This window comes from Trichococcus sp. K1Tr (assembly GCF_028309625.1).
Classification (GTDB): domain Bacteria; phylum Bacillota; class Bacilli; order Lactobacillales; family Aerococcaceae; genus Trichococcus.
Genome location: NZ_JAQMHR010000002.1, coordinates 590,346 through 638,682 on the forward strand (window position 1 = coordinate 590,346; position 48,337 = coordinate 638,682).

Here is a 48,337-nt window from a genome sequence, read left to right on the forward strand (position 1 = left end):
TTCGGAAGGGATCAGGTCAAAAAAATCGATAAGTTTGTGCCCAAAGATGCAAAAGTATTGATCACCTACGGAGGCGGCAGCGCCAAACGCTCAGGCACCTTCGACCGTGTCGTGGAGGCTCTGGGCGACAGGAAATGGGGGGAGTTCGGTGGAATTCCGGCGAACCCGGTCTTTGAATATCTGATGGATGCAGTCGAGAAAATCAAAACGGAAGGTTACACCTTCCTGATTGCGGTGGGCGGCGGCTCGGTCATCGACGGCACGAAATTCATCGCCGCAGCCAGCCTGTTTGAAGGCGATCCGATTGATATCTTCGCAAGCGGAGTCGGCAAAGGGCTGCCGGTCGAAAAGGCCATGCCTTTCGGGACAGTGTTGACGATTCCGGCGACATCTTCGGAAATGAACCCGATCACCGTAGTCAGCTTCGAGGAATTGCAGGCGAAGGTGAGCATCAAAAATGAGAACCTCTTTCCGACTTTTTCGATTCTAGAGCCCGAGTTGACGTACACGTTGCCGAAAAGGCAATTGGCGAACGGCCTATCCGATTCCTTTGTCCATGTCATGGAGAACTATTTGACCTATCCTGTCGGCGCAAAACTGCAGGATCGTTGGTCCGAAGGCATACTGCATACCTTCATCGAAATCGGGCAGGAAGTCCTGGCGGATGAAGAAATAGACTACAACACGCGGGCGAATTTCATGTGGACAGTGACGAACGGTTTCAACGGTTTCACAGCTTCCGGGGTGCCGGGGGATTGGTCCAGCCATGCGTTGGGCTATGAAATCACAGCTTTGAACGGAACCGATCATGCCCGTACGCTTTCTGTCATCCTGCCTGCCACCATGAAGGTACGCAAAAATGAAAAATGGGATAAGTTGCTGCAGTACGCAGAGCGCGTATGGGGCGCCAATGCCGGCGATGAGGAAGAGCGGATCGATTTTGGCATCCAAAAAACCGAGGAATTCTTCCGTTCGTTGGAAATGCCGACCCGTTTCAGTGAAATCGGCATCGAAGAAACGGACATCGACTATATGGTTGAGCAACTGGAAGTCCACAAGCGTGATCGCCTTTCGGAACGCGCTGACCAGACACTGGATGTCAGCAGAAAAATCTACGAAATGGCGCTATGATAGGGCAAATTAATATGAAAAATAATCCTATAAAAATCTCCGCTTAGGAGAACTTTTATAGGATTTTTCATGTCGTAATGACCAGTTATACAAAAGTTTTTATGAAGGCTCTCACATGATCTGACTAGATTATGGAAACTCATTTTATTATGCACCAGATGGATTTCATTAAGACATTAAAGATAAAATCATTATAAATTTTTATTGACACGAGTTGGGGCTAATGTTATATTGTTTGTGCAAACGATTCCAATCGGGCGAATATTGTAAGGAGATTATCTGCAGGCGAAATTTATAGAGATTAGATAAATCGATTACTATATTTAAACCGTGATGAGAGGAGTGTTAATAATTCCATCTGCTTGTAATGCTAAAAATATTTTGTAATAAAAATACGCAAGTAATGCGTGTATGCGTCTAGACGCAAGGTTTGGAATAATTTTTTTACCCCGTTGGTTTATCGTTAAACCATAAAGGTGAGACTCGCTTTAGTTTTTAACCGGCTTTTTTGGAATGTGTTGATGCAATAATAATATAATCAACAAAAATATTATCAACTTTAAAGTTGATTTATTAACAGCGCCTATTTTGTTTAGCGCTAAACCTTTGGTTAGAAGGGAGCTTTAAATGGATAAAGAATTAACAGTAAGTGGGTACAGAACGAGGAGTTTGGAGGGGAAAGAAGCAAGAAAAAAACATTTTAGAAAAAAATTGCAAAAAAGTATGCCTTTGTATATATTACTGCTGCCATCAGTTGTCCTATTATTCTGTTTTACGTATCTTCCGATGTATGGTTTGGTAATTGCATTTAAAGACTATTCTCCGTCGTTAGGTATTCTAGGTAGTCCATGGGTAGGTTTGGATCATTTTGTTCAGTATTTTAATTCTTACCAATTTGGATTTACTTTGACAAATACTTTAAGCATCAGTATGTATAGCATATTAATAGGATTTCCATTACCGATAATTTTGGCAATTTTGTGTAATCAGATAAGAGTAGAAAGATTTAAAAAAATCTTTCAAGTTACCACCTATCTCCCTCACTTTATATCAACAATGGTAATGGCAGGGATGATATTAATCTTTTTATCCCCTAGTAATGGTTTAATTGCTAACGTTTTGAATTTGATAGGATTAGAAATGCCAAACTTATTATCCAATCCAACTGCGTTTAAAGATGTATATGTATGGAGTGACGTTTGGCAACATGTAGGATGGGATAGTATAATTTATCTCGCTGCACTTTCTTCAATCGATCCTGCTTTTTATGAAGCTGCAGATATGGATGGCGCAAGCCGTTTGCAAAAGATAGTGCATATTGACTTACCATTATTATTACCAACTACAATGGTTCTATTAATATTAAGAGCAGGAAATATTTTAAATGTTGGTTTTGAAAAGGTTCTATTACTTCAAAATCCGCTTAATCTTCCAGGAAGTGAGATAATTTCTACTTACGTATATAAAGTTGGTATGCAAAGCTTTCAATACAGCCTATCAACTGCAATAGGTTTGTTCAACACGATAGTTAATCTTATAATTTTATTATTGGTGAACTGGATTTCTAAACGATTGACTAAAACAAGTCTATTTTAAGAAAGGAGTACGCAATGGATTTAACAATAAAAAAAACAGAATATAAGAAAAAAAGAAAACTTACAGACACCCTTTTTGATATCGGCGTATATGGATTTGCTATTTTGTTAATGCTTTTGATTATTTACCCATTATGGTTTGTAATAATTGCATCATTCAGCAATCCAGCAGAAGTTGCAAATGGAAATGTTTGGTTTTGGCCAAGTGAATGGAAGTTAGACGGCTACATTGAACTGTTTAAGCAAGATATCATTTGGAGAAGTTATTTTAATACAATTATTTATACAGTTGTAGGAACCTTTGTTGCACTAGCGGTAAATATCCCAGCTGGTTATGCATTATCTCGAAAGGATTTAGTCGGAAGAAAATGGATTTCATTGTTCTATATTATTCCGATGTTTGTAGGCGGGGGACTCATTCCCACCTATTTGATTATTAAGGAATTTGGTTTATTAGATACGTTCTGGGTAATGGTTTTACCTTTTGCAGTATCCACTTTCAATATCATCATCGCTCGAACCTTTTTTAGCACGAGTCTTCCTGAGGGTTTGTGGGAAGCAGCTCAAATTGATGGATGTAATACGTTCAGATATTTTTTCAGTTTTGTTATCCCTTTATCAAAGGCAATTTTAGCGGTAATTGGTTTGTGGACTGCCGTTGGGATATGGAATTCTTGGTTTAACGCTTTAATTTATTTAACAAACGAAGATTTGCAACCGCTACAACTAGTATTAAGAAGAATTTTGATTGCAAACGAATCTTTATTAGGAGCTACATCTGGGAGTCTTGCTACTGAATTAAGGCAATTATCAGATATGATGAAATATGCTGCAATCGTAGTTTCGACATTGCCGATTATGTGCTTGTATCCTTTTTTACAAAAATATTTCAACCAAGGTGTTATGATCGGATCGATCAAGGAATAGACAACAGAGGAGGAAAAAAAGTGATTAATAAAAAATTTACGACATTCATTACATTTGGAGCAACGTTAGGCGTTTTGGCAGGTTGTAGTGATACAGCAAAAAGTGAAGAAGAGGCGCTAGCGACTGAGAGCGGTGACTATTCTATTGCCACAGTAAGATGGTCAGACTGGGGGGATGAATTTGTAAAAGGGTTTGTTGAGGAGACTGAAGAAAAAGCTGGTATAGAAATTGACTGGGAAATTTACTTGAATTCTGACTGGGGCGATAAGAAAGCCGTTTTAATGGCGGGTGGAGATTTACCAGATGCATTTTTGGGCTCTAATGCGCTAAGCGATGCTGAAATCGCTCAATTTTCAGATATGTTTATTCCACTGGAAGATTTAATTGAAGAAAATATGCCTAACTTAGTAGCTGCTATGGCTGAAGATCCGCAGTTGCGAGCAATAAGTACCTCTCCTGATGGACATATTTATAGCCTCCCAACTAAACTGCCACTTCGCCCAGTTGCCGGTAATCAAATGTTTATCAACCAACAATGGCTAGATAATTTAGGGTTAGAAATGCCAGATACCGTAGAAGAATTTGAAATGGTATTAAAAGCTTTCAAGGAGCAAGACGCTAATGGAAATGGAGATCCTAATGATGAAATTCCCTTTTCATCGGATGGCGCAGACGTATTGAGTTTCTTATTGCCTTTTGGAATGACCAAGGGGGTTAATGATAATCGCGGATTGCTTGCTCTAAGAAATGATGAAACAGTTTATTTACCAACTAGTGATGGCTATCGCGATGGAATAGCATGGATGCATAAAGCATATCAAGATGGTTTAGTAGATCCAGAACTTTTTACTCATGATGCTTCAATGTCTCTAGCAAAACGTCAAAACAAAGATATTTCTTTAGTTGGTGTATCAGCCGGATGGACGCCAGATGCTGTTTTTGGTCCGAATAAAGATGAATATGTTGCTCTTACGCCATTACAAGGTCCTGACGGTACTCGATATGTGCATACAGATGCAGCAGTTTATTCCAGAAGAGAGCTATTAGTTACTACTGAAGCTGAGAACCCTGCTAAGTTACTTCAATGGGCAGATCAATTTTATACTGAAGATGCAAGCATTCAAACATTTTATGGATCATTTGGATTAGCCGTGGATAAAGAAGAAGACGGAACATATACTGTCCTTGCTCCTCCAGAAGGTGAATCAGCTGATACTTTTGCTTGGGTCAATTCATTTAGAGATTTTGGTCCGAAGTATATCTCCGAAGGTTTTAATGATAAAGTTACCTTAAATGAAGAGAGCGGAGACGGCTTAAAATTAAAATTAGATGCTGAAATTAATCAATACGCTACTGAACAGTATCCAAGTGTCGTTTATACATCTGAAGAACTTGGTCGTTTATCTACTTTGAATGTTGATATTGGTTCATATGTATCATCTATGCAAGCTAAATGGATTGTTGAAGGCGGAGTAGAGGAAGAATGGGACACTTATATGTCTACGTTGGAAAAAATGGGCTATGACGAATTTATGGAAATTCAACAAACAGCTTTAGAAAGATACCAAAGTAATCTTGTAAATAATTAATAATAACTTCTTTTAGTCATCACACGAAGTATTTGAAAAAATAGTTCCAGACAGCCAATTGAGATAGAGGCTATCAAATGGCTGTCTGTGTCCTATGTATTAATTAAAAAAAGTGCTTTAAAATGTATAAAAACAGAAAGATCGGCAGGACTTGAAAAAAATGGAGAGAACAATATGAATAAATTATTTGACTTAGAAAGCCCAATTTTTAAGTTGCTAGCTAAAGCTGTAGATATCATGATAATAAATATATTATTCATTCTCGGATGTATACCTATATTTACTATTGGAGCGTCATTGACAGCACTATATAAAGTGACGTTAAAAATGGTTTCAAAAGAAGATATGTATATCGTTCGGGAATTTATGCTTGCATTTAAAAAGAATTTCAAAGTGAGTACTGCTGTGTGGGGAATTATGGTATTCATAGGATTTTTATTCTCAGTAAATTACCAACTCCTTCAGAACTTCTCAGGCGTCTTATACATTTTTTCTTCAGTGGTACTTGCTGTTTTTACGTTTATCTATCTGTGTGTCCTTACTTTCATTTTTCCATATGTTGCTCTATATGAGAACAGCACCAAAAAATTCCTTTTTAATTCTTTGATAATAACCCTTTCCAATTTTTCTTACATGTTGTTATTAATTCCTATAACTGTGATACTTTCGACATTTTTCTTCACTTCAGGAATTGGTTTAATAACCGGTATCTATTTAGGAACATTTGGTGGCTTTGCTATATCGGCTCTGTATAATTCGTTTTTTATTAATAAAATTTTTAAGAAATACAATAACACTAATTTACAATGAAGTTAAAAAATTGTAATTTAGCTATATTTACTGAATGGAAAGAACCGACTGTCTTTCTATCAATTCAACGTCTAGAGTAGTAGTATCTGTTTCTTTAATTATTTCTCCTTTTAATAGTTTGAATAACAGAGTGGCAGCCAACTCACCTTTTTGATCTACGTTTTGTCTGATGGTCGTTAGTTTAGGTGTTACAAAGGAACTGAAGGGTAGATCATCGTATCCAATAACAGAAAGATTTCTTGGTACGCTTAGTCCGCTCAGCCGCGCACCTTCGATAATTCCAATTGCCATAATATCGGCTGTTGAGAATACTGCGGTGATATCTGATTGTTCAGCCAGTAGTTTTCCTATTTGAATGCCTCCCTCATAGGAAACATCCGCACCAAAAATATGATCTTGTTTTAAGTCCAGGCCCACTTCTTCCAGCGCTTTTTTAAATCCTAAGTATCGTTTGTACAATAATGTGTTATTAGATAATGTTGGGCTTTTGATTTCTTCCGCAGATGCAAAGGCAATATTTTTATGCCCCATATTTATGAAATATTTTGCAGCCAGGTATCCACCTTTAAAGTCATCCGACCCAATATTTATAACTTTTTCCAAATTATGGTAAGTATCAATACAAATAAAGGGAATGGAAAGTCTACTATTTATGTAGTTTAGGTTTTCGCTAGAAAGTCCTAAAAAAATGGCGCCATCTACATTCCATGTATTAATGTTGGAAATGATTTGATCAATATTCGGCGTACTACTTATCATTAAATAATAACCTTTTGTATTAACGAATTTTTCTATGGCACTAACAATCCTACTGTTGTAGGGACTATGCAACAATCCTTCCGTATGGCTCCCAGGTATGCACAAAGCAATGATTTTGGATGATTGCATGGAAAGTGAACGAGCGACAGCATTGGGTGCGTAATTGTATTTTTTTATTAAATCATTTATTTTTTCTATCGTTTTCAAAGAAACTTTAGAATGATTTCCGTTTATAACATTTGAAACTGTCATGATGCTTACGCCAGCTTCTTTAGCTATGTCTTTTAAAGTAGTCAAGTGTAGGATCTCCTTATCTGTATAAGAGTTTACCGATAAATGTTTTTGCAGTTCAGCAATTAAACTTACTATAACACCTTTTATGGCAATAATCTATTTCATTTTATTAACCGAAGAATAAATAATGCGTTGACATCGTTAAATAAAAGATTTAAACTACATAAAATGGTTTAGCGTTATACCTAATTATGAAATGATAAATAAATTTAGAAAGAACAGAAGGGAAATAAATAATATGATTAAAATCGGAATTATTGGTTGTGGGGGAATCGCAAACAACAAACATATGCCAGCTTTGGCTAAAGTGGAAACTGTTGAAATGGTGGCCTTCTGTGACATTATCGAGGAACGGGCAAGCAAAGCGAGAGAAGAATTTGGAACGGATGCTGCAAATGTCTATACGGACTATGAGGAACTTTTAAAAAATGAAGAGATTGATGTCATTCATGTCTGCACACCAAATATTTCTCATGCTGAAATCTCAATAGCGGCGATGGAATCCGGTAAACATGTGATGTGTGAAAAACCGATGGCTAAAACTTCGGAAGAAGCAGAATCAATGATAGCCGCGATGAATCGGACCGGAAAAAAGCTGACGATCGGGTATCAAAATCGATTCAGAAAAGACTCTTCTTATTTGCATAAAATTTGTGAAAAGGGAGAATTGGGAGACATTTATAACGCTAAAGCTCATGCGATTAGGAGACGCGCGGTTCCTACTTGGGGCGTATTTCTCGATGAAGAAGCGCAAGGCGGCGGCCCTTTGATTGATATCGGAACGCACGCGCTTGATCTGACGTTGTGGATGATGAACAACTACAAACCAAAGTATGTTGTGGGGAATACGTATCATAAATTGGCAGGGACCGAAAACGCGGCAAATGCTTTCGGACCATGGAATCCGGCTGAATTTACCGTAGAGGATTCCGCTTTCGGCTTTATCGTAATGGAGAACGGAGCGACCATTTATCTGGAGTCCAGTTGGGCCTTGAATTCCTTGGATGTAGGGGAAGCTCAAACGACTCTGCACGGCACTCAGGGCGGGGCTGATATGAAGGATGGCTTGCGTATCAACGGAGAAGCTGATGGCATGATGTACGATAAAACGATGGTGTTGGAGCCTGGCGGAGTAGACTTCTACGACGGATCGGGAGATGATCCCGCCTACTTAGAAGCGAAACAATGGATTGAGAGCATCCAAAACGATACTAATCCGGTTGTGGAACCAGAACAAGCATTAGTCGTGACCCAAATACTGGAAGCCATTTATCAATCTGCCAAGACAGGAGCGCCAGTATACATCAATCAATATAAAGAAGAGATGGAAAAAATACTGTTGTAAAAAGGGGATAATCGTATGAGAGTTACGGTATGGAACGAGTATCGGCATGAAAAAACGGATGAAGCTGTAGCAAAAATATATCCTAAAGGTATACACGGACAAATTGAAAGCTTTTTAAATGAGGCGGGCTTTGATGTAAAGACAGCTACACTTGATGAACCGGAGCACGGATTGACGGAAGAGGCGTTGGCTGAAACGGATGTTCTTGTTTGGTGGGGGCATCTTGCCCATGACGAAGTAGCGGATGAAGTAGTTAACCGCGTCCATGAACACGTTTTAAAAGGGATGGGCCTGGTTGTTTTGCACTCGGCACATATGTCCAAAATATTTATGAAATTGATGGGAACGAGTTGCGACCTGAAATGGCGCGAAGCCGAAGAAAAAGAGCGGATTTGGGTAGTGAACCCAAGCCATCCGATAGCTGCCGGAATCGGCGAATACATCGAGCTGGAAAAAGAAGAGATGTACGGCGAGCACTTTGATGTGCCGACACCGGATGAGTTAATTTTTGTCGGGTGGTACGAAGGCGGGAATGTTTTCCGCAGCGGATTGACTTACAGACGCGGAAACGGAAAGATTTTTTATTTTCAACCGGGTCATGAGACTTATCCTACCTACTACAACACCGAGATCCAACAAGTCATTAAAAACGGGATTGATTGGTGCAAACCGACAAAGCATGCCTATCCCGCTTACGGAAACAGTCAAGCGTTGGAAGAAATAAAAAATAGACAACAGCTTGTTTAAAAGAGGCGTGTAAGGCTGACAGATAATGAAATTAAGAAAGCGGGGAATGGATATGAAACTTGGTGTATTCACACCTTTATTTGCAAATTTAAGTTTTGAAGAGATGTTGGATAAGGTCCAGAGTGCAGGTTTAAACGCAGTGGAGATTGGAACCGGGGGCAACCCTGGAAACCATCACTGTCCTACAGATGAACTGTTGGAAAGCGAAGAGAAGAGAGCAGCATACTTAGCGGAGCTGGAAAAACGGAACTTAACCATCAGTGCATTCAGCTGCCACAATAACCCCATTTCTCCGGATGCTGCTGAAGCCAAAGCTGCAGATGAAATATTGAGGAAAACCATTAAGTTGGCTGCATTGATGGGCGTCCCTGTGGTAAATACTTTTTCGGGAACGGCAGGGGACAGTGAAGATGCGACAGCGCCTAATTGGCCGGTAATTCCATGGCCAGAAGTCTATACAGATATCTATAAATGGCAGTGGGAAAATAAGCTCATCCCTTATTGGAAAGAGATTGGTGAAATGGCTACCGAATATGGCGTAAAGATTGGTATTGAACTGCATGGCGGTTTTTTGTGCCACACACCGTATACACTTTTGAAATTGCGCGAAAATACGTGCGATGCAATCGGCGTGAATCTTGATCCCAGCCATTTATGGTGGCAAGGAATTGATCCTGTAGGCGCGATTAAGATCCTGGGCAATGCCGGAGCAATCCATCATTTCCATGCGAAAGACACCTATCTCGATCAAGATAACATCAATATGTATGGTCTGTTGGATATGCAACCGTATGGAGATGTCAAAACAAGAGCATGGACGTTCCGATCGGTTGGATGCGGTCATGATGTAAAAGTATGGTCAGATATAATGAGCGCTTTGCGGATGTATGGTTATGATTATGTGGTCAGTATTGAACATGAAGATCCTTTGATGTCCATCGATGAGGGATTGAACAGAGCCGTGAAGAATTTACAATCCGTTTTGATTAATGAGACGCCACAGGACATGTGGTGGGCGTAGAAAAGAGGACTAATTATGAAGAAATTAAAGGTCACGATTATTGGATACGGTGGCATGGGCAGTTTTCACGCTAAGTTGATTCAGGCAAATCCAGAAGTGGAATTGCATGGGATATTTGATATTTTAGAAAGCCGTCAACAGGCTGGCGAAGCAGATGGGTACAGCGCCTATGCTAGCTTGGAAGAAGCTTTGCATGATGCTTCTGCAGATACCATATTGATTGCAACCCCGAATGATGTACACAAAGAAATCGCTATCCAGGCGTTGGAAGCAGGAAAACATGTTATTTGCGAAAAGCCGGTGACACTTAACAGCGAAGACCTGTTGGAAATAATGCATACTGCAAAGGAACGGGACCGCGTATTTATGGTCCATCAAAATCGCCGTTGGGACAGTGATTTTCAGATGGTCAAGGATTTGTACGAGAAGCGAAAAATTGGAGAAATCTTTCATATCGAATCACGTGTGCAGGGGGCCAATGGGATACCGGGTGACTGGCGCCACCTGAAAGCGCATGGCGGCGGCATGCTCTTGGATTGGGGCGTTCATTTATTGGATCAGCTACTGTATATGATCGATAGCCCATTGGCGAAAGTTGCCGCAGATTTGAGCTATGTATTGGGCGATGAGGTGGATGATGGCTTCATCAGTTATCTGACTTTCGAAAATGGCGTAACCGCCCTTGTAGAAGTCGGGACAACCAATTATGTCAAACTCCCACGTTGGTACGTAAAGGGGACAACGGGATCGGCTATCATAGAAGATTGGAATCTAAAAGGTAAAATCGTGAAGCAAAGCGGACTTGAATTTGTGGTAGCACCCAAACCAATCAAAGCCGGCCAAGGACTGACAAAAACCATGGCTCCGCCTTCTGAAGAGGCAATCATAAAAGAAAAATTTGAAAAAGTGACAACCCAAATGGATCCGTTCTATACGAATTTCGCTAAAGTCGTCAGGGGCGAGTCGGAAGCTGTTGTCAAAAATGATGAAGTTTATCAATTGATGAAGATTATCGAATCCATTTTTAAGGCAGCAGAGACGGGACAAATTATGGACGTAAGGGAATACAACTATAGCCGTTGAAAACGGCCGGATCGTTCAATTTATATTTTATCAAACGTTGAGCAATCAGGCAGCGTAGAAGGTGAACAAGTTTTTGATTTGGAGGCAATACGGGATGCACAAAAAAGTAATGGGAATAGATTTGGGTGGAACTTCAGTGAAATTGGCCATACTATCCGAAGAAGGGGAAGTTCTCCAAAAATGGAGTATCCCGACAGATAACAGTGACCACGGTGTTAAAATAATGCCGGACATAATTGAATCCATCAAGCATCATTTGGACTTATACCGGCTCACTCCTGATGACTTTTTGGGTATAGGCATGGGTTCGCCCGGCGCAGTCGATAGAAGTGAAGGGACCGTTACTGGAGCGTTCAATTTGAATTGGGTTTCCCCGCAACCGGTAAGGGAAACGATGGAACAAGAAACGGGCATCCCGTTTTTCATCGACAATGATGCAAATGTCGCCGCGCTTGGAGAAAAATGGCGTGGTGCAGGCGAGGATAATCATGATGTCGTATTCATCACCTTAGGGACAGGCGTCGGTGGAGGAATCATTGCAGACGGGCACCTGATCCATGGGACAGCCGGTTCGGGCGGAGAAATCGGGCATATGACGGTCGATCCTGATGGCTTTGAGTGCACTTGCGGGAAAAATGGATGTTTGGAGACCGTTGCCAGCGCTACCGGGGTCGTCCAACTAGCGCGCAAATACGCCGAGGAGTATGCCGGAGATTCAACCTTAAAAAGCCTGATTGATGATGGCCAGGAAATCACTTCAAAAATGATTTTCGATTTCGCTAAAGATGGCGATGCATTGGCGCTAATCGTTGTGGATCGCTTTGCCTATTTTTTAGGTCTGGCATGCAGCCATATCGGTAATCTGTTGAATCCAGCTTACATCATTATCGGCGGCGGCGTTTCTGCTGCAGGAGAATTATTGCTGGAAAAGGTCAATAAACACTTTTTGGGATATGCTTTCCCAAATGTACAGCAATCGACTAAATTGAAGCTTGCCGAATTGGGTAACGATGCTGGCGTTGTTGGAGCATCTTATTTAGTAGTAACAAATGTGAACAAGTGCTGAACAAGTTACTGTTCATTTCAGTAAAAAAGATAATTTTATGAAGCTTAACAAGCCATAAAAGCTTTTATAATGATGATAGGTTTGTTTTTTTTTATCCAGATTAGTAATGCTATGTTAATAAAAAAGGGTGAACCCAAATCATTTGAACTGATTTGGATTCACTCTTATTTGTGTTGATTACTAGTGGCCTTCCCACTCGGAATGGAAGTCCTTCAGGAACTGTTCCATCCGAGTGTGGCGGGCAATCGCCTTTTGTTTGCCGGTTTCCGTGTGCATGCCATCCTTCAGCAGGAGCAGTTTTTCGTGGAAATGGCCGATCGTATCGCTGTCCGAATCCCCAGTGTGCTCGGGATCATAAAGCGGCCGGTCTTTGTGCCCGCCATACGCAAATGCGCGCGCGATGCCGATTGCGCCGATCGCATCCAGGCGGTCGGCATCCTGCACAATCCGGCCTTCGAGCGTTTCCAGCACATGCTTGTTTTTTCCTTGCTTGAAGGAAAGGTTGTTCACGATGTAGATGACCTGTTCGATGACGGAGTCGCTCAGCTCGAACGGCCTGAGGATGTCGGTGATGATGTCTTCGCGGTCGTCGTCGGTATAGCCGAATTTATGGTCGGCTACATCGTGGAGAAGAGCCGCCAAGCCGATGATGAGGCGATCGCCGTTTCCTTCCGCTTCGGCAATGTCCATGGACGTGTTATAGACCCGGAGCGTATGCCACCAATCATGCCCCGTAGCTTCGTTCCTCAGCTTTTCTGCGACGACATGTTTCACATCTTCGATAATGATCTCATTGCGCATAACAATGCACCTCTTTCTTAGGTCTATTTAGTCTGTTAGGTTTCTTGCAATTTGGAAATAAGCAGTTTCCTGAATTTATGCCGATCCGCGTCCGTGAATGGCTTCGGGCCTTTTGTGCGTTTGCCGCTTTTGCGGACCATGGCACTCATGTAGCGGTCCTCAAGCAGCCGCTCCATATTGCTGTTGTCGTAGGCAAAGCCTTTGTGATGGAGGACGGTGAGTCCCTTCGGCAAAGCGAGTGAAGCCAAGCCGTAGTCCTGCGTGACCAGCAGATCGCCTCTTTTTGCGAGCTGGATGATTTTGAAGTCGGCTGCGTCCGCACCGGAATCGACGTAGACCGTCTTCACTCCGGGTGGTTGGGGCGCATTTGAAAAGTGGGAAAAGCTGGTGACGATTGTGACCGGTATTTCGCGTTTGATGGCTTCTTCAATGATGATGTCTTTTACGGGACAAGCATCTCCGTCGATCAATATATTCATGTGGCGCCTCGATTCAGTTTCTTTCTGACTCCATTTTACCAAAAAACGGGGCGGATTTCTCGATGATGTGTGTGCCTGGATGAAGAAACGAAAGGAATATTACCGGCAACTCCGGCCAATAGCTGTTGGCAGGAGTTCCGAGTGAAATACAGTCGCTACTTCCGGTGAGGAGAAGCTGGCCGGAGGAGAGCATATCTCTACATTCTCAGCTCCAGAGAAGACTATTCTCGCCGGAGGACAGAATGAAAAATGATCAAAAGCGCAAAAAAGCCGGCAGCCCGGAAATATTCCGGACCGCCGGCTAGGCAGTTAAACATTTGAAAATCAGTTCAAGCCCAGGATGGACTCGACGCTCTTCTGCATTTCGTCGGAAGCGACAACTGTGTTATGGCGAACTTCCGCATGCAATAGTTCTTCGATTGCTGCTGGGAAAGCGACGCCGCTCAATTCTCTCAGGCGGTCCAACATTTCTTCCATGGAATCATCCGAAAACTCAGGGTCGATGGCATTCAGGACTGCTTGCGGGAATTTGTAAGGGCTGGCAGTCGAAGCGATGATGATCGGTGTGTGATCATCAGTTTCAGCTACATAAGTGTTGGCAACATGCGCCGCCACCGCTGTGTGCGGGTCGATGACATAGCCTTCAGCATGATAAAGCGCAGCAATCTGAGCGCTTACTTCTTCTTCAGTCGCGTAGTCGGCATAGAAATCCTTTGCTTTTTCCTTCATTTCTTCCGTCACTTCGTAGCGACCGATTTCCTTCAATTGGTCCATGAAAGTTTGGACAGCTGCCGCGCTCTCATTGGCCAACAGGAACAACAGGCGTTCCAAGTTGCTGGAAACCAGGATATCCATGGATGGGGATGTCGTCAAAATGAAGTCGCGGTTGCGGTCATAAGCGCCGGTGTCGAAGAAATCGACCAGGACTTTGTTTTCGTTTGAAGCGATGATCAGTTTTTGGATCGGCAAGCCCATTTGTTTCGCGAAGTAGGCAGCCAAGATGTTCCCGAAGTTTCCGGTAGGGACTACGACGTTCATTGGCTCGCCGGCAGCGATGGCGCCTTGTTTCACCATTTGGCCGTAAGCATAGACGTAATAGACCACTTGCGGGATCAAGCGTCCGATGTTTATGGAGTTGGCTGAAGAAAATTGGAATCCTGCTTCATCCAAACGTGCAGCCAAGTCTGCATTTCCGAACATATTTTTGACGTTCGTCTGTGCGTCATCGAAGTTTCCATCGATTGCTACAACGGAAGTATTGTCGCCTTTTTGCGTCACCATTTGTTTTTCCTGAATGGCGCTGACGCCGTTCTTAGGATAGAAGACGATGATGCGTGTGTTCGGCACATCCGCGAATCCGACCAAGGCCGCTTTTCCGGTATCGCCCGAAGTTGCCGTCAGGATCACGATTTCTTTCGTGCTGCCGTTTTTCTTGGCTGAAGTCGTCATTAGGTAAGGCAAGATGGAAAGAGCCATGTCCTTGAACGCGATTGTCGGGCCGTGGAACAATTCCAGGTAGTGGTTTCCGCCGGCTTTCACCAATGGGACGATGCTGGAGTCGTCAAATTTGTCATCGTAGGCTGCGTTGACGCAATGTTTCAATTCTTCTTCAGTGAAGTCGTCAAAAAAGTTTTTCATTACTTCGTAGGCTAATTCTTGGTAAGTCATGTCGGCCAGGCGATCCAATGCGATGTCCAAAGCCGGAATGTGATCGGGTACGTACAATCCGCCGTCTGGCGCTATCCCTTGTAATATTGCTTGTGAAGCCGTCAGTGTTTTTTCTGCATTTCGTGTGCTATGATAGGTCGTCACGGATTCAGTCTCCTCTACATTATTCTCATTTTTAAATTAAAAATTTCTCATAAAGAGTATGCCACATTTTCGTTGAAAACTCAATAACATATCGAAATGCGCGCTGTTCTTATCAGTATTTTTATGAAAAAAACTCCCCGGTCAAGCAAATGACGGAGAAGCGATTGTGTGCTGTCAAAAATAGGTCACGGACGCTCAACGATCATGGCGATGCCCATTCCGCCACCGATGCAAAGGGAGGCGAGACCGAGCTTCGTATCCGTCCGTTCCAGTGCGTGCAGCAGGGTCACCAAAATCCGGGATCCGGATGCGCCGATTGGATGTCCCAAGGCGATTGCGCCGCCGCAGATGTTGACTTTTTCCTCAGGCAAGCCCAAATCCCTGGTTACGGCGATACTCTGGGAAGCGAACGCTTCGTTCAATTCGAACAGGTCGATGTCCTCTGCATGCAATCCGGTTTTTTCCAACACTTGCTTGATGGCATGGTAAGGCGCATAGCCCATGATGGCCGGGTCGATTCCTGTTTCGGCATAGCCTTTGATTGTGGCCAGGTATGGGATGCCTTTCGCTTCGGCTTCCGACTTCGGCATCAGCACCAAGGCGGCGGCTCCGTCGTTGATCCCGGATGCGTTCCCGGCAGTCACCGTGCCGTTCTTTTGGAAGGCTGGTCTTAATTTGCCCAAGCTCTCCATAGTGACATCTTTGCGGATATATTCATCATCGGCCACGACCGTCTGCTGGTTCTTGCGGTCCGAGAGGATGACAGGCGCGATCTCTTCCTTAAAATAGCCCGCTTCTTGGGCGGCGGCAGCCTTTTGTTGCGAATGCAGCGCGAAAGCATCCTGCTCTTCTCGGCTCACTTGGAATCTTTCCGCCACCGTTTCGGCCGTGATGCCCATGTGCTGATGATCGAACGCATCCGTCAGGCCGTCGTGCACAAGGCTGTCGATGGCGTTGATATCGCCGAGTTTGCTTCCCCAGCGTTGGTTCGGCAAGAGATAGGGAGCTTGCGACATGCTTTCGGTGCCTCCGACAACCACCGTTCTGGCATCGCCCAGACGGATGGCTTGGCTCGCGAGGATGATTGCTTTCAAACCGGAGCCGCAGACTTCATTGATCGTCATGGCGGTTTTTTCATAAGGGATTCCGGCAGCGACTGCAATCTGCCGCGCTGTATTCTGGCCGATGCCTGCCTGCAGGACGTTTCCGAAAATGACGGAATCTACTTCTTCAGGGGATAAACCGGCACGGTTCAACGCAGCTTTTGAGGCTGCCTTCCCCAGATCGACTGCGGTACAATTTTTGAGGCTGCCTCCGAATGAACCGATGGGGGTTCTGGCAGCACTGACAATTACGACTTCTTCCATTAAATGTCTCCTTTTTTGTATTATTTTGGGTAGAATTATTTTCATCGACCTTTGATACTTCCTATTTTACGTGACTAAGCGCTCATAATGATATAAGAATTGGTAAAGAATTTCAAATTATATACAATTTTTCGATATGGGTTTTGTAAGATATCTTTAATTTGGTGTCCTAAGGTTGTTTTTTTGAGCGGTCTGGTCTATCATTTGGGATGAGAGGCATCAAATAAGTTATATATGAAAAGTAAGGGGTAGTTGTCGTGAAGATTGGGATAGATAAGATTGGCTTTTATGCGCCACACTTCTTTGTGGATATGGAAAAGTTGGCGGAGGCCAGGGGAGTGGATCCGGCCAAATATACGATCGGCATCGGGCAAGAAAAGATGGCTGTCGCGCCCATAACGCAGGATGCTGTTACACTCGCCGCGAATGCCGCTTTACGGATCATCGATGAAGAGGATCTGGAGAAAATCGACTTGGTCATTTTCGGAACGGAATCCGGCATCGACAATTCGAAATCAGGTGCCGTCTACGTACATGATCTTTTGGGGATCCAGGAACATGCCCGTTGCATCGAATTGAAACAGGCTTGCTACGGAGCGACAGCCGGCATCCAACTCGCGAAAGGTCATGTCGCTTTGAATCCGGAGAGCCGAGTATTGGTGCTCGGTTCGGACATTTCCCGCTACGGAATCGGCACAGCCGGTGAAGTGACACAAGGTGCCGGGGCAGTGGCTATGATCATCAGTGCGGAACCGCGCATCCTTGCGCTAGAGAATGAAAGCAGCTATCTGACCGCCGATGTGATGGATTTTTGGAGACCCATCTACTCGGAAACGGCTTTTGTCGACGGTAAATATTCAAATGAGCAGTACATTTCGTTCTTCCTGAACACTTGGGAAGAGTTCAAAGCAAAATACGGCGCCACCTTGTCTGATTTCGAAGCGATCTGTTTCCATCTGCCTTACACGAAGATGGGCATGAAAGCTCTGCGTGAAGTGCTGGACGAAGGTTCCGAAGCGGACCGCGAACGTCTGTCGGCGCATTACCAAACCAGCACTGTCTACAACAAGATCGTCGGCAATATTTATACGGGTTCCCTGTATCTGAGCCTGCTGTCCTTGCTGGAACTTTCCGATGACCTGAAAGCGGGCGACAAAATCGGTCTCTTCAGTTACGGATCCGGAGCGGTCGGAGAGTTCTTCTCAGCCACTCTGCAGGATGGATTCAAGGAGGCTTTAGCTGCCGCTGAGCATGGGAAAATGTTCGCCGGACGCAAAGAAGTGACAGTCAAAGAATATGAAGAGATCTTTTCTCGCGTTCTGCCGATCGATGGGTCAAGCATCGAATTGGATGTGGATGCAGATCCTGCAACCATCTGCGTTGAAGGTATGGAATACAACAAACGCATCTATCTGAACAAAACCAGATGATGAATGCGATGAAAAAACAGCACGCCGTCAGCCAAATTACTGGTGATGGCGTGCTGTTTTTGTTTTTTATTTTGGATGGTTCCGGGGGCCGGCTCCTCCGGCCAAGCCGGCCTTGGCCGGAGGAAAAACAAATTTCAGCCCCTGTACTCCGGCGAGGCCGCCGCAACCGTAGAAGAAACAAAATCCGATACCTCTACTCCGGCGAGGCTCGCCTCACCGGAGAAAAAACTGGAATCCAGCCCGGGAGTTCGCTCCGAAAATCTCCGCCGATCTTGTTATGACTCAATCGACTGCATCCGCACCGCGGATTTGGCTCAAAAGTTCCTGCGCCGTCGCCAGATTCATATTTTTTTCGCCCTTGAGCAGCTGGGACAGCTGTTCGATTTCGTTCCCGCCCGCGCCCGCGCTGATCGCCAGTGACCGCGAATGCAGACCCATGTGTCCTTTTTGGATGCCTTCCGTCACCAGCGCTTTGATGGCGGAAAAATTTTGCGCCAAGCCAACCGAGGCGATGATGGACTCCAGTTCGGATGCCGAACGGTATCCGAGGATTTCTTTCGTCATTTTCGCAGCAGGGTGGAAGTTGATGGACCCACCCACAGCTCCAATCGGCAATGGCAAAGTCAGACTTCCGAGCAGATCCCCGTTTTCCGCTTTTTTCCAGGAGGTCAAGGAACGGTACTGTCCGTTGCGGGAGGCATAAGCGTGTGCCCCGGCGGAAATGGCGCGCCAATCGTTTCCGGATGCCAGTACGATGGCGTCGATGCCGTTCATGATGCCTTTGTTGTTGGTGACGGCGCGATAAGGATCGACGTAAGCAAACTGATAAGCTTCGATCAGTCGGTCGCGCACTTCTTCACCGGAGAACCTGCCTTTGGCCAGAAGTGCAGCCGGTATCCGGCATTCAGCGGTCGCCAAGCAGTCGGTCGCGTAATTGGACAGGATGCCCATCAAAGCTTCGCCGCCGGTCAAACTCTCCAAGTAAGGGATGACGCCTTCCATCATCGTATTGATGATGTTGGCCCCCATCGCCTCCATCGTCTCGACATGCAGATGGACGACAAAAAACGACGGAATCCCTTCAACATCATCTGCAGGAAGAATCCTCACGCTGACGCGACGGGCTCCGCCGCCACGCTTCACGATGGAAGGGTGGGCAGCATTTGCCACCTGCAGGATTTTTTCCTGATGCGAAAGGACCAGCTGTTCAGCAGCAACGCTGTCGGGGACATTTTTCAGTGCGACTTGACCGATCATGACCCGTTTCTGGATCGTAGTGCGGAATCCGCCCGACATAGCGATGATTTTCGCCCCTGCGCTGGCCGCCGCGATGACGGAAGGCTCTTCGATGGCCATCGGGACGACATAGTCTTTTCCGTCAATCAGAAAGTTCAAGGCGACACCGTAGGGTAATTCGTAAGTGCTCAATTGGTTCTCAATCATGTTGTCGGCGATTTCCTGCGGCAACGTTAATCCTTCCTGAAGCTTGGCTGTCGCTTCTTCATTCAGGATGCCGGCCGACTGTAAGGCAGTGATCCTTTCGGTTGGGGTTTTATCGTAAAATTTCTGAAGATGTTTGGATTCCATTTTATGCTCCATTTCCCAAGTGTTTTGACGTGTAATCAGTGTCTGTTTCCTATATCATTTTATCATAGTACTATCCTGATGGCATCCGCCATCGGCTGCTTCGCGCAGAGGACGAAAGAATCCGACCAATGACCGATGACGGGCAGGCGCACAGGTGTGTATACTGAATTTACTAAGAGAAAGCGAGGGATCGCATTGGATACGATCAGCTATTATATTAAAGAAATCATCAACGCAACCGGAAAAGGCTTGAAGGGGTACCTCATATCAGCCGTCAAATTGGCTGCCATCAGTTTTGTCCTGTTGTGCATCGGGTTCCTGTACTTCGGCGTCGATTTTTGGTTCCTGAAGGCGCTGGGGATCGCGGTTTTCGATCTTATTCCGATTCTGGGGAGCGGGATGGTGATGATCCCTTGGGCGGTGATCCATCTGCTGCTCGGGAACACAACGCTGGCTTGGCAAATCGGACTGCTGTACATCATTCTTGTGGTCGTCCGTCAGATCGTGGAGCCGTTCATTACCGGTAAGGAACTCGGAATCCGACCACTGTACACGTTTCTGGCGACCGTCATCTGCATCCTTTTGTTCGGGCCGCTTGGAGCCGTCTTGGGGGCAGTGGTCGCCGTTGTGATCAAAGCCGTTTTGGAAGTATCGAGTGTCAGCCGCAGCAATTATGACAAACATCGTCGCTGAAAAGAGACAACATTTCACAAGCACGGGAGGAGTTGACCTCTTCCGTGCCTTTTTTATTTTTTTCGTACCCTTGCGGCAGGTTTCAGCCACTCATTTCTGATGAAAAAAAATAAGTAAAAATGCACGAATTGTCTTGACCGGAAGGCGTCTATGCCTTAAGCTATGACTTAATGAGAACGGTTCTCAATTAGTGTCGGGAAATTACTATTGCTGAAGGAATGGAGGGGACGATTTTGACGAATGTAAGAGACTTACCGATCGGTGTCACTGCAATTGTGAACAAGATAACAGGACAGGGCGCTACCCGCAGAAGACTCATGGATATGGGCATCACGAAAGGCACTGGCATTTATGTCAGAAAAGTCGCTCCATTGGGCGATCCGATCCAAGTGATGGTGCGCGGATATGAATTATCGATACGGAAAAAAGATGCCGAAATGATTGAAGTTACGTTCGGGGAGGAAAACTGATGGGGAAAACCATAGCGCTGGTCGGAAATCCCAATAGCGGAAAAACGACCTTATTCAACCATTTGACTGGTTCCACCCAACGCGTCGGCAACTGGCCGGGGGTTACGGTCGAACAGAAAGCCGGCACATTGCTGCATGACGGCGAGACGCAGGTCATCGATCTGCCGGGCATCTATTCGCTTTCCCCATACACAATCGAGGAAATCGTCACGCGCGATTATTTGACGCTGGATGCACCGGATTTGATCATCAATATCGTCGATGCCTCCAACTTGGAGCGGAATCTTTACCTGACTACCCAATTGATGGAATTGCATCTGCCGATCGTTGTCGTTCTGAACATGATGGACATCGTCGAGAAACGGGGCGATCAGCTGGACGTCGCCGGATTGTCGCGCGCGTTCGGTCTGCCGTTCGTAACGATTTCGGCTCTGAAGGAAAGCGGCTTGGAAGAGTTGTTCAAGGCCATCGCTGCACCGATATCTGTAGCTGAACCGATTGCTTACAGTATCGTCGTGGAAAGCATCCTTGATACGATCGAAGAAATTATTGCTCCATTGGTTCCGAAAAAATTGCGTTGTTACTACAGCATCAAACTTTTCGAAAGGGACGGACAAACTTCTGGAAATCTTGCGATTCCTGAGGACGGCCTGGCTGTCATGGAAGGCCTGCTCAGCCGTTATGAAAAGGAATTGGATGACGACTCCGAAGCAATCCTGATCAACGAACGCTATAAATTCGTGACGAAAATTACGCGCCAAGTGCTCGTGAAAAATAGCGACAAAGCTTCTTTCTCGGTCATGATCGATCACATCGTAACGAACCGCTGGCTTGGGTTGCCGATTTTCGTCCTGATCATGTATGCGGTCTACTACTTCGCCATCACAACTGTGGGGACGTGGGGGACCGATTGGGTAAACGATGTGTTGTTCGGAAGCATCGTGCCAGGTATCGTACAAAGTTTCTTCGACAGCATCGACATCCATCCGGCTGTCAGCAGCCTTGTGATCGACGGTGCCATCGGAGGCGTAGGTGCAGTTCTGGGCTTCCTACCGCAGATGGCCGCCTTGTTCCTCTGCTTGACCTTGCTGGAGGACAGCGGCTATATGGCCCGCGTCGCCTTCGTGATGGACAGGGTATTCCGTGGCTTCGGCCTTTCGGGTAAATCTTTCATTCCATTGCTGATCGGTTCCGGTTGTTCGGTCCCGGGCATCCAGGCTTCCCGCACGATCGAAAATCTGCAGGACCGCCGCATGACGATCCTGACCACTTCCTTCATCCCATGTGGTGCGAAACTGCCGGTCATCGCCCTGATCGCCAATGCCATCTTTGGCGGTGCATCCTGGGTTGCTTTGTCGATGTACCTGTTGGGAATTGCGACTGTCATCTTTTCCGGCGTGTTGCTGCGTAAGACAGCCATCTTTTCCGGGGAAGCATCGCCATTCGTCATGGAATTGCCGATGTATCACTGGCCGCAGTGGAAAAGCATTTTCCGCGCAGTATGGGCCCGTTGTTTGGCCTTTGTCAAAAATGCGGGAACTGTCATTTTCCTCAGCTCCAGCTTCATTTGGTTTTTATCTTCTTTCAACTGGCAGCTGCGGATGACTGCCGAAAGCGATCAAAGCATCCTGGCCAAGATCGGCAGTGCAGTTGCTGTTTTCTTCGCGCCATTGGGCTTCGGCTCTTGGCAAGCGACAGTCGCCACTATCCAAGGTTTGATCGCGAAGGAAAATGTTGTCGGCACATTTGGTGTGCTGATGAACACAACCGGTTCGGAGACGGAGGTAGCTGCCGCATTCAGCACACTGTTCAACCCGGTCAGCGCAGTATCGTTCCTCGTGTTCAATATGATCTGCATGCCGTGTTTCGCGGCTGTTGGAGCGATGCGCACCGAATTCGGCAGTGCTAAATGGACGCTTTTTGGCGTCTTGTATCAAACTACTTTGGCTTATGTCTTGGCCTTCATCATCAATCAGCTCGGATCCGTCATCGTTTTGGGCACGCCATTCGGGGCAGGAGCCAGCATAGCGGCTGCAGCAACGGCAATATTGGTGTTCCTGGTCGTCAGACCCGCACCGAAAAAAGCTTCGCCGATGTGGGGTAGCTTGGCGAAACCGATGGTCAAATAGGAAGAGGGGAATAACCTATGAATGTTCAATCTTGGATTGTTTTGTTGTTGTTTATGACCTTGATGGGGTACATCTTATTCCGTCAAATCCGTTTGATCGCGAGCGGCAGAAAGAAATGCAATGCCTGCACGGTAACGGTTTGTCCGATGAATGAGCCGGCTCCGGTAGAGGTTGAGGCCGACTGTATTGCCGGTACCGTACTGATGGTCCATCTGGGTGTTGCGCAAGAAAGCGCGTCGGCAGAAAAGCACTGCCCAACCTCCCAAATCATCAAATAATAAAAATGAACAGCATAAAAAGTCGGTGACTCAATCCAAAACGATTGAGTCACCGACTTTTTATCTGGAGAAAAGAGTAGAATCTCCGGCGAAGAGTGCGTTCAGCGGAGAACAACTGCGATTCGGCCAGCTTCTCCGGTGAAGGAGCACTCATCGGAGTACATGATGAATGTTCATCCGCACCTCCAGTGAGAACGCGCTCACCGGAGCACATGACGAAATCCGGATTCTCGGGTGAAGAAAACATTCATCCGGAATCTCATCCGTCCGTAACTGGCTTCATTCGGAAAGATGGCGTTTTTCCCCTGTTAGCTCGCGGATGGACTGGGCCTCCTGCACGTATTCCAAGACACCTAGATAGGTGCCGTCCTCATCATGGAGAGCGCAATAATTCACGACTATAAACTTTCCGCCTTCCTCATACCACATGATTTCCTGGCTTTTTTTTCCGGATTTCAGGTCCGAGACCAGTTGCTTCATGAGCGCGACGCTTTTTGGCGGATGGCAGTTTTCGGCGTCCCTTCCAAGTGCGGATTTCGTGCGCATGAAAATCTTCTCATCCGGCCCGTCATTGTAGTATTTCACGGTCCCATCCGCATCGATGAAGGTGAGCTCCAACGGCAATCGGTTCAACATATTCTCCAGTTCCTTCACCGTAAGGTAGCCGGTGCCGAAGGCGATGTTGCCTTCCGGAACGGAGCCCATCGCTTCATCTGTTTCAAAGGTGGCGCGTTCGGGTTTCCACAACGCTTCTGGGTGTACGATGCAATAGCCGATTTCGTCCGATTCAACCGCAATCTTCAGCCAATCGTCTTCAGTGAAGGAGTCGGATACCATCGGCAACAGGATGTCTTCCTCCTTGATGAACATCTCTTTCATCTCCTGCTGCAACGTTTCGAAAGTCACTTTGAGAGCGTCCAGCTGTCCTTCTTCCAACAACCGTTTCATTTTCTTGTACTGTCCCCGGATTTCGTCGTCCACTCCCCACATCACTTTCGGCGGAGCGGTCATGCCGTAGCGCTCCATGATCGGGAAGATGACATATTCTTTGCGCGCGTAATGCTTGTCGAAGCCCCAGAGGATATCCAGTTGCTTCAGCAGCCCGGTTTTCAGATCTGAATCCGGATCTGCCAGATAGCTTGCCAAAAGGCGCGCAATCCGGTCGAGCGTAGCTTCGATGGCAACATTTTCTTCCTTCAGCACCCGGATCGGATGGCCCGGTTTCTCGCTATCAGGAGAAGGGGCTTGTCCATAGGTCACTGCATCGGCAAACAATGCGGCATGGATCGAGCAAAGCCTCTGTATTTCCTCAACTGCGATGCCTTGTTCGATCAGTCTCCGTTCCATCATAGAAATCTCCAGAGCGCTGACCGTCGCGAAATGTTCCTTGAATTCCTTCTTGATCTGTTCGTAATCATCACCTGCATGAAGGCGAAGAATCAGATCCTTCAAAATAACTTGGCGTTGCTCCAACACTTCTTCGCGTGTGCTTTTTTTGATGTCTTCTTCCATTGTGATCCCCTCGCTTGATTTCATTCATCCCGAAGCAGAAGGCATTTGAACTGAGCGGTCAAAAACAGACTAAATATTCATGAGGCTTCATTTCTCTCATCACTCCTATTTTAGTGTGATTACTGACGGAGGACAAACGATACGACCAATAAGTTGGAGATATTCTTGGAATCTTGCAAATTAGGGGGAGATATCTTGGATTCTAGCTGCTTTTGGAAAAGGCGGCATTACTTTTTTATAATGGCCAACACAGGCGTATAATAAAGGCGAATAAGCATTCTGTCCCAATTTCCCATGGAGAATGCAAGCGCAAAGTTTCTTTTTTGTCCTCCGGGCTATCCCTAACGTCTACGAGCGAAGCATAAAGCACTGCGTGGTTTTTGGAAGGAGAACATCAATAATGGCTACTTTTGAAAAAACTATCTTCATCAACGCACCAGTCGAAAAAGTCTATGAGTACACAATCAACCCTGAAAATTGGTCACACTTCTACAACGGTCTTTCAGAAGCGGAAAGCGTCCACGGAAAAGGGGAAGTCGGCACAATCGTAAAATCGAGCTATTCCATGATGGGCATGCATTTTCCGGTCACCATCGAAGTAACGGAAAGCCAGCTTACTGCTGATGGCGCAATCTGGAAAGGGAACATCACCGGAAGTTTTCCGACCAAGCAAACCAGCCGCTACGTCGCCAAAGATGGAGGAACGGAGCTGACGTTCGATATCGACAGCGTTCCGCCTGAAACGCTGTTCACCAAAATCCTCGACAAACTCGTAACGGACAAAATGGAAGAAAACTCGACCCAGCATACATTGGAAAACATAAAAGCCATTTGCGAATCGGCACAATAAAAAGGAAGAACAAACTGTCACCCATAAATCAAACCCGAAAACTGGACATTCATTTATTCGAATGTCCAATTTTCGGGTTATTTTTTATTCGAAAGGAAAGGCCGGCGTGCTATAATATCCCATATTGTCCTATGAGTCATGCAGTGGGGTAACGGTTTTAGAAGTATCCAACGGAATCATAAGCGGAAAGGGAGTACAAAATAAATGAATTATTGCATGGAATGCGGAACAGAACTGGAAGCGAAACATCTGGAAAATGAAGGGAATATCCCTTATTGCAACAGTTGCGAGGGATATCGATTCCCTGTGTTCAACACGGCCGTCAGCATGGTCATCCTGAACAAGGAACAGGATAAAATTTTGTTGATCAAGCAGTACGGTGGGGCAGATTATATTCTCTGTGCGGGATACGTCAACAAGGGCGAAGATGTGGAACAGGCAGCGGCCCGTGAAATCGCCGAAGAGCTTGGGCTGCAAACGGTTGGATTGCGCTACAACAAAAGTGAATATTTTGAAAAAACCAACACATTGATGCTGAATTTTTCCTGCATCGTCGCGAGCGAGCGCCTCGATGGCATGACGGATGAAGTGGATCAGGCGAAATGGTTTTCCATCGAAGCTGCGCAAGCCAACATCAAAAAAGGCAGTTTGGCTCAGCGCTTCCTGGAAAACTATTTGGAAAAAAGCCACTGGCTATAGCAATTTACTGCTTTGAAGGACTCTTAACCAGAATGGTTCAGGAATCAATTGAGTATACACAAAAAAAAGTTTCGGTTTTGACGTTCAAAACCGAAACTTTTTTGTTGTGTAGGTAAGCCTAAACTTGATGAAACCTGTAAGTGTGCCAATCAAGTTTTTATGCTTATCTGGTTTGAAAATTATTCAGTGACTGTTTCAGCTTCTTCAGTTGGAGCTTCTTCCTCTGCAACCTCTTCAGCTACTGGAGCAGAAACGACAACAACTGCTTCTTCAAGGTCGGTAAGGATTGAAATGTCGGCATCGACTTTGATATCGGCAACTGTTAACGTATCACCGATTGTCATTTCATTAACAGCGATTTGGAATTCGGTAGGGACATTGGTAGCTTCCGTTTCGATTTCCAATTCGTTCAATGTTTGAGTCAAGACACCTTCTTTGACGTCTTCAGTACCGACCAAGTGAATCGGAACAGTCATCGTCAATTTTTGACCTTTTGTGATTACTTGCAATTCGACGTTTTGGATTTCGTTCTTCAGGGCAGCCTGTTGGATGTCCTTAAGGATGACTTGCATCGTTTTTCCGCCGGATATGCTGACTTCAAAAATCGCATTTTTACCTAATTGCTTGAGCACTTCGTCAAAATCTTTTGCATCAAGTAATACTGGAGTTGCTTCAACATCTTTACCATAGATGACTGCAGTCAGTTTCTTGTCCAATCGTGCACGCTTTGCTGCAGATGAGCCAACTTTTTCGCGTTTCTCTACTTGTAATTTCATATGTTTTCCTCCTGGAAGTATACCTGTACTGGCTTGGATTTGAGCTGGATATAAAAAATATAACGTCAGCAAATAGATAGTACCTCTATAGCATACCGCAACTCAGGGCAGATAGCTAATGATAAGCCTTTTGTTGGCTATGGTTTCAAGCCTATCATGAGAGGTTTATACGCTAAAAATCGTTGCTGTATAGCGAAAGCTTGGTTCCGGAAACTTTATCCGAACGACCAAGCTTTCGTCATGTTTTTTTGTTTATTGTGCATACAGGTAGGTCATCACTGCCGAGCCGATTCCCTCGAATACTGGGGTCGCGTCATCGGTCGCGTTTAGCCAACCATCCGTCAAGACGGCTACGATATAATTCTGACCGTCCATCGACAGGATTCCCGCATCGTGGGATACGTCAGTCAACAAGCCGGTTTTATGCGCAAAGGTTACCTCATCGGTAAGGCCTGTGTTCAGGGCATAGACGAGTTGCTGATCGCCCAAGAGTCCCAAAAAGTAAGCTGTGCTGGATTCTGAAAGCAATTCGCCGTCCAATAGGCGCTCCAATAGGAAGGCCACTTCGGCTGGGGTTGTTTCCAGATCGCCGTTGTAATAGACGCCGTCGTATTCCAGATAAGGGTTAAAACTCGTGGAAACGAATCCCTGATCATGGATGAAGGTTTCTATTTTATCCCATCCGATCAGATAGGCGAGTTCCTTTGCGGTTTCGTTGTCTGAAACGGTGATGGTGCTCGTCAGGTAATCATCAATCGTTGCCCCATCCGCCATCTGATCCTGCAAGGAAAGTACACTGGCATCGACCTGTTCAAGGATAGCGTAAGTCAGAAACAATTTGTACAGGCTCGCGCTGGTGAAGACGCGGGAAGCATTGGTCGTGACGGCTTCGCCGGTCTGCTCGTTGATGAGGACAAAGCCAAGCTGGTCAGGGTAGGCAGCATTCAGTTCATCCAAATCCGCCGCCAAATCTTCTCCGGCTGTCGTCATGATCGTGCTGCTCTGAAGAATCGCATTCGCTTCCGCTATGCTTGTCTCATCCGCTTCCTGCATTTCATCAACCGCGTACGCGACATCCGTCGTCAAGGTCTGGGCTGATGCGGAGCTTTCTCCTTCTTGGGATTTTGCCAGGTCCCACATTAGGAACATGACGCAGCCCGCAAGGAACACGGTGGACAGGAAAAGCGCATATTCTTTCTTTAGTTTTTTCTTTTTTTTCATATCGGTTACCTCTTCTGGGACTAATTTCAGCCAATGACCGGAAAGAGGAATGGTTAGCCTCTTTTCCGGATTGCTCGGCTAGGAAAGTTATTTTGTTGATGTGTGTTTATTTCACGGACGCACCGGATACGGGCATTGAATTGCCACCTATGCCGCCCATTTGTCCGCTGCTTGCTTCAGTTGTGGCGCTGACATCAACGGTGGATGAACCGCCGCTGAAGGATGTATCTTCATAGATACCGGTTGTGGATTCGCCGGAAACTGTTCCTCCGGTTGTGATTGTGTACGCAGAGCCGTTGACCAGGTCAGTACTGGAGAATACAAGCGACTGTGCCGTTGTGGAAGCCTCAAAGGTCATGATCACTTCTCCGTCCGGTCCGGTGATCTGGATGGCTTCATCCGCAGCCAATGGGATAGAGGACGTGAACAGGAAGCTTTGGGCTGAGGTCGAAGAAGGGCTCATCGCCATGCCGGAGCTGCCGACCCCGATCAGGGTACCGCCATTCATGTTGAACGTGCTGTCGTAATCCAATGTACCGTTCATGCTGTCGGTCGGGCCGTTGACGATCACGGTACCATCGTTCATTTCGATGCTTCCGTTGCTGTCGAGTCCATCGCCGCTCGCGTTTACCACAAGCGTTCCGCCGTTGATGGTCAAGAGTCCTGCTCCTTCTGCAGTCGAAGTGAAGGTGTTCTCGCCGGGGCGTCCGCTGACGGCTGACGCATCGTTTCCGCCTGCGGCATTGATGCCATCATCTGAGGTAGTCAAAGTGATTTCTCCGCCATTCAGAGTGATTTCGGTAGCCTCGATGCCTTCATAACTTTGATTGATATTAATGGTTCCGTCATCGATTGTCAAGGTGTTGTCGGCATGGATCCCATCATCCCCAGAAGCAATCGTGAAGTCTCCGCCTGTGATTTGGATTGTGTCATTGGTATGGATGGAGTCATCGGATGTGTCCAAGATGAAGGTGCCACCGGAAATCGCTAATGAGCCTGTCGCTTTTAAACCTTTGGCGCTGGTTGTTTCCTCGGTGGTAGTTGTGGCTGCTTCTTCAGCAGGTGCTGCCCATGTTCCCCATGCCTCACTCGCTGTACTGCTGTTCGCGCTGCCGCCGCCGGTTGTGATCGTAAAGTCGCCACCAAGTATCTGCAGATCGGTTGCGGCTTGGATACCGTCAGAAGCTGCCGTAATCGCGAAGGTGCCTGATTCAATCGATAAAGTTCCTTTTCCTTCTTCTTCCTCGTTAGTCGATTGCAGCCCATCGCCGCCAGCATCAATCGTGAAAGTGCCGGAGCTGATGAAGAGCGAATCGCTTCCTTTGATTGCGTCGCCGACAGAAGTGATCTCATAGATTCCTTCTGCGATGGTCACATCATCTTTCCCTTTGATGGCATGAGCATAATTGGCATCGACGACCAACGTTCCCGTTCCGTTCAGGATGAGGTCGGATTTGCTGAATAGGGTCGCATCAGGCTCGTCTTCACTGTCTTCGAAGGTATAGGTTTCTCCGTCGCTTAAAGTATTGATTGTTCCTTCAGCCAAAGTGATGGTCGCGGAGTTGGCGCTTTTCACGTAGATGGCGGCTCCGGTGGAATTCGTGATGGTGGCCCCATCGAGAACGATCTGGACATCGGCTTCATCAACTGTTTCGACACGGACCTGGCCTTCGCTCAGGGTTCCGCTGAGGATATATGTGCCTGGTTGCGTGATGGTCAGGATGGAACCGTCAGCAGCGGCTCCGGATCCATCGACTGTGATGGTCTGATCGGAAAAACTGATGGCTGTGCTGTTGCTTTCTGAATAATTGGAGTCTGATACAAGCGTGGATTCAACTGTCGCCTCAGTGGTCGAGACGTCGCTGGATGCTGTTGTGGTGCTCGCTTCAGTCGAGCAAGCGGTCAATAAGGAAAGGGTGCCTGTCAGTGCGAGCATTTGAGTTAGAGGTTTATTCTTTAGATTCATTATAGTACTTTTCATGGGGTAGTTCTCCTGTCTGGTATGTTTTTTTAGTTAATATCTGCTGTTAATGTCTAGCTGCAAGAGTTAGCTTTTCTCAGCCTGCTTGGTTGCCGTTGTAGCTGACCAAAGTGGCGTTCTGGACGCCTTCGATGGCGCTCAATTCATTCATGAAGCTTGTTTCGTTGTTCTTTACTTTTACTTCATAGATCAATTCCGGTTGACCGTCCGTGATGCTCTTGGATTTTACGATTATTTTTCCGAAACGGTTTTTGATGATTTCGGTCGCCTGCAATTCGGCATTCTCATTCTCCAGTTGCAGCATCAAGATGTAAGGGGCCGAAGAATCGACCTTTCCTGTCAGAACGAGCAGGATGACCGTGATGAATGCAGATCCGAGGAAAGCCAGAGAATACAATCCAGCTCCCAGGATGATGCCGACGCTGATCGACCAGAAAAGGAAGACCAGGTCAAGCGGCTCCTTGATGGCGGTACGGAAGCGGACGATGGAAAGGGCACCGACCATCCCTAGGGAAAGGACAACGTTGGAGGTTACGGCCAGGATTACGAAAGTGGTCAGGACCGACAATAGAACCAACGATGTGTTGAAGGGTTTCGAATACATGACGCCGGCATAGGTCTTTTTATAGATGAAGAAGATGAACAGGCCGATGAAGAGCGCCGATAGCAGGGAAACTGAAGCTGCCGCGATGGAAAAGTCAGCCGTTTCCTCCAAAAAGCTGTTTTTAATGATATCTGTAAATGTTGTCATTTCAATATTCCTCCTGGTATGGTTTAAAATAATATTACTTGCTTCTAGAATGATGGCTAGCGGTCCAAGCCTGCCTCTCGGAAATTAGATAAATCTGCCCCATTGCGCTCTGCGATGCTCATTCAGGGGCAGATTTCCTAAATTTCTTTCGAGGCAGAACGGCTTGTACCGCTTTTCTTAAATTTGGTTTAGGTGTCTTCCAATTACGTATTTTGAATGCGAGGTGCTGTTTGTTTCTTCTGTCTGCACCAGACTTTGGATCCATCCAGGCAGATAATTGTCGAATTTGACTTCCAGTACGCAGTCGATCCCGGGCTCCCTTATTCCGATTCGGCCATCGTGGAAGAAAGAGGATACTTGTGTGCTGGCGTGCATATCAAAATCCAGCGTGATGCGAGTGTTCCCGGGTCCGTAGGCGAAAGCTTCCCGTTCATAAGTGATGATCACTTTTGGTTCCATGCATTGGCTTTTGCACTTTGCATAAAATTCCTGGAGCAAAGGATGGCTGGCATCAGCAAGGCAATCATATTTTTTTTGGATAAGCTGGTCTGCTATTTCTTTCGTGATGCAGGCGCTCTGTTTGTAACCGACTGCTCCGTCCTTGACTTTTTTTTCCAGGCGGATAAAGGAAGCGTCATTGTTGTAATAACGGATCCGGAACTTCTCGCGGTAACTGCGGCCATCCTCTTTGTCCCAATAAGCATCATCATAAATCGTGTCAAAATAGAGACTCCTGATGCTGTAGCTGTTGCCTACTGAATTCTCGTCATGTTTCAGGACCTTTCTCAGCCGACTTGTGAGGATGACTTTGTTCTTTTGGGAAATCTCGTGTTTGAATTCGTTTCGGTAGCATATTTCGCTCATAACGCTCGACCTCGTTTCTTGTTTCTCTTGATGTCCTTATTCTATGCCGATCCGGGAAACAATTCTCCGTAAACAGGGCAGAGAGTTGTTGCAAAAATGGGGCAAAGTGAGCGGAAAGATGCGTAAAGTTGAAAGAATGCCGAATCCAACTGCAAAAAAGGACCGAAACGCTGTCCTATGGGGGCGGGCAGCGTTTCGGTCCATATTTTATTTAATTGTTTGCATTTTGTTGCGGCAGGATGATCGTGAAAGTTGTTCCTTTTGCGGAAGACATGACTTCTATGCGTCCGCCGTAGGTCTGCACGATCGATTGGACGATGGAAAGGCCGATGCCGTGGACGCCTTTATTGCCTTTGTAGAAGCGGTCGAAAATATGCGGCAGGTCTGTCTTGGAAATCGGTTCGCCATCATTGTAGATGGTGATCATGATCCGGTTGTCTATCTCCTTGCAGCCCAGGCGGATGATGCCTTTTGCGTAACGCAGGGCGTTGGAGATGAGATTCTGGAAGGCCCGTTCAAAATCCCGTTCATCATAATGGAACAGGACAGGATTCTTCTGGAAGTCGAACAGCACTTGCAGATTTTTTTGATCACTGACACTGGCGTAGCGTTCGGCGGTATATGCCAATGTTTCACGGATATCATTGGTGGCAGTCAACCGATCCGATGAACGGGTCTCCAGACGCGACAGGTAAAGGATATCCTCAACAAGCGTGCCGAGTTTGTCGGTCTCGTTTTTGATCGCGATTGCGCCTTTTTTGTCATCGATGATGCCGATTTCGATGCCTTCCGCGTTTGTCTTGATGATCTGCAAAGGTGTCCGCAATTCATGGGAAGCGTTCTGGAAGAACGTGCGCTGATCGGCGTCGTACAGCTTGAGTTTTTTGGTGGTCTCGTTCATTGTCGTCTTCAGTTCATGTAGCTCCAAGTCGACAAATTCCTCATCGATCGTTTGATAGTTTCCTTCACCGATCTCTTTTGCGAACAGAGCCAGCGTCTGCAACGGTTTCGTTATTCTTGAGACGAGCAGATAGGTGATGGTGGCAATGGTTACCAGCCCAATCAGCATGATGATCAAAAGAATCTGATTCAGGTTCTGCTCGAAGACGAACAGATCGGACATATTCAGGAAGAATACCGCGTAGGTCCCTTCCTCTTCGGCGTTTGGGGCGATGGAATAGTAGTAGAGATTATCCTCCAACTCCAATTTTCCATCGGCCGTCAATGCCAGCGTGATATCGGAACTTTCCAGTCCGGAAACGAAATTCGTCAACGAATCATCATCACTGAATCCGGTGTCCTGGATCTGCGGGAACAGTATTTCGAAATCTTCGGAAATGATCGTCTTTTGGACGCTGGATGCGAAGGCCGTATGCGGTTCAGGATTTTTTTCCCGTGGCTCATCCACAACTTCTGCATCCGATGCGGCGGGTTCCGGGTCCAATTTTTTGTCCTCAACGAAGGGGCGCTCGATGTAATTTTGTCGCGCTTCGACAAGCAGCGAGGCCGCTGCTGTTTCGATGTACTGGGTAAAGAAAAAATTGAACACCAGATAAATCAAGGTAAAGATGGCAGCCAACAGCAAGGTAACGGTCGTCAGAAGACGGATCTTCAAACTTTTTTTCGATGTCTTCATCCTGCAGACGACTCCTTCACGGTGAAGCCGAATCCCCAAACGGTCTCGATCTCGACTGTGGAACCGGTCAGTTTTTTGCGCAGGCGCCTTACCGTATCATCGCAGGCCCGCGTCTCGATGTCCTTGCCGTAGCCCCAGATCGAGTCCAAAAGTTCGTCCCTGGAAACAGCACGGTTTTTGTTTTCTATTAGATAGACGAACACATTGTATTCATTCGGTGTCAGGTTGAGGGAAGTACCATTCTGTTTGACGGACATGGCGGCCAGATCGATCTCGATATCGCCGATCCGCAGTGTCGCGTCTTCCTGGCGGGAAGGCATGCGTTCCTGATCCATCTTGATGCGGCGCAGCATCGCTTTCACGCGCATGTTCAGGGCGATGGCACTGAACGGTTTCGTGAAATAATCATCACTGCCAAGGTTGATGCCCGTTGCGTAATCCATGTCGCTGTCTTTTGCGGTCAGGATGATGATCGGGACCGAACTGATGTCGCGTATTTTTTTGGTGATCTCGAAGCCGCTCGATCCCGGCATCATCACATCCAGGATGACCAGGTCCGGTTGTTTGTTCAGGAAAGCATCGTAGAGCAGATCGCCGTTCGGAAAGTCGGAGACCACATAGCCCTCGCTCTCCAAAAATGTCTTCACCGTCAAACGGATGCCATCTTCATCTTCTGCGATATATATTTCTTCATTCATAATTTAATCCACCCCATTCTTGTATCCAGTATAACCGATTTTCATTGGGAAGATTACGAAAAACTGCGGCAATCCTGCAGAAATTGGGGGCAGACAAACACTATTTTTCCATCCTTCTGAAAATAGATAGCACATCGTCGGGACAAACTGGTAAAATAGCGTATAGTCCTTCGAGAAGTCGGGCTGTGAATTTTTGATTTTTGGAGGAATAAACAAATGACCCTTACACATAGAAACGCAACTTTGGATGATGTGGAAGATATCGTCGCCATCTACAACCAGACGATTCCTAGCCGGATGGTGACGGCCGATCTGGAACCGGTGACCGTCAAACAAAAAATGGGCTGGTTCCTGGACCATTCGCCGAGCTACAGACCGATATGGGTTTTTGAAGAGGATGGGAAAATCTGCGCTTGGGTGAGCTTTCAGGCTTTCCACGAGCGCGCCGCTTACGACAAGACAGCAGAATTGAGCATCTATATCCATGAAGACTACCGCGGCAAAAAAATGGGTACACAGATTATGGAGGTGGTATTGGCTGCCTGCGACGAGTTGGACATCACAAATCTGGTCTGCCTTATCTTCGGCCACAATGCACCAAGCATCGGGCTGATGAAAAAATTCGGCTTTGAACAATGGGGATATTTACCGAGAGTGGCTGAACTCGACGGCATCGAGCGCGATCTCGTCTACTTGGGCAAAAGAGTGCGCGACTGACTCTCGAAACGGTATTATAAGGGATTGAAGGCCTTTTGCGGTTTCCGTTTTGCAGGTGCAGAAACACGCGTCAGTTATCTATCGTCAGCGACAATATTGCGTGTTGCTTATGATAAGTCTGTTAACATATTGTTAACATTGCGTTATTTTTATTGCATACTCCATCCATCTAGTATAATTAGTAAGTAAGTTTTTGAAATTATTTTATAAAGGATGGATGGAGCATGTGGTTTTTATTTGCGATAGTTTCCGTTTTGGCCTGGGGCACAGCGGATTTGTTTTATAAAAAGGGGAGCGATCCGAAAGATAAATACAGTTATCTGAAGATCGTCATCATGGTCGGTGCGGTCATGGGGATCCATGCGGTCTATGTCATGCTGACTTCCGGGGTGGTCTACGACCCGAGCAACATGATCACGTACCTGCCTGTATCAGCGTTGTACATCTTATCGATGGCGGTCGGCTACGCCGGATTGCGATTTCTGGAACTGTCGATTTCTTCACCGGTACAAAACTCGTCCGGCGCGATATCGGGCTTGCTGACTTTCATTTTCTTGGGTCAAACAATGACCGGTCTCCAGTTTTTTGCGGTAGGCCTGATAACGGCCGGCGTCATCCTGCTGTCGGTATTCGAACAGCGGTTTGCTGAGGCAGAAAAGAAAGAGAACAAGGAAATGGTGGACCGTAAGTATAAATACGGAGCGATCGCTTTGTTGTTCCCGCTGGGTTATGCATTGATCGATTCCCTTGGGACTTTCGCGGATGCGTGGGTCTTCGACAGAGGGATGGACGAAATGCAGGCGAACATTTCTTATGAATTGACCTGGCTGATTGTAGCGGTTTTGGCTTGGATTTATCTTGTCTTGATCAAGAAGGAAACCTTTGCTTTGCGCGATCAGAAAGACCGCGGCCTGGCAGCCATCTTCGAAACATTGGGGCAGTTCTTCTATGTTTTTGCGATCAGCGCAAACGCAGTCATCGTTGCGCCGCTGATTTCTTCCTATAGTATGGTGTCCGTCATCCTTTCGCGGATCTTCTTGAAGGAAAAGCTGACTGCAAAACAATACGCAGTCATCGCAATGATCATGGTAGGGATCTTCATCTTAGGCTTCGAATAGTTTTATGCGGAAAAGCGGCTGAAAGCCGCTTTTTTGCGTTGTGCCGATGTACCTGTGGGCGGACGGGGACTCTATACCAAGGAGGAAAGGGGGTCTCGTCCTCCGGCGGGCAGTGGCCTCGTCGGAGGACGGGATGAGGATTGGGCTTCAACAACGGGGAGCGGTGATCTGGCCGGAGAAACCACCTGAATATAACCCACCAGCTCCTGCGAAAGACAAGTTCACAGGAGGTAGCGTTCCTTCAATAGTCTTCTTTTTTGTAGATTCCGCCGAAATAAGCGATAATTATGGTAGAATACGACTTTTGAAGGAAGGGAACGCATATGGAATCGCCTGAACAAGCAGAAAAAGGCAAGGGACTGTTTGGACTCAGTCTGGCTGGAGGCGGCCTGAAGTCCTTTGCGCAGCTTGCCGTCCTTCATGATCTCGAGAAGCATCACGTCAAAATCGATGCCGTCGCAGGCACTTCGATGGGGGCGGTCGTAGCGGCTTTGGTGGCCAGCGGGCTCACGGCATCCGAGATCGAGGAAACCTTATTGGAAGAGGAACGGGAATTTGCCGATCGCGGCGTTTTCAGCAGGCCCGCCTATCTGCTCTTTCAGCATGTAAGGGAACACAATAACGGCTTCGTTGAATTGCAGAATCTACAACAGATGGCCTGTCAATTATTTGAAAAAATTGGCTGCCGAATGCTTTCCGACTGCCGGTTGCCTATCGCGATCACGACCGTGGACATCCACACAAGCGAATTGATTGTTTTCACCAACAAACCCGATTTTTTCACGAGCCCGACCGGAGATTGGCTCATCTACCCGCAGGATATCGAATTGGGAGTTGCCGTAGCGGCGTCCTGTGCGTTTCCGATGATCTTTTCCACTGCGGAAATCGACGGGAGACAGTTGGTCGATGGCGGGGTGATGATGAATTTGCCTATCCCTCTTTTTGACCGTTCGCTCTTCAGCGTGCTGATGTCCGTGTCGATGATCTATGATGCGGTCGATCGGCAACTGGAATCGCCGTTCAATGTCGCGATCCAAAGTTTGGATATTCTTATTCGGCAGATGGATCGCCAATTGACGAAGCAGGCGGATATCCAGGTGAACTTCCCGATTGAACCGCAGTTGGTATTCAAAGTGGGTGCCGGTCCGGATGTCATCGCCATCGCCAATGAGATGCTGCGGAATAATCCGATCGACTACAGTATGTTGGAAACACATCGACAGCAGGGATGAGGACGAAGACGAATAAAGCTGCGCAGCCAGCCGGAAGGAGGTCCGCAACTCCGGCGAGAGAGCTCTCACCGGAGTACACGTGAAAAAAAAGCCTGAACTCCGGCGAGCAACGCCTAACCGGAGTTCAGGCGGCCTACCGTCGCAAGCCTACCGTCGCAAGCCAGCTAGCGCTTCCGCCCACCTAGACTGAATCACACCAAAAAACGCACAATCGGCTGATTGTGCGTTTCATCATTATGAGATTAATCTTCTGGCCAAACTTCTTTGGCGATTTCCACAACGTGGCGTACTTTAGCCCATTGTTCTGCTTCCGTCAGCAAGTTGCCTTCTTCGGTGGAGGCGAATCCGCATTGCGGGCTCAACGCTAATTGATCCAAAGGCACGTATTTACTGGCTTCCTTGATGCGGGCTTTGATTTCTTCTTTGTCTTCCAGCTCAGCTGTCTTCGAAGTAACCAGGCCTAATACGATGCGGCCTTTGCCTTTGAAGAAGGCAAGTGGCTCGAAACCGCCGGAACGATCGGTATCATACTCCAGGAAGTAACCGTCAAAACTTGTTTGTCCGAACAGTTCTTCTGCAATCGGATCATAAGCGCCTTCCAATGAGTGATGGGATTTGTAGTTACCGCGACAGACATGTGTCGTCAAGACAAGATCAGCAGGTTTTGCTTCGATGATGGCTTGAACGTTCTCAGCGGCAACGCGTTTGGAAGCTTTGTACTCTTCCGAATCATTTGCGAAGTTACAAAGGAAGCCCCAGTGTACATCGTCCAATTGCAGGTGACGGCAGCCCAGGTCGTAGAAAGCCTGGACAGTGTCGATGTAAGCTTGTTGCACGTCAGCTTGGTACGCTTCAACCGAAGGATAGATCTCTTCGTTGCGGTAGCCTGGATAGAAAACTTCGTTCGGGCTAGGGATCGTGAATTTCGCCACGCCTTGGTCACCGACGATTTCGTTCAATGATTTGAAAGCAGCCAGGAAAGGGTGGTTCGGATTGAAGGAGATTTTGCCGACGTTGCGGAAAGCGTACTTACGGACTTCCACATCCCCGAAGTCATAGCCGTGTTCCGGCACATAGCCTTCAAATCCGTTCAGGTTTTCGATGAAATCGATATGCCACCAAGAGCGACGGAATTCGCCGTCAGTGAAACCTTTCAAACCATTTTCCTTTTGGTCTTTGACCAATTTCGTGATTTCTTCCGTTTCCACTTGGTCCAAAGCGGCTGCATCGATTTCGCCGGCTGCAAATTTCAAGCGCGCTTCCTTCAATGGTTCTGTGCGTAAAAAGCTCCCTACGTGGTCGGCTCTGAATGGTAAAGTTGTTGTTTTTTGTGCTGTTGTCATGTTATTTTCCTTCTTTCAATTTTTATTTTTTGTCAAACGATATCGTACAGTAAAAAAAATACGCCCCCGCACATTGCTGTGCAAGGACGTATGATTGCTCATCGTGATACCACCTTGGTTCAGGGTATGCTCGCGCATGCCCCCTCAGTCAGTACGCAAGACGACCGTTCTGTCTTGTTATACTGCGGCATTGTAACGTATGCAGACGTGGCTTGCTGAGGCCCTAAGGCGTTCGCAAACCAATCACTCTAAGACCATTTTCTGGATGACTTTCCTGTCCTCTTCTCAGATGCCGAGGTTCTCTGTGCATTTCCGTTATCCGTACTCTTCTTTTCACCGTGAGGTTGTTTGAATTTATATACATAATAACAACACGATTAGTAAGTGTCAAATGTTTTCTCACGAAAATTTCATTTTTTTGTAATGATTTCCGCTGCGTACTCTTCGTAGAATAATTTTTTCGTCTGGATGAAGCGTCTGAAGTCGTTCAGCAACTGGAACAGGATGGCACGGTTTTCGAACTCCGCACGGGTGGCCGGCAACTCGCTTTCGCGGAATGATTGCAGCAATGAATCGATGTCCTCCATCAGATAAATCCCGGTGTTCTGTTCGTGCAGTTGGGCGGCAGTCAGGAAGAACAGGCCAGCCAAAATCTTGTTTTCGCTTGTCGGCAGCGCGCACAAGCCGAGGTTGGTGGCCATATATTTCAGGATCGTGACCTGCTCGCTGCGCATATCGAAGTAGCGGATATTATAGGTAGATTGGTCCAGCAACTGATTGTCGAATTCCGCATAGACGACTTGCCTGTATTTTTCCAATTGATCATCCAATTCGTCCAACAACCGGCCTTGATTACGGTCATCCCCCTCGCGAAGGGCGACGCTGAAACTATGCAGCACTTCCTTCATTTGCGTCTCTACTTGTTCACGAAGCAAAATGATTTGGCTCGCTTTGGAGGGCATGTACAGATTGAATAAAATAGCCACGCCGGCGCCGATCATCATCAGGGCGAGTTCGTTCAGAAGCCAAGGAAAGCTTGTCTGCTTTTCCAACAACAGATGCGTCACAAGCACCGAACAAGGCGCGATGCCGGATTGAAGATTGAAGCGATAGGCCAATGGTACGTAAAACAACAGGTAGATGCCGAACACGACGATGTGGAAGCCGAAGAGACGGAACAGGATCGTCGCGATCGTCAATGCCAACACCGTGGAGGCAATACGTTGCAGTGCCGTCATAACGGAGGATTTTTTGGTGTCCAGCACACTGAGGATCGCAATGACCCCGGCCGAAACGGAATAATTCAAATCAAAAAATTGCGCAATCAGAATGGCGATGACTGTGGCAAAAGCGATTTTGATGGTACGATGGTTCAAACTCATGGGCATCCTCCTTTATTTTCTAGCATAGTGCATTTGAAAGCTTTTGACCAGTGTTTTTGGGAGCAGGAAGAGCGTGTCCTTTTTAGGCTGGAAGTGGATTTTCTAATCAAAAAAACACTATATCTCGTTTTGCTTGCGTGGTATGATACTAAATGTTGTTCCGTAAATCAGCGGATCGGAAGTTACATAAAAATACAGAAATAATCAGATAACACCAAAGGAAGGGATATGATTGAGCGTGCTGGTAATGGCAGGAATGATAGGTGCTGGAAAGTCGACCTACACTGAAATGATTTCAAGAAGATTGGGGACGGAGGCCTTTTTCGAAAGCGTCGATTACAATCCGATCTTGGATAAATTTTATGATAATCCACAAAAATGGGCTTTCAGCCTTCAAATATATTTCTTGAATACGCGTTTCCGCAGCATCAAGGCTGCATTGACTGATGACAATAATGTCTTGGACCGTTCCATATATGAAGACGCGTTGTTCACGCGGGTCAACCACCTGCAAGGCAACATCTCCCAAGAAGAGATGGATATCTACAATGATCTGTTGGCGAACATGATGGAAGAACTGGAAGGCATGCCCAAAAAAGCGCCGGATCTGCTGATCTATCTGGATGGTTCATTCGAGACGATTTTGGATCACATCCGCAAGCGCGGCCGTGAATTTGAGCAGATCGAGGACGATTCCGAGTTATTGGCCTACTATGAATTGCTATTCAAAAATTATGAGCAATGGTATCAGGAGTACAATCAAAGTCCAAAAATCAAGATCAACATCGATACGTTTGACATCGTCAATAACAGCGGTGATGAAGAGCAGGTCATGGCCATCATCGAAAAAGCGCTCTTGGAAGTCCGCGGCGAAGAGGCCGAATTGACTTATGCCGGAATTAATATCGGGTAAGCGACAGACCGTTCCGGTCGTCATCAAACAGCAACAGTGCCATTCGGTGCGACTGCTGTTTTTTTTTGCGAGAAGGCATAAATTTTTCGCAACGGACTGAAGCATATCCTTGATTAATATACTATAATGGGAAGCGGATATAAATGACGGTTGAAGAGGATGGAACCAGACGATGGCGGCGGATAGGGCAGAACAAGCAGTGAATGTGGAGCAATGGCAAGCAATCAATGAACGGGATAAGCGTTTTGATGGAGAATTCTTTTACGCGGACAGGAACACACAATTATACTGCAAGCCGTCCTGTCCTTCCCGGCTTCCTAAATTCAATCATGTCTGCATCTTTACTTCAGCCGAGGCTGCGGAGGTTAACGGATATAGTCCTTGCCGCAGATGCAGACCGAACGGGAAGGCCGTTACGGATCTGGAATGGGCCAGCCAGGCCGAGCGCTTTATCCATAACCATTATCAACACCCATTGAGCGTGAATAGCATTGCCGAAGCCTGTCATGGCCCCTCGTCGGAACTGCAGAAGGTTTTCATCCGGATCTACGGCGTTTCATTGTTGGATTATTTGGATCGTGTCAGGATGGATCAAGCGCGCTACTTGCTGATTCATTCAAGACGCTTCATCAAGCAAATAGCCGAACTGGTCGGGATCCCCTCCGCGTCGGAATTTTCCCGCAAATTCAAGGAAAAGGAAGGCATGGCGCCGACCTTATACCGCCGGCGCGTGCGCAAGCGCGAAAGTGAGCAACGGTACTGATGACCTACTATAGTGCAAACAAATTAATAGAGAGCAATACAGCAGGCCAACCGATCGGCGGTAACTTGCTGTTTTTTATTTTTGGTTAAAATCATTTGACATAAAACGTCTACAGATGTAAACTTACTTCAGAAGCAAGAAACAACAACGAAAGGATGAAAAGAATGACCGATTCGACACAGAAAAATATAACCGACGCTGAATGGGAAGTGATGCGTGTTGTCTGGGCAAACGGGAAAGCGACCAGCCGGGAAATCATTTCGGTTTTGCAGGAAAAAATGGATTGGAAACAAGCCACCGTCAAAACGTTGATCGGAAGACTCGTCGACAAAGGTTTGTTGGCTACGGAACCGATCGGAAATAAATTCATCTACAGCGCAAACGTATCCGAACAGGAAAGCGTCGGCGGCGCTACCGAAGACCTTTTGGCGCACGTCTGCACGAAAAAAGTCGGCAGCACGATAGCAGAACTGATTGAAAGAGCGACGCTTAGCCACGCTGATGTTGCATTGTTGGAAAAGGTGATCGCCGCAAAAAAACGCACGGCAGTCGATGAAGTGAAGTGCATGTGCACGCCAGGACAATGCAACTGTAAACAAACCGGTTGCATACACAAGGAGGAATCGCCCGATGGAAAATAAAAGTTATGAAATAGAAGGCATGAGTTGTGCATCGTGCTCACAAGCCGTGGAAAAAGCGGCAGCTAAAGTCGCAGGCGTCAAGGAAGCCACAGTCAATTTGGCGACCGAGAAATTGACGGTTGCCGTCGATGAAAGCCATTTTTCCGAAGAAATTCTGAAGAATGCAGTCGATGCAGCTGGCTACGTTTTGGTGGCAAACAAGAAAGAAAAGACATTTCTGATCGAAGGCATGAGTTGCGCCTCGTGTTCCCAAACCGTGGAAAAAGTGACCCGGGCAGTTGCCGGCGTATCTGATGCGTCAGTGAACTTGGCTACCGAAAAAATGGTTATCTCCTACGATCCGACCGTGCTTCATCCAGGGGATATCGAAAAAATTGTGGCCGAAGCGGGCTACAAGGCGATCGAAGAGAACGCTACTATAGAAGAAAGCGACCAAAACCAAGCGAAGAAAGAACAGCATATCAAAAATATGTGGAGACGCTTTTGGCTCTCGGCGGTATTCACGCTTCCTCTTCTGTATCTCGCGATGGGCCACATGTTGGGCTTGCCCTTGCCGATGAGCCTCCATCCGAATATGTACCCGGTCACGTTCGCGCTCACGCAGCTAGTGCTGACGATTCCGGTGATGGTGCTCGGGACGAAGTTTTTTACGGTAGGATTCAAGTCCTTGTTCAAAGGCCACCCGAATATGGACTCGCTGGTGGCTTTGGGGACCAGTACCGCCTTTCTGTATAGCCTATATGGCACCTTTGCAGCAATCGGAGGGAACAACGAACTTGTCATGAACTTGTATTACGAATCGGCGGCCGTCATCTTGACGCTGATCACGCTCGGGAAGTACTTCGAGGCCGTATCAAAAGGCAAGACGTCGGAGGCCATCAAAAAACTGATGGGCTTAGCGCCTAAGACTGCCCGCGTCATCCGTGACGGCAATGAGCAGGAAATCAAACTGGATGCCGTCATGGTAGGGGACATTTTGGTTGTCCGTCCCGGCGAAAAGATGGCTGTCGATGGAAAAGTGACGGAAGGCCTGACATCCGTTGATGAATCGATGTTGACAGGCGAGAGCATGCCCGTGGAGAAAAAAGCGGGCGATGCCATCATCGGCGGCAGCATCAACAAAAATGGTTCCATCCAGTACCGGGCAGAAAAAGTCGGAAAAGATACGGCCCTTGCACAGATCATCAAGTTGGTGGAAGATGCCCAAGGTTCAAAAGCACCGATCGCAAAACTGGCTGATACGATTTCGGGCTACTTCGTTCCGATCGTCATCGTGCTCGCTGTTCTGGCCGGGCTGGCATGGTACTTCTGGGGACAAGAATCCTGGATTTTCGCACTGACCATCACGATTTCGGTCTTGGTCATCGCCTGTCCTTGCGCTTTGGGTTTGGCGACACCTACCGCCATCATGGTGGGTACCGGCAAGGGCGCCGAGAACGGTGTGCTGATCAAAAGCGGGACGGCTCTGGAAGTGACGCATAAAATTCAGACAATCGTTTTCGACAAGACGGGAACAATCACGGAAGGCAAGCCGAAAGTTACGGATGTTCTGGTCCGTGAAGGGCTTGATCCGGATGAACTGTTGCTGTTGGCGGCATCGGCCGAAAAAGGGTCGGAGCATCCGCTTGGAGAAGCCATCGTTCGCGATGCTGAAGAGAAAGAGCTGTCTTTGTTGAAACCATCCGCCTTCAATGCGCTGCCTGGTTTCGGTATTGCCGTCACAATCGATGGGAAAGAGCTTCTGTTGGGAAATGAAAAGTTGATGCTGAATCATGCAATAGGACTCGGTTCATTTGCCGAAACCTCCCACATGTTGGCTGAACAAGGCAAAACACCGATGTACATCGCAATGGATGGAGAATTGGCCGGCATCATCGCCGTTGCCGATACAGTGAAAGCAAGCAGTGCGGCCGCTATCAAAAAACTCCGTGGTATGGGCATCGAAATCGCGATGATCACCGGCGACAATAAACGTACGGCGCAAGCCATTGCCAACCAAGTGGGGATCGACCGGGTCTTGAGTGAAGTATTGCCTGAAGACAAAGCGGAAGAAGTCAAGAAGTTGCAACAGGGCGGCCGCAAAGTCGCCATGGTCGGAGACGGCGTCAATGACGCACCGGCATTGGCCCAAGCCGACATCGGCATCGCCATCGGATCAGGGACGGACGTCGCCATCGAGTCAGCGGATATCGTGCTGATGAAGAGCGATTTGATGGCAGTAGCCACAGCCGTCGAACTCAGCAAAGCCACCATCAAAAACATCAAGGAGAATCTGTTCTGGGCATTCGCCTATAATGTCCTGGGCATTCCTGTCGCAATGGGAATACTGCACGTCTTCGGGGGACCCTTGTTGAATCCGATGATCGCCGGAGCAGCGATGAGTTTCAGCTCGGTATCGGTTGTGTTGAATGCATTACGTCTGAAAGGGTTCAAACCTTCCGTCTCAAAACGGTAAAGGATTAATAAATAGAAAAGAGGAAACGATTATGGAAAAAGAATTGATGCTAGAAGGAATGAAGTGCGATGGTTGCGTAGCGACAGTCAAAGAGAAGTTCTCTGCGATTGCAGGTGTGGAAGAAGTAACGGTTGATCTGGAAGGAAAGAAAGCAACGGTCAAAATGACCCAAGACATTTCCGAAACGACTTTCAATGAAGCGTTGTCCAGCACGAAGTTCAAAGTAACCGGCAGCAAATAAGCAAAAAATAATGGCACAGGCTCCCTCAGCAATCGCTGAGGGGGCTTTTTTCGCACAAATTTGCACATTTTTTCTGTTTGGCTATTGTAGTGAGCACAATTTAGGAGTAGAATGGAACATGCAGTCCGGTCGAACAGGCCAGCATGCGGGCGTAGTTTAGTGGTAAAATGCGACCTTCCCAAGGTCATGTCGCGGGTCCGATTCCCGTCGCCCGCTTACTTATAATCAATATATCTTGAGGCTGGGACATAACTAGCTGAAATGAATGAAAAAAGGTTCCAATCACCAGATTATGGTGGTTGGAACCTTTTTTTGAGGATTTTGGTGCAGTTTGCCTTCCAATGAGGGCTTCATGGGCAGTGTATTTCCTCATGTTCACTGTCCATTCATCTCTATCAAAATATTACTTTTCTTGCTGAATCTCCTCAATCAAGCTTCTCATCTCCGCAATCTCCCGCTCCTGCGCATCTATGATTTCATCTGCCAATTTTCGGACACGCTCGTCTTCTAACTTTGCACGCTCACTCGCCAAGATGGCAATGGAATGGTGTGGAATCATCGCTTGCATGTAATCCACATCATCTATTGTCGCCTGACTGCGCACCAACCATAACGAAACACCGAAGATTAGGAAACTCACTCCCAGTATGATAATGTTCCACTTCTTATTATCATACATCTTCCACATAAACGACAGCATCACAACCGCCATCACAGATCCCATGATCAACGTCATTAAGAGCCGCATCTCACTGAAGTAAATATGATTTAGCTGAAATACATTCAAGAACATCAAGAAATACATAATTACCGTAGAGACCAGAATCATAATTCCAAAACGTACATACTTTTTCATAACAATCTCCTCCTGACTGTAATGACTCCTTACACATCTTACCCCCATTATAGCCACACGCGGCTGACGGGTCAAAAAATCCCATTTCTATAGGTATCCTTTTTGTTTACCAGCAACCTCCCTAGGTGGTTAAAAAACAGGCGCGGGCTCACCTAATTTGGGTAAGCTCACGCCTGTTTTTATTATTCAGTTGGGTTTTGTCCCAACCGCTTTTTATTTATGTTTACAATAAGCAAATGTTTTGTAATAATTTTTAGTCACTAAAAGCGGAATGGGTCGGATCCGCTTGGGAAATGAAATAAAATGATGAAAATATTACAGCTGGAATAGCTGTTAGATCAATGGTTTATCTATTTTATGACATGGAGTTTGTGAAAAAGAACAGCTATTGTGCCAATTGTTACAAATTGATTTTCTATATTACGACAGCGTAATATTTGACTTATGTTTGTAAGATAAACAGTTATTTGAGACAGTCACGTTAAGATGGAATAACAAAGAATGTATTTTTAACTTTGGCGGTTTATTTCATGATAGGATTGTCTCTGTTGAAAGAACTCCGATCGAGACCTGGATAAATACTTCATTTATCAAATAAAAAAGGTCATGAAGAGTATAAATTGCAATACGAAAACATTGCGAAGAGAAGAAAGGGACAAAACACACATGAAAAACTTCAAATCTAGATTATTCGTAACGAGCGCAACTTTAGCAGCCATCGGTTTTATGGCAACAGCGAATCCTACACAAGCAAACGCAACAGAATATAATTCATCCACTTGGACAGCACGTACAGCAGATCAAATCAAAGCAGATATCCAAAACTTGGAGAGCGGCAGCAAATACACTTTCCAATGGGGCGACACTTTATCAGCAATCGCATTGGCGACTGACGTATCAGTGAATGCTTTAGTCGATGTCAACAGCATCGGAAATGCAGATATGATCATTGCCGGCAACTCAATCGTATTGTCAGCAGATCACAACATCGTGACTGTTGAACAAGACTCAGAAGTGAAGAGCTACGATGTCAGCTCCGAAGAAGCAGTTGAAGTCGAAACACCAGTTGAAGCAGTTGAAGAAGTTCAAGCAGCTGCACCAGTAGCAGCACCAGCAGTAGAAACATATGTTGAGCCAGTTGCAGTAGCACAAACAGCAGCAACGACCTACCAAGCTAGCAACTTCTTGTATCAAGTAGTCCAAGCTGAAGCAGGCCCAAGCTACCAAGAAAAATTGAACGTTGCTTCCGTTATCATGAACCGCGTTGAATCAGGAATCTGGGGCGGAACGACTATTGACGCTGTATTGTATGCATCAGGTCAATTCTCAGTAGTTTCCAACGGAGCAGCGTCAGCGGAAGTACCTACTGCTGACACAATCCAAGCAGTTAATGAAGTATTGAACGGTTACCGTTCAACATCAGCTGAAAGCTTCCGTGCTTCAGGCGATGGCGTAACAAACGTATTCTTCTAAAAAATACAAACAGCACCGATAGTACGAACCAAAAAGCTGGACCCATTGCGGGTTCAGCTTTTTTTGATATTATAGGAAAGTATAAAATTTTTCAGCTGTGGAATGTGATGATAGCACATGTTCCACAGTTTTTGTTTTGGTTTCACAGTGGTAAAATAGAAGTATGAATCAGAATATTCTCCATACCATTTTCTTTGACAAGAATAATCATTGGGACCAGTTTTCTAAAAGATTCAAGCTGAAGATAAGACCTGTGGTCTTTAAAGAGGTTGAAAAATTTAGATACTGTGGGGATATTTCGAAAGGATTTCGGTTATATGTTTGTGAAGGTTGCCATGCGGTAAAAAAAGTTCCGATTCGGTGTAAAGGCAAATTTTGCCCGACGTGTTCTGTCGGTGAAAGTGAGCGTTGGAGCGAGGTTGTATCTCAAGATATGTTCCACACCAATCACAGACATATTGTTTTTACCATCGATGAAGGTCTGAGGACCATCTTTTTAAAGTATCATCGGGAAATACTTTTGAAAGGATTAATGGATGACGCTGCGCAAGTGATTTTGGATTATTTCAAGAAACATAAAATTCGGCCTGGTATCATTTTGACTCTTCACACTTTTGGCTCGAAACTCGAGTTTAACCCCCATGTGCATATGATTGTAACGATGGGTGGATTGACCGAAGGTGGTGAGTGGAAAGATTACGATTATATCCCATACAAAATGTTGCGGGTAAACTGGCAGAATGCAGTGTTAAAGTTGATACGACGCGTGCTTTCTCCGGAGGAGAAAAAGGAAGTACAGCCA

The 48,337-nt window shown here is 46.4% G+C and carries 44 protein-coding genes and 1 tRNA gene (1 of these 45 running past the window's edge); 28 read left to right on the forward strand and 17 right to left on the reverse strand.

Annotated elements, in window-relative coordinates; genetic code table 11:
- The 5 genes from PH235_RS06190 to PH235_RS06210 all read left to right on the forward strand — a co-directional run.
- A protein-coding gene (locus tag PH235_RS06190) for an iron-containing alcohol dehydrogenase (RefSeq protein WP_272161499.1) crosses the window boundary here: on the forward strand, positions 1–1,131 show its 3' portion. Its footprint begins 57 nt before the window's first position; only the last 1,131 of its 1,188 coding nucleotides appear in the window; its start codon lies off the left edge, out of view; the stop codon is at positions 1,129–1,131.
- Positions 1,132–1,854: 723 nt separating this feature from the next.
- Positions 1,855–2,727, forward strand: a complete 873-nt coding sequence (locus PH235_RS06195; RefSeq protein ID WP_272161554.1) for an ABC transporter permease — start codon at positions 1,855–1,857, stop codon at positions 2,725–2,727.
- A gap of 14 nt (positions 2,728–2,741) precedes the next feature.
- Complete coding sequence (locus PH235_RS06200; protein WP_272161500.1) at positions 2,742–3,653, forward strand: carbohydrate ABC transporter permease; 912 nt, start codon at positions 2,742–2,744, stop codon at positions 3,651–3,653.
- 20 nt (positions 3,654–3,673) lie between these two features.
- The gene (locus PH235_RS06205) at positions 3,674–5,242 is read left to right on the forward strand and encodes an extracellular solute-binding protein (protein ID WP_272161501.1); all 1,569 of its coding nucleotides are present in this window, start codon (positions 3,674–3,676) and stop codon (positions 5,240–5,242) included.
- 174 nt (positions 5,243–5,416) lie between these two features.
- A complete protein-coding gene (locus PH235_RS06210) occupies positions 5,417–6,052 on the forward strand; it encodes a YesL family protein (protein WP_272161502.1) in 636 nt (211 codons plus the stop codon).
- 27 nt (positions 6,053–6,079) lie between these two features.
- Here PH235_RS06210 and PH235_RS06215 read toward each other — a convergent pair whose 3' ends face one another.
- Entirely contained in the window at positions 6,080–7,108 is a 1,029-nt protein-coding gene (locus PH235_RS06215; protein ID WP_272161503.1) for a LacI family DNA-binding transcriptional regulator, read from the reverse strand.
- Between the two features lie 235 nt (positions 7,109–7,343).
- On the opposite strand from PH235_RS06215, the gene PH235_RS06220 reads away from it, so the two are divergent.
- From PH235_RS06220 to PH235_RS06240, 5 genes are all read left to right on the forward strand, one after another.
- Positions 7,344–8,450, forward strand: a complete 1,107-nt coding sequence (locus tag PH235_RS06220; protein ID WP_272161504.1) for a Gfo/Idh/MocA family protein — start codon at positions 7,344–7,346, stop codon at positions 8,448–8,450.
- A 15-nt stretch (positions 8,451–8,465) separates the two neighbouring features.
- A complete protein-coding gene (locus PH235_RS06225) occupies positions 8,466–9,197 on the forward strand; it encodes a ThuA domain-containing protein (RefSeq protein WP_272161505.1) in 732 nt (243 codons plus the stop codon).
- A 52-nt stretch (positions 9,198–9,249) separates the two neighbouring features.
- Positions 9,250–10,218, forward strand: a complete 969-nt coding sequence (locus PH235_RS06230) for a sugar phosphate isomerase/epimerase family protein (RefSeq protein WP_272161506.1) — start codon at positions 9,250–9,252, stop codon at positions 10,216–10,218.
- 15 nt (positions 10,219–10,233) lie between these two features.
- Positions 10,234–11,301 (forward strand): Gfo/Idh/MocA family protein, encoded by a 1,068-nt coding sequence (locus PH235_RS06235; protein ID WP_272161507.1) that lies wholly within the window; start codon positions 10,234–10,236, stop codon positions 11,299–11,301.
- 94 nt (positions 11,302–11,395) lie between these two features.
- The gene (locus PH235_RS06240) at positions 11,396–12,367 is read left to right on the forward strand and encodes an ROK family glucokinase (RefSeq protein WP_272161508.1); all 972 of its coding nucleotides are present in this window, start codon (positions 11,396–11,398) and stop codon (positions 12,365–12,367) included.
- Positions 12,368–12,547: 180 nt separating this feature from the next.
- Here the strand turns inward: PH235_RS06240 and PH235_RS06245 are convergent, their stop codons facing one another.
- From PH235_RS06245 to PH235_RS06260, 4 genes are all read right to left on the reverse strand, one after another.
- A complete protein-coding gene (locus PH235_RS06245; RefSeq protein WP_272161509.1) occupies positions 12,548–13,168 on the reverse strand; it encodes an HD domain-containing protein in 621 nt (206 codons plus the stop codon).
- A 35-nt stretch (positions 13,169–13,203) separates the two neighbouring features.
- Positions 13,204–13,647, reverse strand: coding sequence for a YaiI/YqxD family protein (locus PH235_RS06250; protein WP_272161510.1), 444 nt, complete (start codon positions 13,645–13,647; stop codon positions 13,204–13,206).
- Between the two features lie 324 nt (positions 13,648–13,971).
- Positions 13,972–15,459, reverse strand: coding sequence for a threonine synthase (thrC, locus tag PH235_RS06255; protein ID WP_272161511.1), 1,488 nt, complete (start codon positions 15,457–15,459; stop codon positions 13,972–13,974).
- Between the two features lie 185 nt (positions 15,460–15,644).
- Positions 15,645–16,826: an acetyl-CoA C-acetyltransferase gene (locus tag PH235_RS06260; RefSeq protein ID WP_272161512.1), complete on the reverse strand. Its 1,182-nt coding sequence runs from the start codon at positions 16,824–16,826 to the stop codon at positions 15,645–15,647.
- 257 nt (positions 16,827–17,083) lie between these two features.
- Between PH235_RS06260 and PH235_RS06265 the strand changes: the two genes are divergently transcribed.
- A complete protein-coding gene (locus tag PH235_RS06265) occupies positions 17,084–18,256 on the forward strand; it encodes a hydroxymethylglutaryl-CoA synthase (protein WP_272161515.1) in 1,173 nt (390 codons plus the stop codon).
- 282 nt (positions 18,257–18,538) lie between these two features.
- On the opposite strand, the gene PH235_RS06270 is transcribed toward PH235_RS06265, so the two are convergent.
- Positions 18,539–19,879, reverse strand: coding sequence for a hydroxymethylglutaryl-CoA reductase, degradative (locus PH235_RS06270; protein ID WP_272161555.1), 1,341 nt, complete (start codon positions 19,877–19,879; stop codon positions 18,539–18,541).
- Between the two features lie 159 nt (positions 19,880–20,038).
- Between PH235_RS06270 and PH235_RS06275 the strand changes: the two genes are divergently transcribed.
- The 4 genes from PH235_RS06275 (at position 20,039) to PH235_RS06290 (ending at position 23,413) form a co-directional block, all read left to right on the forward strand.
- Positions 20,039–20,536, forward strand: coding sequence for an AI-2E family transporter (locus tag PH235_RS06275; protein ID WP_272161516.1), 498 nt, complete (start codon positions 20,039–20,041; stop codon positions 20,534–20,536).
- 233 nt (positions 20,537–20,769) lie between these two features.
- Positions 20,770–21,006 carry a FeoA family protein gene (locus PH235_RS06280; protein ID WP_211306227.1) on the forward strand — a complete coding sequence of 79 codons (237 nt, stop codon included), beginning with the start codon at positions 20,770–20,772 and terminating at the stop codon, positions 21,004–21,006.
- Positions 21,006–23,135 (forward strand): ferrous iron transport protein B, encoded by a 2,130-nt coding sequence (feoB, locus tag PH235_RS06285; protein WP_272161517.1) that lies wholly within the window; start codon positions 21,006–21,008, stop codon positions 23,133–23,135. Before PH235_RS06280 ends, feoB begins: the two co-directional genes overlap by 1 nt.
- A gap of 17 nt (positions 23,136–23,152) precedes the next feature.
- A complete protein-coding gene (locus PH235_RS06290) occupies positions 23,153–23,413 on the forward strand; it encodes a hypothetical protein (RefSeq protein ID WP_272161518.1) in 261 nt (86 codons plus the stop codon).
- Between the two features lie 279 nt (positions 23,414–23,692).
- Here PH235_RS06290 and PH235_RS06295 read toward each other — a convergent pair whose 3' ends face one another.
- Positions 23,693–24,925, reverse strand: coding sequence for a DUF438 domain-containing protein (locus PH235_RS06295; RefSeq protein ID WP_272161519.1), 1,233 nt, complete (start codon positions 24,923–24,925; stop codon positions 23,693–23,695).
- 400 nt (positions 24,926–25,325) lie between these two features.
- Here PH235_RS06295 and PH235_RS06300 point away from each other — a divergent pair, with 400 nt between their 5' ends.
- Both PH235_RS06300 and PH235_RS06305 read left to right on the forward strand, forming a co-directional pair.
- Complete coding sequence (locus PH235_RS06300) at positions 25,326–25,775, forward strand: SRPBCC family protein (protein ID WP_272161520.1); 450 nt, start codon at positions 25,326–25,328, stop codon at positions 25,773–25,775.
- A 204-nt stretch (positions 25,776–25,979) separates the two neighbouring features.
- Positions 25,980–26,474, forward strand: a complete 495-nt coding sequence (locus PH235_RS06305) for an NAD(+) diphosphatase (RefSeq protein WP_272161521.1) — start codon at positions 25,980–25,982, stop codon at positions 26,472–26,474.
- A gap of 179 nt (positions 26,475–26,653) precedes the next feature.
- On the opposite strand, the gene PH235_RS06310 is transcribed toward PH235_RS06305, so the two are convergent.
- The 7 genes from PH235_RS06310 to PH235_RS06340 all read right to left on the reverse strand — a co-directional run bounded on the left by PH235_RS06310 (position 26,654) and on the right by PH235_RS06340 (position 34,401).
- Positions 26,654–27,250 (reverse strand): 50S ribosomal protein L25, encoded by a 597-nt coding sequence (locus PH235_RS06310; RefSeq protein ID WP_272161522.1) that lies wholly within the window; start codon positions 27,248–27,250, stop codon positions 26,654–26,656.
- A 252-nt stretch (positions 27,251–27,502) separates the two neighbouring features.
- Positions 27,503–28,471, reverse strand: coding sequence for a serine hydrolase (locus PH235_RS06315; protein WP_272161523.1), 969 nt, complete (start codon positions 28,469–28,471; stop codon positions 27,503–27,505).
- 106 nt (positions 28,472–28,577) lie between these two features.
- Positions 28,578–30,452 (reverse strand): carbohydrate-binding domain-containing protein, encoded by a 1,875-nt coding sequence (locus PH235_RS06320; protein ID WP_272161524.1) that lies wholly within the window; start codon positions 30,450–30,452, stop codon positions 28,578–28,580.
- Between the two features lie 76 nt (positions 30,453–30,528).
- Positions 30,529–31,203: a DUF4956 domain-containing protein gene (locus tag PH235_RS06325; protein ID WP_106448842.1), complete on the reverse strand. Its 675-nt coding sequence runs from the start codon at positions 31,201–31,203 to the stop codon at positions 30,529–30,531.
- 177 nt (positions 31,204–31,380) lie between these two features.
- Positions 31,381–32,067: a polyphosphate polymerase domain-containing protein gene (locus tag PH235_RS06330; RefSeq protein WP_272161525.1), complete on the reverse strand. Its 687-nt coding sequence runs from the start codon at positions 32,065–32,067 to the stop codon at positions 31,381–31,383.
- A gap of 211 nt (positions 32,068–32,278) precedes the next feature.
- Complete coding sequence (locus tag PH235_RS06335; protein WP_272161526.1) at positions 32,279–33,703, reverse strand: sensor histidine kinase; 1,425 nt, start codon at positions 33,701–33,703, stop codon at positions 32,279–32,281.
- Positions 33,700–34,401 (reverse strand): response regulator transcription factor, encoded by a 702-nt coding sequence (locus PH235_RS06340; protein WP_272161527.1) that lies wholly within the window; start codon positions 34,399–34,401, stop codon positions 33,700–33,702. The genes PH235_RS06335 and PH235_RS06340 overlap by 4 nt, the downstream gene beginning before the upstream one ends.
- A 216-nt stretch (positions 34,402–34,617) precedes the next feature.
- On the opposite strand from PH235_RS06340, the gene PH235_RS06345 reads away from it, so the two are divergent.
- From PH235_RS06345 to PH235_RS06355, 3 genes are all read left to right on the forward strand, one after another.
- Positions 34,618–35,118, forward strand: a complete 501-nt coding sequence (locus PH235_RS06345) for a GNAT family N-acetyltransferase (protein ID WP_272161528.1) — start codon at positions 34,618–34,620, stop codon at positions 35,116–35,118.
- A gap of 224 nt (positions 35,119–35,342) precedes the next feature.
- A complete protein-coding gene (locus PH235_RS06350) occupies positions 35,343–36,236 on the forward strand; it encodes an EamA family transporter (RefSeq protein ID WP_272161529.1) in 894 nt (297 codons plus the stop codon).
- A 323-nt stretch (positions 36,237–36,559) separates the two neighbouring features.
- Positions 36,560–37,468 carry a patatin-like phospholipase family protein gene (locus PH235_RS06355; protein WP_272161530.1) on the forward strand — a complete coding sequence of 303 codons (909 nt, stop codon included), beginning with the start codon at positions 36,560–36,562 and terminating at the stop codon, positions 37,466–37,468.
- Positions 37,469–37,710: 242 nt separating this feature from the next.
- Here PH235_RS06355 and PH235_RS06360 read toward each other — a convergent pair whose 3' ends face one another.
- Positions 37,711–38,811 carry a 5-methyltetrahydropteroyltriglutamate--homocysteine S-methyltransferase gene (locus PH235_RS06360; RefSeq protein WP_272161531.1) on the reverse strand — a complete coding sequence of 367 codons (1,101 nt, stop codon included), beginning with the start codon at positions 38,809–38,811 and terminating at the stop codon, positions 37,711–37,713.
- Between the two features lie 410 nt (positions 38,812–39,221).
- Positions 39,222–40,193: an aromatic acid exporter family protein gene (locus PH235_RS06365; protein WP_272161532.1), complete on the reverse strand. Its 972-nt coding sequence runs from the start codon at positions 40,191–40,193 to the stop codon at positions 39,222–39,224.
- A gap of 238 nt (positions 40,194–40,431) precedes the next feature.
- Here PH235_RS06365 and PH235_RS06370 point away from each other — a divergent pair, with 238 nt between their 5' ends.
- The 6 genes from PH235_RS06370 to PH235_RS06395 all read left to right on the forward strand — a co-directional run bounded on the left by PH235_RS06370 (position 40,432) and on the right by PH235_RS06395 (position 45,422).
- On the forward strand, positions 40,432–41,106 hold the full coding sequence (locus PH235_RS06370; RefSeq protein WP_272161556.1) for a deoxynucleoside kinase: 675 nt from the start codon (positions 40,432–40,434) through the stop codon (positions 41,104–41,106).
- A 172-nt stretch (positions 41,107–41,278) separates the two neighbouring features.
- Positions 41,279–41,869, forward strand: a complete 591-nt coding sequence (locus tag PH235_RS06375) for an Ada metal-binding domain-containing protein (RefSeq protein ID WP_272161533.1) — start codon at positions 41,279–41,281, stop codon at positions 41,867–41,869.
- 164 nt (positions 41,870–42,033) lie between these two features.
- Complete coding sequence (locus PH235_RS06380) at positions 42,034–42,510, forward strand: CopY/TcrY family copper transport repressor (RefSeq protein WP_272161534.1); 477 nt, start codon at positions 42,034–42,036, stop codon at positions 42,508–42,510.
- A complete protein-coding gene (locus PH235_RS06385; RefSeq protein ID WP_272161535.1) occupies positions 42,500–44,965 on the forward strand; it encodes a heavy metal translocating P-type ATPase in 2,466 nt (821 codons plus the stop codon). The genes PH235_RS06380 and PH235_RS06385 overlap by 11 nt, the downstream gene beginning before the upstream one ends.
- Positions 44,966–44,996: 31 nt before the next feature.
- A complete protein-coding gene (locus tag PH235_RS06390; protein WP_272161536.1) occupies positions 44,997–45,206 on the forward strand; it encodes a heavy-metal-associated domain-containing protein in 210 nt (69 codons plus the stop codon).
- A gap of 145 nt (positions 45,207–45,351) precedes the next feature.
- Positions 45,352–45,422, forward strand: a tRNA-Gly gene (locus tag PH235_RS06395).
- Positions 45,423–45,609: 187 nt separating this feature from the next.
- Here PH235_RS06395 and PH235_RS06400 read toward each other — a convergent pair.
- Positions 45,610–46,110 (reverse strand): DUF305 domain-containing protein, encoded by a 501-nt coding sequence (locus PH235_RS06400; RefSeq protein WP_272161557.1) that lies wholly within the window; start codon positions 46,108–46,110, stop codon positions 45,610–45,612.
- A 618-nt stretch (positions 46,111–46,728) separates the two neighbouring features.
- On the opposite strand from PH235_RS06400, the gene PH235_RS06405 reads away from it, so the two are divergent.
- Both PH235_RS06405 and PH235_RS06410 read left to right on the forward strand, forming a co-directional pair.
- Positions 46,729–47,535, forward strand: coding sequence for a cell wall hydrolase (locus tag PH235_RS06405; RefSeq protein ID WP_272161537.1), 807 nt, complete (start codon positions 46,729–46,731; stop codon positions 47,533–47,535).
- Between the two features lie 163 nt (positions 47,536–47,698).
- On the forward strand, positions 47,699–48,337 hold a 639-nt coding region (locus PH235_RS06410; RefSeq protein WP_272161538.1), incomplete at its 3' end, for an IS91 family transposase.

Bases quoted from the DNA above. Each gene is read 5' to 3' on its own strand.
- PH235_RS06220 (WP_272161504.1), top strand. From the start codon at position 7,344: ATGATTAAAATCGGAATTATTGGTTGTGGGGGAATCGCAAACAACAAA.
- PH235_RS06390 (WP_272161536.1), top strand. From the start codon at position 44,997: ATGGAAAAAGAATTGATGCTAGAAGGAATGAAGTGCGATGGTTGCGTA.
- PH235_RS06200 (WP_272161500.1), top strand. From the start codon at position 2,742: ATGGATTTAACAATAAAAAAAACAGAATATAAGAAAAAAAGAAAACTT.
- PH235_RS06230 (WP_272161506.1), top strand. From the start codon at position 9,250: ATGAAACTTGGTGTATTCACACCTTTATTTGCAAATTTAAGTTTTGAA.
- PH235_RS06300 (WP_272161520.1), top strand. From the start codon at position 25,326: ATGGCTACTTTTGAAAAAACTATCTTCATCAACGCACCAGTCGAAAAA.
- PH235_RS06330 (WP_272161525.1), bottom strand. From the start codon at position 32,067: ATGAGCGAAATATGCTACCGAAACGAATTCAAACACGAGATTTCCCAA.
- feoB (WP_272161517.1), top strand. From the start codon at position 21,006: ATGGGGAAAACCATAGCGCTGGTCGGAAATCCCAATAGCGGAAAAACG.
- PH235_RS06375 (WP_272161533.1), top strand. From the start codon at position 41,279: ATGGCGGCGGATAGGGCAGAACAAGCAGTGAATGTGGAGCAATGGCAA.
- PH235_RS06325 (WP_106448842.1), bottom strand. From the start codon at position 31,203: ATGACAACATTTACAGATATCATTAAAAACAGCTTTTTGGAGGAAACG.
- PH235_RS06295 (WP_272161519.1), bottom strand. From the start codon at position 24,925: ATGGAAGAAGACATCAAAAAAAGCACACGCGAAGAAGTGTTGGAGCAA.
- PH235_RS06360 (WP_272161531.1), bottom strand. From the start codon at position 38,811: ATGACAACAGCACAAAAAACAACAACTTTACCATTCAGAGCCGACCAC.
- PH235_RS06355 (WP_272161530.1), top strand. From the start codon at position 36,560: ATGGAATCGCCTGAACAAGCAGAAAAAGGCAAGGGACTGTTTGGACTC.
- PH235_RS06345 (WP_272161528.1), top strand. From the start codon at position 34,618: ATGACCCTTACACATAGAAACGCAACTTTGGATGATGTGGAAGATATC.
- PH235_RS06405 (WP_272161537.1), top strand. From the start codon at position 46,729: ATGAAAAACTTCAAATCTAGATTATTCGTAACGAGCGCAACTTTAGCA.
- PH235_RS06400 (WP_272161557.1), bottom strand. From the start codon at position 46,110: ATGGGGGTAAGATGTGTAAGGAGTCATTACAGTCAGGAGGAGATTGTT.
- PH235_RS06365 (WP_272161532.1), bottom strand. From the start codon at position 40,193: ATGAGTTTGAACCATCGTACCATCAAAATCGCTTTTGCCACAGTCATC.
- PH235_RS06210 (WP_272161502.1), top strand. From the start codon at position 5,417: ATGAATAAATTATTTGACTTAGAAAGCCCAATTTTTAAGTTGCTAGCT.
- PH235_RS06315 (WP_272161523.1), bottom strand. From the start codon at position 28,471: ATGAAAAAAAAGAAAAAACTAAAGAAAGAATATGCGCTTTTCCTGTCC.
- PH235_RS06335 (WP_272161526.1), bottom strand. From the start codon at position 33,703: ATGAAGACATCGAAAAAAAGTTTGAAGATCCGTCTTCTGACGACCGTT.
- PH235_RS06380 (WP_272161534.1), top strand. From the start codon at position 42,034: ATGACCGATTCGACACAGAAAAATATAACCGACGCTGAATGGGAAGTG.
- PH235_RS06235 (WP_272161507.1), top strand. From the start codon at position 10,234: ATGAAGAAATTAAAGGTCACGATTATTGGATACGGTGGCATGGGCAGT.
- PH235_RS06195 (WP_272161554.1), top strand. From the start codon at position 1,855: ATGCCTTTGTATATATTACTGCTGCCATCAGTTGTCCTATTATTCTGT.
- PH235_RS06260 (WP_272161512.1), bottom strand. From the start codon at position 16,826: ATGGAAGAAGTCGTAATTGTCAGTGCTGCCAGAACCCCCATCGGTTCA.
- PH235_RS06225 (WP_272161505.1), top strand. From the start codon at position 8,466: ATGAGAGTTACGGTATGGAACGAGTATCGGCATGAAAAAACGGATGAA.
- PH235_RS06350 (WP_272161529.1), top strand. From the start codon at position 35,343: ATGTGGTTTTTATTTGCGATAGTTTCCGTTTTGGCCTGGGGCACAGCG.
- PH235_RS06250 (WP_272161510.1), bottom strand. From the start codon at position 13,647: ATGAATATATTGATCGACGGAGATGCTTGTCCCGTAAAAGACATCATC.
- PH235_RS06310 (WP_272161522.1), bottom strand. From the start codon at position 27,250: ATGAAATTACAAGTAGAGAAACGCGAAAAAGTTGGCTCATCTGCAGCA.
- PH235_RS06245 (WP_272161509.1), bottom strand. From the start codon at position 13,168: ATGCGCAATGAGATCATTATCGAAGATGTGAAACATGTCGTCGCAGAA.
- PH235_RS06340 (WP_272161527.1), bottom strand. From the start codon at position 34,401: ATGAATGAAGAAATATATATCGCAGAAGATGAAGATGGCATCCGTTTG.
- PH235_RS06385 (WP_272161535.1), top strand. From the start codon at position 42,500: ATGGAAAATAAAAGTTATGAAATAGAAGGCATGAGTTGTGCATCGTGC.
- PH235_RS06240 (WP_272161508.1), top strand. From the start codon at position 11,396: ATGCACAAAAAAGTAATGGGAATAGATTTGGGTGGAACTTCAGTGAAA.
- PH235_RS06290 (WP_272161518.1), top strand. From the start codon at position 23,153: ATGAATGTTCAATCTTGGATTGTTTTGTTGTTGTTTATGACCTTGATG.
- PH235_RS06320 (WP_272161524.1), bottom strand. From the start codon at position 30,452: ATGAAAAGTACTATAATGAATCTAAAGAATAAACCTCTAACTCAAATG.
- PH235_RS06305 (WP_272161521.1), top strand. From the start codon at position 25,980: ATGAATTATTGCATGGAATGCGGAACAGAACTGGAAGCGAAACATCTG.